49 protein-coding genes are annotated in these 41,183 nt (G+C 65.6%); 23 read left to right on the top strand and 26 right to left on the bottom strand.

Annotation, left to right across the window (positions count from 1 at the left end):
* Positions 1-235: 235 nt before the first annotated feature.
* The gene (locus WDA27_11665; GenBank protein ID MFA5891588.1) at positions 236-496 is read right to left on the bottom strand and encodes a tyrosine-type recombinase/integrase; all 261 of its coding nucleotides are present in this window, start codon (positions 494-496) and stop codon (positions 236-238) included.
* 87 nt (positions 497-583) lie between these two features.
* Between WDA27_11665 and WDA27_11660 the strand changes: the two genes are divergently transcribed.
* On the top strand, positions 584-880 hold the full coding sequence (locus WDA27_11660; GenBank protein ID MFA5891587.1) for a hypothetical protein: 297 nt from the start codon (positions 584-586) through the stop codon (positions 878-880).
* Between the two features lie 21 nt (positions 881-901).
* Here the strand turns inward: WDA27_11660 and WDA27_11655 are convergent, their stop codons facing one another.
* The 10 genes from WDA27_11655 to WDA27_11610 all read right to left on the bottom strand — a co-directional run bounded on the left by WDA27_11655 (position 902) and on the right by WDA27_11610 (position 9,089).
* Positions 902-1,285, bottom strand: a complete 384-nt coding sequence (locus tag WDA27_11655; GenBank protein MFA5891586.1) for a hypothetical protein — start codon at positions 1,283-1,285, stop codon at positions 902-904.
* Between the two features lie 212 nt (positions 1,286-1,497).
* Positions 1,498-1,947, bottom strand: coding sequence for a cytochrome c (locus WDA27_11650; protein MFA5891585.1), 450 nt, complete (start codon positions 1,945-1,947; stop codon positions 1,498-1,500).
* A 22-nt stretch (positions 1,948-1,969) separates the two neighbouring features.
* Positions 1,970-2,491 (bottom strand): ubiquinol-cytochrome c reductase iron-sulfur subunit, encoded by a 522-nt coding sequence (locus tag WDA27_11645; protein ID MFA5891584.1) that lies wholly within the window; start codon positions 2,489-2,491, stop codon positions 1,970-1,972.
* Positions 2,491-2,997 (bottom strand): menaquinol oxidoreductase, encoded by a 507-nt coding sequence (locus WDA27_11640; protein ID MFA5891583.1) that lies wholly within the window; start codon positions 2,995-2,997, stop codon positions 2,491-2,493. The genes WDA27_11645 and WDA27_11640 overlap by 1 nt, the downstream gene beginning before the upstream one ends.
* Positions 2,981-3,763 carry a cytochrome b N-terminal domain-containing protein gene (locus WDA27_11635; GenBank protein ID MFA5891582.1) on the bottom strand — a complete coding sequence of 261 codons (783 nt, stop codon included), beginning with the start codon at positions 3,761-3,763 and terminating at the stop codon, positions 2,981-2,983. Before WDA27_11635 ends, WDA27_11640 begins: the two co-directional genes overlap by 17 nt.
* Complete coding sequence (locus WDA27_11630) at positions 3,760-5,592, bottom strand: FAD-dependent oxidoreductase (GenBank protein MFA5891581.1); 1,833 nt, start codon at positions 5,590-5,592, stop codon at positions 3,760-3,762. The genes WDA27_11635 and WDA27_11630 overlap by 4 nt, the downstream gene beginning before the upstream one ends.
* The gene (locus WDA27_11625; GenBank protein MFA5891580.1) at positions 5,592-5,828 is read right to left on the bottom strand and encodes a hypothetical protein; all 237 of its coding nucleotides are present in this window, start codon (positions 5,826-5,828) and stop codon (positions 5,592-5,594) included. Before WDA27_11625 ends, WDA27_11630 begins: the two co-directional genes overlap by 1 nt.
* Before the next feature lie 17 nt (positions 5,829-5,845).
* Positions 5,846-6,802 (bottom strand): cupredoxin domain-containing protein, encoded by a 957-nt coding sequence (locus WDA27_11620; GenBank protein MFA5891579.1) that lies wholly within the window; start codon positions 6,800-6,802, stop codon positions 5,846-5,848.
* Positions 6,803-6,939: 137 nt separating this feature from the next.
* The gene (locus tag WDA27_11615; protein ID MFA5891578.1) at positions 6,940-8,442 is read right to left on the bottom strand and encodes a PAS domain-containing sensor histidine kinase; all 1,503 of its coding nucleotides are present in this window, start codon (positions 8,440-8,442) and stop codon (positions 6,940-6,942) included.
* Complete coding sequence (locus WDA27_11610) at positions 8,439-9,089, bottom strand: response regulator transcription factor (GenBank protein MFA5891577.1); 651 nt, start codon at positions 9,087-9,089, stop codon at positions 8,439-8,441. The genes WDA27_11615 and WDA27_11610 overlap by 4 nt, the downstream gene beginning before the upstream one ends.
* Before the next feature lie 258 nt (positions 9,090-9,347).
* On the opposite strand from WDA27_11610, the gene WDA27_11605 reads away from it, so the two are divergent.
* The 3 genes from WDA27_11605 to WDA27_11595 all read left to right on the top strand — a co-directional run bounded on the left by WDA27_11605 (position 9,348) and on the right by WDA27_11595 (position 11,365).
* Positions 9,348-9,941 (top strand): alpha/beta hydrolase-fold protein, encoded by a 594-nt coding sequence (locus WDA27_11605; GenBank protein ID MFA5891576.1) that lies wholly within the window; start codon positions 9,348-9,350, stop codon positions 9,939-9,941.
* A 271-nt stretch (positions 9,942-10,212) separates the two neighbouring features.
* Positions 10,213-10,596, top strand: coding sequence for a hypothetical protein (locus WDA27_11600; GenBank protein ID MFA5891575.1), 384 nt, complete (start codon positions 10,213-10,215; stop codon positions 10,594-10,596).
* Between the two features lie 214 nt (positions 10,597-10,810).
* Positions 10,811-11,365, top strand: coding sequence for a hypothetical protein (locus WDA27_11595; GenBank protein MFA5891574.1), 555 nt, complete (start codon positions 10,811-10,813; stop codon positions 11,363-11,365).
* A 48-nt stretch (positions 11,366-11,413) separates the two neighbouring features.
* On the opposite strand, the gene WDA27_11590 is transcribed toward WDA27_11595, so the two are convergent.
* Entirely contained in the window at positions 11,414-12,250 is an 837-nt protein-coding gene (locus tag WDA27_11590; protein ID MFA5891573.1) for a Gmad2 immunoglobulin-like domain-containing protein, read from the bottom strand.
* A 69-nt stretch (positions 12,251-12,319) separates the two neighbouring features.
* On the bottom strand, positions 12,320-13,243 hold the full coding sequence (locus WDA27_11585; protein ID MFA5891572.1) for a hypothetical protein: 924 nt from the start codon (positions 13,241-13,243) through the stop codon (positions 12,320-12,322).
* A 118-nt stretch (positions 13,244-13,361) separates the two neighbouring features.
* On the opposite strand from WDA27_11585, the gene WDA27_11580 reads away from it, so the two are divergent.
* Entirely contained in the window at positions 13,362-14,006 is a 645-nt protein-coding gene (locus tag WDA27_11580) for a helix-turn-helix domain-containing protein (GenBank protein MFA5891571.1), read from the top strand.
* 9 nt (positions 14,007-14,015) lie between these two features.
* On the opposite strand, the gene WDA27_11575 is transcribed toward WDA27_11580, so the two are convergent.
* Positions 14,016-14,222, bottom strand: coding sequence for a hypothetical protein (locus WDA27_11575; GenBank protein MFA5891570.1), 207 nt, complete (start codon positions 14,220-14,222; stop codon positions 14,016-14,018).
* Positions 14,223-14,607: 385 nt separating this feature from the next.
* Here WDA27_11575 and WDA27_11570 point away from each other — a divergent pair, with 385 nt between their 5' ends.
* The 3 genes from WDA27_11570 (at position 14,608) to WDA27_11560 (ending at position 16,187) form a co-directional block, all read left to right on the top strand.
* Positions 14,608-15,192: a nitroreductase family protein gene (locus tag WDA27_11570; protein MFA5891569.1), complete on the top strand. Its 585-nt coding sequence runs from the start codon at positions 14,608-14,610 to the stop codon at positions 15,190-15,192.
* 64 nt (positions 15,193-15,256) lie between these two features.
* Positions 15,257-15,736 carry a YbaK/EbsC family protein gene (locus WDA27_11565; GenBank protein ID MFA5891568.1) on the top strand — a complete coding sequence of 160 codons (480 nt, stop codon included), beginning with the start codon at positions 15,257-15,259 and terminating at the stop codon, positions 15,734-15,736.
* A gap of 67 nt (positions 15,737-15,803) precedes the next feature.
* Positions 15,804-16,187: a hypothetical protein gene (locus tag WDA27_11560; protein ID MFA5891567.1), complete on the top strand. Its 384-nt coding sequence runs from the start codon at positions 15,804-15,806 to the stop codon at positions 16,185-16,187.
* 1 nt (position 16,188) lies between these two features.
* Here the strand turns inward: WDA27_11560 and WDA27_11555 are convergent, their stop codons facing one another.
* The 5 genes from WDA27_11555 to WDA27_11535 all read right to left on the bottom strand — a co-directional run bounded on the left by WDA27_11555 (position 16,189) and on the right by WDA27_11535 (position 22,064).
* A complete protein-coding gene (locus WDA27_11555; GenBank protein MFA5891566.1) occupies positions 16,189-16,992 on the bottom strand; it encodes an SDR family NAD(P)-dependent oxidoreductase in 804 nt (267 codons plus the stop codon).
* A gap of 9 nt (positions 16,993-17,001) precedes the next feature.
* Positions 17,002-18,162 (bottom strand): serine hydrolase domain-containing protein, encoded by a 1,161-nt coding sequence (locus WDA27_11550; protein ID MFA5891565.1) that lies wholly within the window; start codon positions 18,160-18,162, stop codon positions 17,002-17,004.
* Positions 18,163-18,225: 63 nt separating this feature from the next.
* Positions 18,226-18,537: a hypothetical protein gene (locus WDA27_11545; GenBank protein ID MFA5891564.1), complete on the bottom strand. Its 312-nt coding sequence runs from the start codon at positions 18,535-18,537 to the stop codon at positions 18,226-18,228.
* Positions 18,538-18,737: 200 nt separating this feature from the next.
* The gene (locus tag WDA27_11540) at positions 18,738-20,150 is read right to left on the bottom strand and encodes an aldehyde dehydrogenase family protein (GenBank protein MFA5891563.1); all 1,413 of its coding nucleotides are present in this window, start codon (positions 20,148-20,150) and stop codon (positions 18,738-18,740) included.
* Positions 20,151-20,180: 30 nt separating this feature from the next.
* A complete protein-coding gene (locus tag WDA27_11535) occupies positions 20,181-22,064 on the bottom strand; it encodes a hypothetical protein (GenBank protein ID MFA5891562.1) in 1,884 nt (627 codons plus the stop codon).
* Between the two features lie 25 nt (positions 22,065-22,089).
* On the opposite strand from WDA27_11535, the gene moaA reads away from it, so the two are divergent.
* A complete protein-coding gene (moaA, locus tag WDA27_11530) occupies positions 22,090-23,076 on the top strand; it encodes a GTP 3',8-cyclase MoaA (GenBank protein ID MFA5891561.1) in 987 nt (328 codons plus the stop codon).
* Here the strand turns inward: moaA and WDA27_11525 are convergent.
* Positions 23,021-23,638, bottom strand: coding sequence for a molybdenum cofactor guanylyltransferase (locus WDA27_11525; protein ID MFA5891560.1), 618 nt, complete (start codon positions 23,636-23,638; stop codon positions 23,021-23,023). The two genes, moaA and WDA27_11525, sit on opposite strands and share 56 nt — an antisense overlap.
* 56 nt (positions 23,639-23,694) lie before the next feature.
* Here WDA27_11525 and glp point away from each other — a divergent pair, with 56 nt between their 5' ends.
* Genes glp through WDA27_11505 form a run of 4 tightly spaced genes read left to right on the top strand, consistent with a single transcriptional unit; the run spans position 23,695 to position 26,475 of the window.
* On the top strand, positions 23,695-24,909 hold the full coding sequence (gene glp / locus WDA27_11520; GenBank protein MFA5891559.1) for a gephyrin-like molybdotransferase Glp: 1,215 nt from the start codon (positions 23,695-23,697) through the stop codon (positions 24,907-24,909).
* Positions 24,909-25,598 (top strand): cyclic pyranopterin monophosphate synthase MoaC, encoded by a 690-nt coding sequence (moaC, locus tag WDA27_11515; GenBank protein MFA5891558.1) that lies wholly within the window; start codon positions 24,909-24,911, stop codon positions 25,596-25,598. The genes glp and moaC overlap by 1 nt, the downstream gene beginning before the upstream one ends.
* Positions 25,595-26,059 carry a MogA/MoaB family molybdenum cofactor biosynthesis protein gene (locus WDA27_11510; protein MFA5891557.1) on the top strand — a complete coding sequence of 155 codons (465 nt, stop codon included), beginning with the start codon at positions 25,595-25,597 and terminating at the stop codon, positions 26,057-26,059. Before moaC ends, WDA27_11510 begins: the two co-directional genes overlap by 4 nt.
* Entirely contained in the window at positions 26,056-26,475 is a 420-nt protein-coding gene (locus WDA27_11505; protein ID MFA5891556.1) for a molybdenum cofactor biosynthesis protein MoaE, read from the top strand. The genes WDA27_11510 and WDA27_11505 overlap by 4 nt, the downstream gene beginning before the upstream one ends.
* Here the strand turns inward: WDA27_11505 and WDA27_11500 are convergent.
* Positions 26,472-27,035 (bottom strand): GNAT family N-acetyltransferase, encoded by a 564-nt coding sequence (locus WDA27_11500; GenBank protein ID MFA5891555.1) that lies wholly within the window; start codon positions 27,033-27,035, stop codon positions 26,472-26,474. The genes WDA27_11505 and WDA27_11500 overlap by 4 nt on opposite strands.
* A gap of 9 nt (positions 27,036-27,044) precedes the next feature.
* Positions 27,045-28,856, bottom strand: coding sequence for a CocE/NonD family hydrolase (locus WDA27_11495; GenBank protein MFA5891554.1), 1,812 nt, complete (start codon positions 28,854-28,856; stop codon positions 27,045-27,047).
* 182 nt (positions 28,857-29,038) lie between these two features.
* Here WDA27_11495 and WDA27_11490 point away from each other — a divergent pair, with 182 nt between their 5' ends.
* From WDA27_11490 to WDA27_11480, 3 genes are all read left to right on the top strand, one after another.
* The gene (locus WDA27_11490) at positions 29,039-29,605 is read left to right on the top strand and encodes a sulfite oxidase-like oxidoreductase (protein ID MFA5891553.1); all 567 of its coding nucleotides are present in this window, start codon (positions 29,039-29,041) and stop codon (positions 29,603-29,605) included.
* Between the two features lie 46 nt (positions 29,606-29,651).
* Positions 29,652-30,473 carry an MBL fold metallo-hydrolase gene (locus tag WDA27_11485; GenBank protein MFA5891552.1) on the top strand — a complete coding sequence of 274 codons (822 nt, stop codon included), beginning with the start codon at positions 29,652-29,654 and terminating at the stop codon, positions 30,471-30,473.
* 123 nt (positions 30,474-30,596) lie between these two features.
* On the top strand, positions 30,597-31,016 hold the full coding sequence (locus WDA27_11480) for a hypothetical protein (protein ID MFA5891551.1): 420 nt from the start codon (positions 30,597-30,599) through the stop codon (positions 31,014-31,016).
* Here the strand turns inward: WDA27_11480 and WDA27_11475 are convergent.
* Together WDA27_11475 and WDA27_11470 are read right to left on the bottom strand one after the other, a co-directional pair.
* Positions 31,013-32,887, bottom strand: a complete 1,875-nt coding sequence (locus WDA27_11475) for an ABC transporter ATP-binding protein (GenBank protein ID MFA5891550.1) — start codon at positions 32,885-32,887, stop codon at positions 31,013-31,015. The two genes, WDA27_11480 and WDA27_11475, sit on opposite strands and share 4 nt — an antisense overlap.
* Before the next feature lie 90 nt (positions 32,888-32,977).
* The gene (locus WDA27_11470; protein ID MFA5891549.1) at positions 32,978-34,591 is read right to left on the bottom strand and encodes an acetolactate synthase; all 1,614 of its coding nucleotides are present in this window, start codon (positions 34,589-34,591) and stop codon (positions 32,978-32,980) included.
* Between the two features lie 89 nt (positions 34,592-34,680).
* Between WDA27_11470 and WDA27_11465 the strand changes: the two genes are divergently transcribed.
* From WDA27_11465 to WDA27_11450, 4 genes are all read left to right on the top strand, one after another.
* The gene (locus tag WDA27_11465; GenBank protein ID MFA5891548.1) at positions 34,681-35,547 is read left to right on the top strand and encodes a hypothetical protein; all 867 of its coding nucleotides are present in this window, start codon (positions 34,681-34,683) and stop codon (positions 35,545-35,547) included.
* 101 nt (positions 35,548-35,648) lie between these two features.
* Positions 35,649-36,041 (top strand): pyridoxamine 5'-phosphate oxidase family protein, encoded by a 393-nt coding sequence (locus tag WDA27_11460; protein MFA5891547.1) that lies wholly within the window; start codon positions 35,649-35,651, stop codon positions 36,039-36,041.
* A gap of 65 nt (positions 36,042-36,106) precedes the next feature.
* Positions 36,107-36,871: an electron transfer flavoprotein subunit beta/FixA family protein gene (locus WDA27_11455; protein ID MFA5891546.1), complete on the top strand. Its 765-nt coding sequence runs from the start codon at positions 36,107-36,109 to the stop codon at positions 36,869-36,871.
* On the top strand, positions 36,871-37,830 hold the full coding sequence (locus WDA27_11450) for an electron transfer flavoprotein subunit alpha/FixB family protein (GenBank protein MFA5891545.1): 960 nt from the start codon (positions 36,871-36,873) through the stop codon (positions 37,828-37,830). The genes WDA27_11455 and WDA27_11450 overlap by 1 nt, the downstream gene beginning before the upstream one ends.
* A 59-nt stretch (positions 37,831-37,889) precedes the next feature.
* Here the strand turns inward: WDA27_11450 and WDA27_11445 are convergent, their stop codons facing one another.
* Positions 37,890-38,588, bottom strand: a complete 699-nt coding sequence (locus WDA27_11445; GenBank protein ID MFA5891544.1) for a hypothetical protein — start codon at positions 38,586-38,588, stop codon at positions 37,890-37,892.
* 129 nt (positions 38,589-38,717) lie between these two features.
* Here WDA27_11445 and WDA27_11440 point away from each other — a divergent pair, with 129 nt between their 5' ends.
* From WDA27_11440 to WDA27_11430, 3 genes are all read left to right on the top strand, one after another.
* A complete protein-coding gene (locus tag WDA27_11440; GenBank protein MFA5891543.1) occupies positions 38,718-39,242 on the top strand; it encodes a gamma carbonic anhydrase family protein in 525 nt (174 codons plus the stop codon).
* A gap of 105 nt (positions 39,243-39,347) precedes the next feature.
* Positions 39,348-39,836, top strand: a complete 489-nt coding sequence (locus WDA27_11435) for a hypothetical protein (protein ID MFA5891542.1) — start codon at positions 39,348-39,350, stop codon at positions 39,834-39,836.
* A gap of 237 nt (positions 39,837-40,073) precedes the next feature.
* A complete protein-coding gene (locus tag WDA27_11430; GenBank protein MFA5891541.1) occupies positions 40,074-40,703 on the top strand; it encodes a hypothetical protein in 630 nt (209 codons plus the stop codon).
* Positions 40,704-40,742: 39 nt separating this feature from the next.
* On the opposite strand, the gene WDA27_11425 is transcribed toward WDA27_11430, so the two are convergent.
* The gene (locus tag WDA27_11425; protein MFA5891540.1) at positions 40,743-41,117 is read right to left on the bottom strand and encodes a hypothetical protein; all 375 of its coding nucleotides are present in this window, start codon (positions 41,115-41,117) and stop codon (positions 40,743-40,745) included.
* Positions 41,118-41,183 lie beyond the last annotated feature (66 nt).

Raw genomic sequence — 41,183 nt, 5'->3', positions numbered from 1 at the left:
CGCGTCAGGCTGCACTCGTCGCTGGGGTACATGTCGCCGGAGAGCTACGAAGCAAGGAGGAGGCGACTGGACGCAACGGGAACGGAAGCGGCATAGTCAATGTGTTCGTCGAATCGGGGGAACGCCAAGCAAGTCACGGCGCGAAACCGCCTGTGACCGTGTTCCCACGGGTCGTCAGGTTGATGCTCGACTTCAACCGCGAGCTCCCGAAGGTTGGTTTGAACTATGGGCCAATTCACTCCCCGCTTGGTCGAAGGGTGAGCAACGTGGGAACATCCAATGCCGAGGCTGACCGGCGCGCATCCAGCGCATCGGCGATCCGGTCCATGTGGTCGGGGAACAGGTGGCCGTAGCGGTCGAAAGTGACTGCGATCGTGGAGTGGCCGAGGTGGACTTGGATCAGCTTCGGGCTCGCGTTCTCGGCGATGAGCAGCGCGGCCCATGTGTGACGCACGTCGTTGATCCGCAGCGCGCGCGGCAATCCCGCGGCGCGCAGGGCTTCAGACGGCCCTGGAGGAGTTCCGAGACGTTGTTCCCCATGCCAAGGACATGCGGGACATTCTCTCGCACGCAGAGGCGCACGTTGTCTTCGCGGGTCGACGTCAGCGCGACAATCCGTGGACGTTCACAACTGACGGCGTCCGTCTTCGACGGCTCCGCCGATCTCCACAACATCAGTCAGGGCTTCTTCGATCCCGTCAAGGCTGCAACGGCTGCAGATCCTTACGGCGGCAACGTGCCCTACTCCATCGATGGCATGTCGGTCGCCGATCGAGTGTCCTTCTACTACCTCTCGAAGTGCAACCTGTCGGAACCCGGGTCGACCGAGCGCGTGATTTCCAGTGACATTCGAGCGAAAGGATGCAACGGCGATGCGTGAACCCGCGGGGACCCTGTTCTTCTAGGACGGCGAACTCGACGCGGTTACGAATCCGTCTCGGTAGACGTTGAGCAGCGGTTGGCCGGCGGGGAACAACGCCGGCCAGATCACCAACTGGACTTGGTCCCCCATCACCGTGGGCACGGTTCCCTGCCCAACCGCGTCGCCGAGCGACGTCGCGGTGGCCAGCGTCTGCCATCCCAGATCATCGTCGTAGCGACGAATCTCCCACCTGCTCACCGCGGCATGCACATACGTGCTTGGGCCAAGGGCTGTGAACTCACAGTGCCAGGGCGTGATCTCCGCCCCAGTCGTGTAGGCAACGCATCCCGACGTAGCCGCTCGCGCGCCGAAGGGCGATACGGCGACAACAAGCAGTGCGGCAACGAGCAACGCGCGACGCATTTCCTCAGCCGTTCGACGCCCGCGAGTCGTCTTCCTTTAGAGCCCGCACGCTGAACTCCGCAAAGAGGAAGAAACGCCCCTGTTACGGGCCTCGATAGCCCTGACTCCTGATCTTCGCGTGGCGTGATTCCAGCGCGAATGACTCACCGGTCACCCTGGGAAGGCTTTTCGACTTGTGTTCAGTTAGGCCACAAGACGGCGCCCGAGGACCGTCAGGGTTCACGCCAGTTTGGTCGGCTGGGGGCCTTGGCCGCCCATGAGAGCAGATACGTCACGATCGAACGGATTTGCTCGTCGGTCAGTCCGCCGCCGAACTCGTTCCACCAGGCGCTCATGTCGGTTCCAGGCACACCGCTTTGGATAATGTGGTGAATTTCCTGTTCGGTCGCAACCTCGAAGAATTCCTTCGAGTTCAGCGCCGGCGCGTCGGGTCCTTCTCCGCTGTCTCCGTGGCAGGACGAGCAGTTCGCACCCCAGAGCGAGCGCCCCATCGTGATCTCCGCCGCGCGCCGCTGTGCGAACGCTTCCGAGCGCCTTTGTCCCTCCACCGCGCGATATGCAGGGAAAGCGGCGACCAGAAGCGCGAGGAGAACGACGCCGGCGACGAGCCATCGCCCCAGGCTCTCGTCAAGTCGCTCGGTCGCTCGATCCGGCGGCGTCACCGACGATCCTCCGTTTCCATTTCTACTGCTCTCCCGCGCGCGACTCGCCGGATTCCCCTTGAGTGAGGCAGGAGGGGCCGGGATTCTCGTTCAAGGTGCGCACGCCACGCGGTGGGCCGGTGATGACGCGACCGGTGTCGACGATCACGTCATCGCCCTCTTCTCGCACCGGGAACGAGTCCATACCGCGCGGGGCCGGACCACGAACGTACTCACCCTTGCGATTGAAGACCGAGCCGTGGCAGGGACACTCGAACTGGTTCGAGGACTCGCAGAAGGGAATGCGACATCCCAGATGCGGGCACTTCTGATAGACGGCTCGCAACTCGCCGTCGACTCGAGTCACGTAGAAACGCCCGTTGGAGAAGTGCCGCACGGAGCCCTCGCGGAACTTCGAGGGACTGCCGATGCGGATCGGAGCACCGAACCCTTTGCTCGCGCGCGGACGGAGGAAGTCTCGCGTCGTCCAGACGGCCTCCATTCCGAGGATGCCGACGAGGGCCTTCCACGTGTTCGCGAGGAACTTCCGCCGGCCGATACGCATCAGAGTTCGACGTAGAGTTTGTCCCAGGGCCATACCCAAGACCAGCCGGGCCCACGGAAGAAGACACCAACGAGGGTGAGCGCGATCGCCACAGCAATGAAAAGGGTGAAGGTGAGGATGGCAACCTTGCGATCGGTCGCGCGCGTGGATGGATTGCGATCGAGATACGGAAGAAGCGCGAGCCCGGCCATCGCGACTCCGGGAAGCAAGATGCCGGCGATCATCGGGTGGAAATGCGAGAGCAACTCCTGAAGGCCGGCGAAGTACCAGGGGGCCTTCGCGACCGGCGGAGTAATGTTCGGGTTCGCCATTTGCTGAAGTCGTGCGTCGAAAACCAGTGAGATCGCGAACACGGCGGCAACGACTGCCGCGGCCACGACGGCATGTCGGATTAGTAGGTACGGCCAGACGAAGATCGTGTCCTCCGGCTCGCGCTCGGGCACGACCTCGCCTTCGCGCGGCACGACGCCCAGGAGGCGGTAGCGCGGCTCAGGCATCTCCGCCATCGGTCACCTCCTGCGGCTCCGCGTTCGAGGACATCGAAGCCGGTTGCCCGGGCTCCCCGGCAAGTCCGTCCTTGCGCACGCGCCAGATGTGCACGCCCAGCAAGGTCACGAGCAGGGTCGGAAGGACGTAGATGTGAAACACGTAGAAGCGCAGGAGGGCATTCTCGCCGACCTCGGGTGCCCCGAGCAGCGCGCGCCGCGCGTTCTCGCCCATGAACGGTACGTATCCGGCGACATTCGTTCCCACGGTCACAGCCCAGAACGCAAGCTGATCCCACGGAAGCAAGTAGCCGGTGAACGAGAGGCCGAGCGTCGCAAGGAGAAGGCCGATCCCAACGACCCAGTTGAACTGACGCGGTTCTTTGTATGCCCCGGCGTAGAAGACCCTAAGCATGTGAAAGAAAGCCACCAACACCATCAGGTGGGCCGACCAGCGATGGATGTTGCGCACGAACCGGCCGAACGTCACCGCCGTACGAAGCTCGTGCATGTTCAAGTACGCGCTCGTGATCGACGGCACGTAGAAGAACATGAGGTAGATGCCCGAAACCAGGAGCATCGCGAAGAGAACGGCCGCGATGAAGCCCAGGCGGAAAGTGGAGCGGAACGAGAGGATGCGCCGCGGAACCTTGGCGGGGTAGACGTGAAGGAAGAGACTCTGGAAAGTCGATGCCGCACGCCCGCGCGGAGTGTCGGTGTGCGGCGCGCGGAAGATCGAGCGCCAAGCTTGGCTCTCGCGCAAACGGCTGGTCGAAGGCCGAATCATGCGGGAACGGGCTCCTCCCAGACGCCGATGCCCTTCCATTCGCCCATCCACAGAGCGCCGGACGGGCAACGCTGCACGCACAACTCGCAGCGGATACACCGATCTTCCTGGAGAACGAGCGCGCTCGCCGGCCCGGCCGTGTTCTCGACACCGGCGAGCCGGGACGCGTCGACGATCCGAATGCATCGCTCGGGGCAGATGTCCACGCAGCCGCCACAAAGAATGCACAGATCCGGGTCGAGCATCACATTGTCAAAACATTGCAGACACCGCGACGCCTCCCGGCGAGCGTCCGCCTCTCCGTAGCCGAGTTCGACCTCCGGCATCCCGATGCGGCGTTCGTGCGAGACCGAGGGAATCGGCACGCGCAGGACGGCGTCATATTCGGGGATCGCGCGCGGAACGAACGGCAGGCTTTGAAGCGACGAGGCGGTGACCAACGCGGGTTCCGCGCCGGAGAGCAGCCGGTTGATTGAGGCGGCGGCACGCCGACCGTCGGCGATCGCGGAGATCAGGTTCCGCGGCCCGAACGCGACGTCTCCGCCCGCGAACACGCCCGGGGCGCTCGTCGAAAGGCTCTCGAGGTCGATGACGATCGTCCCTCGCGAGGACACGGCAACCCCGTCCTCGGGGCGCAGCCACGAGAGATCCGGGGCTTGTCCGATCGCTAGAATCACAGTGTCGCAGGGGATGACCGACTCGCTCCCCTCCTCGAAGCGGGGGTTGAACCGTCCGTCGGGATCAAACACCGACGAGACCGCGAGCGTCTCCAGTCCGGTAACGCGACCGTCACTTCCTACGATCCGCTTAGGCCCTAAGCGGTGCAGGAGGGTCACGCCTTCGGCCTCGGCTTCCTCGATCTCGAAGGAGGAAGCCGGCATCTCGACGCGCGCTTCGAGTGCGACGGTACGCACCTCGCGCGCGCCCAGTCGCATGGCGGTGCGCGCGGCGTCGAGGGCCGTCGTCGCCGCGGCCTGGACTCCGTCTTCAGCCGGATCGGAATCGCTCGGCGGCATCACACCCTCGGCGACCGCGCGAAGTGCCGTGCGTGCGACATCCAGGGCAACGTTTCCCCCGCCGATCACGACAACGCGATCGCCGAGCCCCACGCGGAAACCGAGGTTCGCGTTGATTAGGAACTCTACCGCTCGCAGCACGCCGTCAAGCTCGATCCCGGGGATCTGCAACTCGCGGCTTCTCATTGCGCCGCACGCAACGAACACGGCGTCGAAGTCGGCGCGAACGTCGCCCAGCGTGAGATCGCGGCCCAGCGAAACGCCGGTTCGCAACTCGACGCCGAGGTCGAGAATCGAGGCGATTTCTGCGTCGAGAACCTCGCGAACGAGCCGATAGGCGGGAATTCCAAGCCCCATCATTCCGCCGGGCCGGTTGGCAGCCTCGAAAACGACCGGGCGATAGCCGTACGCGGCCAGGTCGTGGGCGCACGCGAGACCCGCGGGCCCGGAACCGATGATGGCGATTCGCTGGGGGCGAGCAGGCGCGCGACGAACCGACTCCCGCCACGTGCGGTCCCCCGACGCGCTTTCGACTCCGCAACGCTCGCAGGCGAAGCGCTTCAGCGCGCGAATCGCGATCGGTTCGTCGATGGCTCCACGACGGCACGCATCCTCGCACGGCGCGGCACACACTCGCCCACAGATCGAAGGAAACGGGTTCGGCATGCGCGCGGTGCGATAGGCGAGTTCGTCGTCACCTCGCCCGATCGCCGCCACGTATCGCCCCGCGTTGGTAAGCACGGGACACGCGCGCATGCACGGGATGTTGTCTTCGAACCATCCAGTTCCGACAGGACGTGCCGCGAACTCCATCACATGATCCTTCGGCGCTGAAGCCACACGAGAACCCAGCACGCGGCGATGACAGAACCGACGGACCAGGCCGTGAGCGTCAGGTCGCGGATGATCGAGGAGCGCGTGCGCTGCTCGATCAGCGTGGCCAGCCGGTCCGGGACGACGGCAAACATCACCGTGAACGCGAGAACAATGCCGGCAGTCAGGATCGTGGCCCGTGCCCACGAATGAGCCCAACGCTGCTCCGATTCCACGACCCGACTGCCTTCCACTAGGCCGCGCTGACGGTAATCGTTCCCTCCATGCCCTCCTCGCGGTGGCCCTCGATCTCGCAGACGAGCAAGTACGATCCGGCCTTTGTCGGAATGACGTACAAGTCGAGCTGCTTTCCGGCGAAGACCTCGACTTCTTTCAGAGTCGGGCCCTTGTACTCGCCGAGCAGATCCTGCGCCTTACGGAAGGCGATGGAGCCGAAGAAATCGTCCGCGACGAACTCGTGCTTCTTCTTCCCGGTGTTGACGATCTGGAGCACGTAAGGCGTACCGACCGTGAGCGCGATCGCCTTTGGCTTGAAGAACATCTCGCCCAACTCGATCCGCAGCGTCTTCTTGGCATCCCAGTTCGCGGCTTCAACCAAAGCCGGGCCGTTCTGCACCCACGAACCCGTCGTGATGCCGGCCAATACCGGAGCGGGAACGGTAGGCGGCGAGCCGGTCACGGTGATTGTCCCCTCCATGCCCTCCTCGCGGTGGCCCTCGATCTCGCACAACATCTCGAACGTTCCCGGCATCACCGCGACGAACAACAACTCCGTGCTTTTGCCGGCGAGTACCTCGACTTCGGTGAAGTAGGGGACCTTGACTTCAGCACTTGTGTCCTCTGCCTTGCGCGTAGCGATGGAGCGGAAGAAGTCGCCGGCGACGAACTCGTGGTCTTTCTTCCCGGCGTTGACGATTTCAACCTTGTAGGGCTTGCCGGCCTCGAACGTGAGGACCTCCGGCTTGAAGTACATCTCGCCGAGTTCCAAGCGCACGGTTGCCGCGGCGTCCCAGTTCGCGGCGTCCACAAACGCGGAGGCGTTCTGGACGTACTGGTCGGCACCGAGCGCCGTCGCAGACGGCGTCGGACTCGTCGCGACGTTCGACGGCTTGTCACTGCCGCAGGCCGAAGTCGCGAGCGTCAGCGCTGCGAGCACCAGCGCCGGAAAGCGCACCATAGCTCTCTTCATTTCCCCGTCTCCCTCTGTCGAACCACACGACGGTTCCCCTTCGACCGCCGCCGGACGAACCCCGCCCAATGGTTGCGGAGTGGGCGCTGCCGAGCATCGGGGAAAACACGTGTCTCACATAGGTGAAAACACGCGGGTTACTGCTCGATGCGCTGCTCCCGGCTCCAGTGGCCGGGGGTTCCGGGGCGGACTCGGCCGTCGCCGGGGCGGGCGGTCATCGGGATGGAAGCCTCCACGCTCGTCCCTGCTCCGGGAGATGAGGCCACACGGAGTTCGCCACCGAGCAGTCGCACTCGCTCCTTCATCCCGAGGAGACCGAGATGATCCGGCGCGCGCCCGTCGGGGTTCCTCGCGGCATCAAACCCCCGCCCGTCATCGGCGACGATGAGGCGCAGCGTGCCGGCGAACGAAATCCGGACGCGCGCGCGCGAGGCGCGCGCATGGTGTTCGACGTTGCGCAGGGCCTCCTGTGCGATGCGAAATAGGCAGAGTTCGACGTCCGAATGAACACGTTGCTCGGGGCCCTCGACGGTGAACGTCCCACGCATTCCGGTACGCCGTTCGAGGTCGTTCACGACCCACCGGACCGCGGGAACCAGGCCCAAGTTGTCCAGGACGGACGGCCGCAAGTCGCGGCTGAAGCGCCGCAATTCATCGGCCACGGCTTCCGCAGCTTCACGTGCGTCCCGGATGGTGCGGTTCACGTCGCCGAGGGCGGCGATCTCCGTTGCCTCTTCCACGGAGTCGAGTTTCCGGCAAAGGGCAACGAGCGACTGGACGCTTCCGTCGTGGAGTTCGCGCGCGATACGAAGCCGCTCTTCTTCCTGGACTTGCTGCATCTGCTGAGCGTACGACTCCAAACCCTGCTGGCGTTCTCGCCGTTCGGTCACGTCCCGAAGGACGGCCTGAACCATCACCTTCCCGCTCGAGTCCTTGAAGGCACTGCACACGGGTTCGACCCAGGTTCTGCGGTCGTCCGCCGTTCGGATGAGTATCTCCTTGTGGGACGATCTCTCACTGCGCACGAGGCGAAGGAGAACTGCCGCGGCGGCAGGATCGACGAAGCGCGTTAGATCGAGTCCGCGAAGCTGGGCGGCGGGACGACCGAAGAGCGCGCTCGCGGCCGCATTCCCTTCCTCGATCGTTCCGTCGGCGTCGAGGATCAGGATCGGCTCTGCCGCGCTCTCGAAGAGGCTGCGATATCTAGCCTCAGAAGCTCTCCGACTCGACTCCTCGGTTTCCGCCCTGTGACGAGCCGTCGTCTCCCGATCGACCCTGCCGGACACGATGAGGGCGATGATCACCACAACGAGGAGTTGCGTGGCTTCGCCGACTCGCTCGAGTCCGGAGTGCCAAATGAGCATGTTGGGTATTGCAAGGAGTCCTGCCCACAGCGCGGTCGGAACCGCGCCCTCGCGACCGAACCTCAGGCTCGCGTAGAGCACCGGGATGAAGTAGAGAGAGGCCGGGACGAAATACGCCGCATCGAGGCTGTATCCGGTCAGAAGCTCAAGCCATTCGACCATTGCGTGCGTGGCGGTGACGAGAACAACCAGGGCCTGTACCGCCCAGAAGCGACGGCTGCGAAGCCGCTCTCGGAGGCCCGTCGCTGCGGGCTCTTCACCGCTCGACCACGTCACGGCGATGTCTCACCTGCGGTCCGGTCCATGTCGAACCAGTGGCGGGCGACTCCGTAGACGACCGCTTCGGTCCGGGAGGAGACGCCCAGCTTCGCCAGGATGTGGCTGAGATGCCCCTCCACCGTGCGGACGCTGAGGTGCATGGCGCGGCCGATTTCCTTGTTGCGAAGGCCACGCGCCGCCAACTCGAGGATCTCTCTTTCCCGGGGAGACAGGGACGGCGATCCCTTCTGCAGCGAGTGCCGCAGCTTGGCGGCAACTGCCGGATGGAGGGTCACTCGGCCCTCGCGCGCGGCGTGAATCGCTTCGATCACCTCTTTGCCCCGCATGGTCTTCAGCAGGTATCCGGCCGCCCCGGCCTCTATAGCGGCCACCACGTAGTCCTCATCGTCGTAGGCGCTCAACACCAGGATTCTGGCGTCGGGGGCAGCCTCCGCGATGTCGGGGACCGCGTCGATGCCGTTTCTGTCGGGCAGCGCGAGGTCGAGCAGGATCACGTCCGGACGAAGTTCGCGCGCGAGGCGCACCGCCTCCGAGGCCGTGCCCGCCTCCCCGGCCACTTCGAGGGTCGCGTCGCGCGCCAGGATCTCACGCGTCCCCTCGCGCACGACCGCATGATCCTCGACGATCAATACCCTCGTACCCATGCGCGCTCCCGAAGTGAGCCTGGGGCGGAAGAGCCGCCCGCGAAAAGCAATGCGATCTCCCCCCAAGGGTCGAAACTTCACTTTACTCCGGCGAATCGGTGCACCGCCACGGTGAGTGACGCGCCTGTCGACACCGCCATCCGCCGCAGACGGCGCCAGTCCCGCAGCGCGGGCAGCAGCACAATCGGCCGAGCAGGGAACAGGAATCAGGCGGAGCCGGGCCGAATCCCTCTCCACCGGAACCCGGAGGAGGTGCCGATGATCGCGCGCCGCGCTCTTGCCTTGCTCGTACTGCTCGCCTCCCTCAGCCTGCCGGGCGCCGCGCGCGCGGGCGTCAGCGTGGAACTCGTCAAGTTCGGAGACGTGCCGGTGAACGTTGTGCTCCCGGACGGCTACGACTCCGGCCCGCTACGCTACCCGGTCATCTACCTCCTTCACGGCTACAGCGAGAACGAGAACACCTGGCTCGACATGGGCAACCTGGCAGCCTTCGCCGCCGACAAGCAAGCCATCTTCGTGACTCCGGGCGGTGACCCGGACGGCTGGTACTCAGATTGGCGCAACGGAGCGAACAAGTGGGAGTCATTCCACATCGGCACGCTCATCCCCTACATTGACACGCACTACCGGACGATCGGCGCGCGCGCGGGGCGGGCCATCGCGGGGCTGTCGATGGGCGGCTTCGGGTCGATGAGTTACGCGGCGCGGCATCCCGTCTGTTCCTCGCGGCGGCGTCCTTCTCCGGAGCCGTGGACACGACCGACAAGAGCCCCGTGGCAGAGCTGGCTATCGCCGGCGCATTCGGTCCGAAGTCCGGAGACGACCGGTTCGCGGTGTGGGGAAACCCGCTAACGGACGAAGTCTGGTGGCACGCGCACAACCCAACCGACCTTGCGGCCAACCTCGCAGGGATGTCGCTGTACGTGGCAAACGGCGACGGCATCCCTGAGGCGGACGACCCCCTCGACTCGACCGGAATGGCTGGAGAGCGCGAGATTCTGGACATGGCTCAGAACTTCGACGCCGCGCTGACGCGCGAGGGCATCACACACGAAGTCGACTGGACGGCGGGCTCCACACCTGGAAGTACTGGAAGCGCGACATCGCCAAGTGGTGGCCGCATTTGGAGTTTGGCGCTGCTGCGCCCGCGACATTCAACTACCGCGCAGTCGAGCCTTCGTTCAAGGTGTGGGGCTGGTCGTTTGGGGCGGACTCGGCGCGCGCGCCTGAGTTCCTTGAGGTGCGCGATGCTTCATGCGCGCGCGCGACGCTGACAGGCTCGGGAACCGAAACGGTGACCACGGCTGCATGCTTCACGCCCGGCGAGGTCGTGGCGCTGTCGGGCGCAATTACTGCTTCTGCGACCGCCGACGCGACCGGACGACTCGCATTCGCTGTAGACCTTGGGCCGGCGCACACACTGCAGCAATACACCGCGCCGACACGCGCTTTGGAGGCGACACCGAGGTACTTCACAACACAAACCGTCACGTTCACTTCGCCCTGACGCGCCGTTACTTGACCGCGAGCTCTGTCTTGCGGGAACGAAGGGCTTTCGCAACCGCATTATCAGTTGACTCCTAAACTTCGGTGTCGGTTTTGCCCCGGCAACGCACGATCCGGCCGGCAGATTGTCCTGAAGAAGTCTCGACAATAGGCATAGACTTCCAAAATAGGCATAGACTTCCAACTGTAGGATTCGCCACCAAAGGAGGTAGACGATGCCGCGACGGACGTTCGACATGCTCTTAACTTCAGTCGGCGTGATGCTTACTGCATTCCTGTTACTTGCCGGCGTGATGTTGATGTGGGGATCGAACTTCGCCAACACCAACGTCGAAGACCAACTGCGCGCGCAGAAGATCTTCTTCCCGCCGGCGGGTCCCGCAACAGAGTCCCCTGACATCGGTCCGTTCATCAACAAGTACGCGGGTCAGCAACTGCTGAACGGACAGCAGGCAGAGGCGTACGCCAACCACTTCATTGCGCCCCACCTGAAGAACGCGGCCGGGGGCAAGACCTATGCAGAAGCGAGTGCTGCCTCCCGCGCGGCCCCCGACGACCCATCGTTGAAAGCGGCAGTCGATACCCTGTTCAGAGGTGAAACGCTTCGCGGATTGCTCCTTAACGCTTACGCGTTTTGGAAGCTAGGCCAGATCGCGCGCATCGGTTCTCTGGTGTCGCTTGCATTCGCGATCGTTATGGCGGTGCTGTCAATACTCGGCCTATGGCACTGGCGCAGAGTGTCCGGGGGCGAGAAGTTGATAACCACCTGATCCAAACGCTTTCTGCGAAAGGACTCGCCGTGCGGGTCCTTTCGTCGTTCAGCCGGTCAGAATGACCGGCACCCGGACAACATCCGTCGGCTTGCCGTCCTTTGCCGACGACACAAAGACCTCAATGGTGCCCTGCTGCTCGGCCGCGACTTCGAAAGTCACATTGACGGAGTAGGTACCACGGCATCCGGTCCCGCATGTTGCGTTGGTAAACGTCGTCGCGATCTCTTTTCCTCCGGCATCCAAGATGCGCAGACTGACGGTCGCCTCGAAGACGTTCGCCGTTCCGGACACGGTCACGGGACTGCTCACCCGGTCGCCGGGAATGGGGTGTTCCACCACGATGGCGGGCATCAGGTCCTCGAAATCATCGCGCGTGGATGGTCGATCAAGAACCAATCCGTGACTGCCGAATTCACGAATCGCACGGCCGTCGATACGAAGGCTCACCGAAGTCACCGTGTCGAACTGAGTAAGAGTGAACACGACCTGCGCCAGGCGTAGCCGTTCGCCGAGGGTTCCACCCGACGCTTCGAACTCCGAACTCAGGTCTACTGTCGCCACGCGGTCGGCGATGTTTAAGTCCACCAGTTTGGTTTCAACCGGAATCGACGTTCCAGTACCCTGCGCGCGCTCGGCGCTCGTCGGCCCATCCAGCATCGAGGTGATTGCCGCGCGCGCGACCGCAGGCGTGCCTGCCGCAGTCCGATACCCCAACAACAATTTCCCGTCGGCATCGTTGAACCACACCTGATGAGCGAACGTCGCAGGGCTCGCTGTGGGCTCCGCGGAAGTAGTTCCAGAAGGCTGCGCGTTCGGGGTTCGGGCGCTGCATGCCGAGGCGGCGAGCGCGAGCGTTGCGAGGACGATCCCTATGCGTCTCATAAGTTCGCAGCGTATCCGACCCCAGGTACGTTCGAGGATCGGAGCGCAACTCCTGCCGGAGGTGAAGGGCTAGCGCTGCGGAGTGACGGACTGCAACGTGATAGTTGATTCGGTGCGATACCGATGGCCGCCGCTGCTGTGATCGAGTTTGTAGATCTCTTTCGTTGTGAACCGATACTTCGGTGCGATCCACAGGCGAACGTCGACGGTGCCGGAGACCTCGCCCTCCATCTGCATCTTGATCGCGACGGCCCAGGTCTCAACATCCTCCGAACCTATCCGCTGAGTCGAGTGTTCGAGGGTCTTGCCCGTGTAGGTCCCCGAAGTGTCCCCCTCCCAGGACCCTTCCCAGGTTTGCCCCACCTTCTGCGGGAACACCGAGAACCGGACCGGCGTCGCGAACTCGATCAACACATCCTCGGTGACCGGACCGACCTTGAGTTTCATGCGGAAGTACGAACACCTGACACCGGTCTCAGAGATCGCGAGGGGAAACCATTCCTCGTGCTCGCTCGAGAAGATGTGATGGTTCGTCCACGATCTGCCTGAGGACTCAACTATTCGCTGGGATTCACTCGGGTACTCGCGGGTCGGGAAGTCATCGACCTTCTCCCACCCCTCGGTGTCCCAGGAATACACACCGGACTCGGGGGCCTTCAGCGCATAGCCTCCCTTCGCAGATACGGCCGGCGAAGGCGACGGACGTCGGGACTTCGTGGTGCGCGATGCCGAAGTCAAAGGCTTTGGAGTTGCCGACGCGGTCGTCCGGGACGCCGACGCACGGGGCGAGGCTTTCGCGGACGTAGTCGCCGAGGCCGCTGCTCGGTATCGCTCGAGCGCACTCGCCGCCGTCACAGGAGTCGAATCGGAAATCCAACGGAACCCATAGGCACACGTCGAAAAGAGCACCTGCACGGCAACAACTGCGGCCAGCATCCTGCGGCGGCGGCGCGTCGCGACCGCCCATTTCCCCAACCCCGCCATTCGCGACATGCGGACACACTACGCCGTCGGCAGCTATCTGACAAGCCGCCTTGTCAGATTCCCTACTGCACAATCTGACAAGCACGCTTGTCAAATGCTGCCTTGCCGGGTAGCGTCGCAACCAGCAATGGGGAGAACATCGCGGACCACCACGCCACAGCGTCGGCAGTACGCCGGCCTTTCATCAGAGGAGCGCAGCGCCGAACGGCGTCGCCGCCTGATGGCCGCCGGCCTGAAGCTGTTCGGAAAAGACGGCTACGGGTCCACCTCCATCGAAGCACTGTGCGCCGCCGCCCGAGTCACCACACGCCACTTCTACGAAGAGTTCAAACACCGCGAGACACTGCTCGCGGTGATCTACGACCAGATCCTGTCGGACGCGCTCTCGGCTGTTGAGCTGGCACTCGCCGACGCCCCCGAGGACGACCTCTACGCGCGCGCGCGGGCAGGGGTCGCTGCGTTCGTCCACGCGATGCTCGACGATCCCAGGCGCGCGCGCATCGTTTGCGTCGAAGTCGTCGGCGTGAGCGCGCGCCTCGAAAAGCATCGGCGCCCGGCATTGCACCGCTTCGCCCACATCGTCGAGAACGAGGCCCGCCGTGCGGCCGGAAAAGGCCTGATCAGCGACCGGGACCCCGGACTCGCCGCGGTGGCCCTAGTTGGGGGCACCTACGAGGTTCTGGTAGAGGTTCTCGGCAAGCGCAAAGTGGCGACCGACGAACTCATCGAGGAACTCAGCCGGTTCTTTGTCGCGGTCGCCTCCGCAGGCTGACCGGTTCGGTCAGGCCCCGGCGCAAGTGGAGCCTGCGTGCGCCAGTCCGGCCCGAACCGCGGCCATAGTGGCCTCGACGCCCTCCCGGTAGGCAGCCTGGTTGTCGTACAGGAACGAGCGCGCGAGCAAGTCGTCCTCGAGCTCCTCGAAGAACTCATCGGAAACCGAAGACACTCCGGCAGACGCGCTCTCTTGAATCTGCAGCAGGCTCTTCATCACGACCCCCAAGCGACGCGTTTCGCTCCAGCACCCTGCACTCAGCTCGTGGATCTTCGAGGATACGATCCGACCGGGCCCCAGCCATGGGCCCGATGGCCTATTTAGACCGACGAAATCCACAGACAAATCGGACACTGTGGATGCCGCCTATTCGGACCGTCGGGCGCTTATCCGGTCGCTGGTCAATCGCTTCTCGAGGAGGCACCCGACCTCGATCGAGTCGGGTTCCGATGGCTGCGCCGGCCCCGAAAACAACCAGAAGCCAAGCCGCGATCACGCGGGGGGGTGGCGGCCGCCGGCGGCCCAAACCACCCTATTCGTACGGGTTCCGCACCAAGGCCGTAGGCTCTGAACCGAGTGGTTGGACGGCGCCGGAGGAGACATGGAGTTCGAGGACGTGGTGCGAAAGCGGCGCATGGTGCGCAACTTCCACGATCGGCCGATCCCCGAAGAAACGCGAGACCGAATCCTCGCAAACGCTGTGCGGGCACCGTCAGCCGGGTTCACCCAAGGCTGGGCGTTCTTAGTTCTGGAGGACTCTGCGGATCGCGCACGATTCTGGAACTCGGCTTGGCCGGAGCAAGAGCGCACCGGCCCACATACAGGCATAACGCGTGCGCCGTTGGTGATCGTGCCGCTCGCGAGTCGCGGGGCTTACCTTGCTCGCTACGCCGAATCGGACAAGGCCGGACCGGACCAAGATCCCGCTCGGTGGCCGGTTCCGTACTGGGACATCGACACCGGCTTCGCCTCCATGCTGATGCTGCTGACGGCCGTCGACAAAGGACTCGGCGCGCTCTTCTTCCGCTTGAGGGGACAAGACCTCGGGCACGACTTTGGAGTCCCGCCGGAGTATCACCCGATCGGCGCGCTCGCATTCGGCTATCCGGCTCCGGACACGCCTTCACCGTCTTTGCAGCGAGTCCGCAAACCCGTCCAGATCGTCACGCACTTCGGTCGCTGGTAATCCCCGTTCCGGCCCTTGCGTGGTGGGTTACGATTGGAGTGACGTCGCGAAGGAGGTGATGGCGATGTCTGCAGTAACCGAGTACCTCCGGCACCACGGGGTGGTCTTCGAGGAATTACCGCACGCCCCTGTGTTCACAGCGACGGACGAAGCGCGCGCGGTCGGCGTTTCAGCCGACGATGTCGTCAAGACGCTCGTGCTCGACGTTCGCGGAGGACACGCGTTGGCGCTTATCCCCGGCTCGCGCAAACTCGACATGCGACTCGTTCGCGAGGCAACCGGCGACCGGCGGGCACACTTGGCAACCGAGGAAGAAGTCGAACGCGACTTTCCCGGCTACGAACTCGGTGCGCTTCCGCCCCTCGGCACCTTGTTGCGCGCGCCCGTCTTGGTGGACGCGGAAATCCTGGCGCACCCTCAGGTCGTCTTCGCGGCGGGTTCCCAGCGCGAATCCGTTCGAGTACGCACGGACGACTTGATCCGCGAGGAGCGGGCAACCGTCGTTCAGCTAACGCGTGATCAGCGGCAACCGACGCTCGCGTAACGAACGGCGGCAATATCGGCCCGAATGCGATTAGATTCGAGGCCGATCGTCGCGCGCGGAGGTGAACGTGAATCGATGGAAGTGGATTCCTGCAAGCATGTTGCTTTGCGCAATCCTTGCTTCATGTTCGAGTGAATCCAAGCCGGCGGGGAACTCGGGAATCCGAGGGCGCGCGTTGCTGGGTCCCTCGTGCCCGGTTCAAACGGAAGAGAACCCGTGTCCGGACACGCCATACCGCGAACCGATCCTCGTTCTTCGCGGCGACGATGTGATCGCAACCATCCGGCCCGGCGCCGACGGAAGTTTCCGCGTGGCACTCAACCCAGGGGCGTATCGCCTGAGGAAACCAGGCTCTGCACCGCTTCCGTCCGGCCCATCCCCCGAGACGGTCGTCGTGAGGGAAGGCGCGTACACCGAACAGGATCTGAGTTTCGACAGCGGAATCCGCTAAGTCAGCGCCCCGCGTGCTTGCGATCAAAGCGCGCGCCCGCAGCAAGGAACAGTCGCGGCATGAGCGCGCGCAGGATCGGCATCACGGCGAAGTGGCCGGGAACGTAACGCTCGAAATACCCCTTCTCGATGCAAGCGCGCACGGCCGCCGCTACGTCCTCCGGCGGGTACATCTTGCCGTGGTAAGCAGCAGGTTCAGTGATCTTGTCCCAGATCTCGGTGCGAATCGGCCCCGGGTAAACCGAGTGAACGCGCACGCCGGTGCTGTGCAGATCTGAGGCAAGGGTCTCGCTCCAGCCGGCCATAGCAAACTTCGAAGCCGCGTAGGCGGCCTCACGAGGACTCGCCACTCGGCCGGCGACAGAAGCGACGTTCACGATGTGACCGCGGCGCCTGTGCAACATCGAAGGCAGGGCCGCCATGGTGACGTAAACAGACCCCATGAAGTTCACTTCCATCGCCTTCCGAACATCCTCGACCGTGAGACGGGTCGCATGCACGCGCATCGGAATGCCTGCGTTGTTCACGACAATGTCGATCTTGCCGAAACGCTCCAATACGCGGCCGACCGCTTCCTCGATCGCCTCGCGATCAGAGACGTCGGCAGCAACGCCGTCGCTGTCTGGGGAGTTGCGTCGGCAAATCGCGATCACGTCGCCGAGCATGTCGGCGCGGCGCGCGATAGCAATGACCACAGCGCGGCGGCGGGCCAAGTCGAGCGCAATTGCTCGGCCGATGCCGCTGGAAGCTCCCGTCACGATTGCAACGCGGTCGGTGTAGTCGTAGCCCATTGCTCCCCTTTCCACTGCGATCGATCAGAGACAGGACAACGTCGCCTCGATCAGGCCGGCCGTGCGCGGATCCGGCCCGTAGTGAATCATCATCCGGTTCATGACGTAGGCAAAAGCAATCCCTGCCTCTGGATCTGCGAAGGCAAGAGAACCGCCCATCCCGCCGTGGCCGAACGCACCGGTCCCGCTCAAAAGGGCACCCACGATCGGCAACTGGAAGCCCAATCCCCAGTTGGTCGGGACGACGAGCGTCAGGTCGCGCCCCATCGTTTGCGTCGTCCGCGCTGCGTCCATGGTCGAGGGGCTCAGCAGACGTGTCCCGTCCACCTCTCCGATCAACGCCGCGTACATTCTTGAGAGCGCGCGCGCGGTTCCGACGCCGTTGCCCGACGGGATTTCGGCCGCGCGGACCTCTGCCGAGTTCCAGTCGATCGGGTCGCTGGTGATGTTGAGCGACCTGCTGAACATCGAGTCCGGATCGACCTGCGCTCGAACCAGTTCCTGAAGGATTTCCGGCAACGTCGCGAAGACACCCGGGTCCATAGAGAGCTCAAAGGGGATGAGCGACGCCGCCCGCGCGTCGTGCTCGCCGGGCAGTCCAATCCAGAACTCAAGTCCGAGCGGGTCGGCAACCTCCTCGGCGAAGAACCGCCCGACGCTTCGGCCCGAAACCCTTCGAATGAGTTCTCCCACCAAATGCCCGAAGGTCCAGGCGTGATAACCGTGTGCCGTTCCCGGTTCCCACAAGGGTTTCTGGGCTTCGAGTATCGCCACCGGCTCCCTCCATGCAAGCAACTCCTGCACGGAGATCTTCCGCTCCAGCGCCGCGAGACCGGATCGATGGCTGAGTAGGTAGCGGACGGGGATGTTCTCTTTCCCGCCGCCGCCGAACTCCGGCCAGTACTCAACGACCGGCGCGTCGAGATCGATCTCTCCCCGCTCGACCAGCATCAGCGCGCACGTCGCAGTCGCAGCCTTTGTCGTAGAGAACACGAGTTGGAGAGTGTCCTCGCGCCAAGGGCGTTCGGTCGCGACATCTGCAGTCCCGCCCCAAAGGTCAACAACCACCTCGCCGTCGACGTGAAGACAGAACGCTGCGCCTACGTCACCGTGCTCGTCGAAGTTGGTCTCGAACGCATCTCGCACAGCCTCGAACCCCGCGGCGACATGACCCTCGACTCCCATTTGCGCTCCCCCGGTCTCGACGGCGGTTACCCATGAACCGAGCGCCAAGATAGCAGCAGGGCGCTAAGAAGCCCGGCGCATCTCCTCCGCGCGCTCGACGGTCTTGACCCGCATCCCCAGCCGGTACACGAGTTCCCCGCCGAAGAAGTTCCCCACGCTCATCACCGCGAAGGCTGCCAACGCGGCGATGGTGGCCGGCCACGGGGCGAACGCCGCGGTTCGAATCACGCCGGAGTCGCCATCCGACCCGACGGGCTCCATGAGATCCAAGGCAGGCACTACTGTCGCCAGGGCAACCGGGTAGTGAACCAACAGGGTATGCGGCGGGGTTCCGACCAGACACGAAGACTGCGACGTTTCCGCCGGTGATCTCACGACCTCGCCCTCATTGCTTCAGCGATGTTCCGAGCGGCCTCCTCCGCGGTGATCTCGGTGGCCGAGGCGGCCTCTTCGATGTCGGCAAGGGTGATGTTTCTGGGATCGCCGTGGTCCGCCTCCGGCTCACCGCACCCACAGGACAAGCACATGTGCGTTCCGTCGGTTGCCGGGTGGCCCGCCCCAGTCTGAGCGACTAACTACAAGTCCAACCCCGACAAGACAAGCAGCCTCAACTCGGTCATCTCCTCCATGGCGTAGCGAGGACCTTCCCTGCCTTCGCCCGAGGCCTTTACGCCGCCGTAGGGCATCTGATCAGAGCGCCAGGCCGACACGTCGTTGTGAATCAACCCACCGACGCGGATTTCGCGGTGCGCTCGAAACACCTTCCGGAGGTCGTTCGTGAACAACCCCGCCTGAAGTCCGAACGGCGAATCGTTGGTGATGGAGATCGCCTCGTCGAAGTCCGAGTAGGTCTGCAGCGTGACCACCGGACCGAACACTTCGTCGCACGAAACCTTCATCTCGGGACGGACATCGATCAGCACCGTGGGCAAGTAACACGGATCGACGCGACGGCCTCCGCAGACTACGCGCGCGCCCCCGGCGATCGCCTCCCCGACCCAGGCGTCGACACGCTCAAGCGCGCGCGCGTCGATCAACGGTCCGACGTCGGTCGCCGGATCCATGGGGTCTCCGGTCCGCAATGCCTCGACATGCGCCACCAACTCATCCATGAACCTTCCGGCAACGTTCTCGTGAACGAGGACGCGCTGCACCGCAACGCAAGACTGTCCGGCTTGGTAGAACCCACCGAAGGCGATGCGCGCGGCCGCATGCTCGAGGTCGGCGTCGGGCTCGACGATGGCCGCCGCGTTTCCTCCAAGTTCGAGCGTCACACGCTTTCGAGGCGCGACCGACTTCAGATGCCAGCCGACGGCGGTAGACCCGGTGAAGGTCAGCATCGCGACACGGTCATCGCGCGCCGCACGCTCGGAGTCCACGTTGGAGGCAACCAAAACCGACAGCGCATCGCCGACGCCGGCCTCCAGGAGGATCTCGGCCAGCGCCAGCGAACTCAGCGGAGTCGCCGGAGCCGGCTTGACCACAATCGGATTCCCCACGCCGAGCGCGGGTCCCACCTTGTGCGCGACCAGGTTCAGGGGGAAGTTGAAGGGAGCGATGCCAAGAACAGGGCCGATGGGAAAGCGCCGCGCGATTCCCAAGCGCCCCGGGAGGTCGGTGTCGAGGCGGACCAGCTCCCCGTCGAGCCGCTTGGCCTCCTCTGCTGAAAAGGTCATCGTGGATACGGCTCGATCGACCTCCGCGGACGCGAACTTCCACGGCTTGCCGCCCTCGCGCACGATGATCTCGGTGAGCTCGGCTCGCCGAGACGTGATCGCGACGGCCGCGCGGGCGAGCATGCGCGCGCGCTGCCCGGCGCTCTGGGTCCGCGTTCGTTCGAACGCGCGCACCGCTGCGCTCAGCGCGTCATCGACATCACTCCACTGAGGCACCGCGACGTCGTCGATCGTCTCGCCGGTATACGGGTTGGTGACGGGCAGGGATGCGGCGCCGGTGCGCCATTCACCCGCAACAAGGAACGGTCTCATGCCCTTAGGCTACTGCGAGCGACGCCCGGCCTACCGCGTGGCGGAGTTGTCCAGCGTGCGCAACGGGTGTCCGGGCGGTGTCGGCGGAGGCTGCTCGAGCAGAAGCGCGACCACCGCCGACGTCAGAAACATCGCGATGATCGCCGCCGCCGTCATGCCGGCGTCGTTGAACAACACCGCCGCGACGATTCCGACGACGCCGCCTTTGAAGGCCCCACCGAACGCCGGACGTGCATCCAGCGCGCGCGCAAGGTCGTCCCGGCGCTTCCAGGCCAAGATCGCCGCAACTGCCCCGAACACCAGCAAGGCCTTCATCCAAATCGAGAACGCGATGAGCGTGCGCGCGGCGGCGAGCTTGCGCGCAATAACCGATCCTTCGGCGGCTCGGACGGCCGAGCCGATGTGTGAACGGGCCTGCTCGCCGCGGAGTTTGTCCGCACCGAACACCGCCCCCGTAGATGCGGCCGTCACTGCGGCAATCGCGGCCCCCATCCGGAAATCGATTCTCCGCCCGGAGGCGTGTGCCACCAGAATCCCCAATGCGGGAATCGCAGTAAGCGTGGCTCCGAACTTCGCGCCGAGCGCCGGCGCGCCCATCACGGCAATTCCGGCGGCGAGCAGCGCAGCGATGCCGAAGGGGATCCTGCGATTCGCGCTGGAACGACTCATGCCGGCGGCCGCCGCAACGAGTGCGCCGCCGATCACGACTCCCATGAATTCGTTGCCGATTCCGTAGAATCGCGCACCCTGCGCGAGCAAGTACGACAACGGAGAGCGCGAGGCCAGCGGACTACCGGCAACGAGGTCGGCCAGCACGGCTACGGACGTGACGCCGCCGATCACAGCGAGTCCGCGCACGGCACCGAAGAACCCCACCCCCAGCACCGCCGCTGCAAGCGCGATCGCAGCGCTCCACAAAGCCATGACGGCCGGTCGACCGGTCGGCAGCACCGGCTCGATCAGCAACGCAAGCGGCAGTGCGCACGGAATGCACACGGCGACCGCAGCCGGTACGCGCAACCCGGGCCGCCGGTCGAGGATGCCGAAAACGAACGCAAGGGCCAGCAGGCCCAGCAACGACATGCTTCCGATCATCAGCGCGCGCACGACGATGATCCGAGAGTGAGCGGCGCGAACCAGACCGGACTCGAGCGCGGCGAGCCGGCCGGGAGGGTCGGACGCCTCCTCCCAGCCAAGCGCGCGCCCGGTCATCTCCCGCGGTACGTCTGCGCCCATCAACTCGAGGATGTGCGGCGCGACGTCGGCCAGAGTCGCCAAGCCGGCGCGCCGAGTGCTCGGGCTGTACAGCAGTCCCGAGGGGATACGAGGACCTACCTGCACCAAGAGCCCAAGGTAAGTTCGCTCTTGCTGCCGAAGGTCCGACGGGAACGGGGACAAGGCGATCAACACGTCACCGCCGTTAAGCGCGCGCCGCTCGTCGGCCACCCGCGCGCCGGCGGCGGCAAGCTCAGCGGGTGTTTCACCCGACACGCGCAGGAACCGAACAACACCCTCACCCGACCCCACACCGCCGTCGCCGAGAAAGGCTCGGAGAGACCGGTCGACTTCGACGCCCACGCCGGCCCTGCGAAGCGCGGTCGCCAGTTCGAACCCAACCGCATCTGCAGGCGCGCGCCCCCCGGCGCCGAACGTCGCGTAAGCCGTCGCGCGCACCCGGTCGAGTTCCGTTTCGTCCGATCCGCCGCGCGTGCCCAGCAGCGCAGCCGACCCGTCGCGAACCAGCGCGGCCAGCGAAGGCTCGCCGAGCCAGTCCGCAGGAGAGGCCCCCTCTACCAGGACGACGACCAGGAGCCGCCCGGGAGCCGCCGCGCGCGCAGCGCGCGGCGGCCAGGCGGCGGCAACAGCGGCGGCGGCGACAAGGCATACAAACAGCAGGGCGGTGCAACGGCGCATGCGGGGAGCCTATACTCGACGCACCGTGGCCGCCCCGCTCATCGACTCCTTCGGACGGGTGGCCGACGATCTGCGGGTCTCGGTCACCGACCGCTGCAACTTCCGCTGCACCTACTGCATGCCGGCGGAGGGCGTTCCGTGGTTGCCGCGCCACGACATCCTGACCTTCGAAGAGATCGACCGGCTCGTCGGGCTGTTCATGGAACTGGGCGCGCGCACCGTTCGCCTGACCGGCGGCGAGCCGCTTGTGCGAACCGACTTGGCCGACCTGGTGCAGATGCTTACGGCGCGCGGCGTTCCAGAACTGGCGCTGTCCACCAACGGAGTTCTGCTGGCCGAGCGCGCACCCGAACTGGCGCGCGCCGGTTTGCACCGCATCAACGTCAGCGTGGACTCGCTCATGCGCCACCGCTTCGCCGAAATGACTCGCCGCGATGCGCTTGAACAGGTGATGGAGGGCCTGCGCGCGGCCGAAGCCGCCGGCATGCACCCGATAAAACTCAACTGCGTCGTTATCCGCGGAACCAACGACGACGAAATCATCGACTTCGCCAAGTTCTCCAGAACGACCGGCTACGAAGTGCGCTTCATCGAGTACATGCCGCTGGATCCCGAAGAGCGCTGGAATCGCGAGACCGTCGTCCCCTCGAAGGAAGTTCTCGAAATCGTCGCGCGCGCCTACCCGCTGGAGCCGATCCGGCACGGTCCCGAACCGGCAACCATGTGGCGCTTCGCGGACGCAGCACCGGGCGCGATCGGCGTGATTTCCTCGGTGACCGACCCGTTCTGCGAGGCGTGCAACCGGGTGCGCATCACTTCCGACGGTCAGCTGCGCACCTGTTTGTTCGCACTTGAGGAGACCGACCTGCGCGCGCTGCTTCGCGGCGGCGCGAGCGACAAGGACATCGTGGAAGCCATCCGTGCGAGCGTGGCGGGCAAGTGGGCCGGCCACAAAATCAACGATCCGGACTTCGTCCGTCCGTCTCGCCCAATGTCTGGGATCGGCGGATAGCCTCCAGATCCTCGGGGTCGTCCACGTCCCACAGAACAATCGCCGGGGCCGCCTTCGTCCACTGCCCTTCGCCCAGACGTCGCACTTCCACAACGTCGAGCAAGTCGCGCATCGCGCGCGCGCCCTCTGCCACCAACTCCGCCGCGCGCACCGCCGCGCGTTGCGAGTAGCACGCGCACAACTGCTGGTCGCGATCATCGAGCACCGGCAATGCGACGTCCGCATCGCCCAGCGAACCTGCCACGAATTCCAGCAGCGCCGCCTCAATCAGGGGGAGATCGCAGGCGACCAGAAGGATGGGCCCGTCGTGCCCGCGCGCGCGCAACTCGGCCGCCCCGGCGACGAAGGCGACCAGAGGCCCCTCGCGCGGATCGTCTACGACCGGCAATCCCGTTTCGGCCTCGTTGCCGACGGCGAGGACCGGGTAGGCTACCTGCGCGAGCGCGCGCGCCACCCGCACGGCGAGGGGAATGCCGCCAACCTCAATGGTTGCCTTGTCCCGCCGCATGCGGCGAGACGCGCCTCCGGTCAGAAGGAGACCCGCTGGATGTATTCGCTCCACGAAATCGCCCACTTCCACGCAGTTGCGGACCCATGTTATGCGGCCGGGGGCACGCGATGAGCAAACGCACGGTCACCCCCGAAGAACTCGCGCACCCGCTGATTCCCTACGAGGAAGCCGTGGAGAAGATACTTTCCTTCTTCGGCCCGCTGGAACCGCGCGAGGTGGCCGTACGTGCCGCCCTCGGGCTGGTCGCGTCCGAACCACTCGTCGCGGACACGGACGTCCCCGGTTTCGAGAACTCTGCAATGGACGGCTACGCGGTGATTGCAGCCGACACGCACGCAGATCTGCCGGTCGTGCTGCGCTTGGTCGACGACCTCCCTGCCGGTACTGCTCCGACCCGAACGGTGACGACCGGAACCGCCGCCAAGATCATGACGGGGGCTCCCATACCACCCGGTGCCGACGCGGTGGTTCCGTGGGAGAACACCGAGGCGCACGAAGACGCGGTCGCGGTGCTCGTGAGCACAGCGGCGGGCAAACACGTTCGTCCGCGCGGCGAAGACGTCAAAGCCGGCACCGAGATCTTCGGTGCCGGGACGCGACTGCGCGCAGTGCACCTGGGCGTGCTGGCGTCCCTCGGGCGCACGCAAGTTCGCGTGCATCCGCGTCCGCGAATCGCGATCTTGTCCACCGGCGACGAACTCGTGGAGCCGGGCGGGATCTTGCGGCCCGGCCAGATCTTCGAGTCCAATCGCGCACACCTGCGCGGCGTCTGCGAAGAGAACGGCGCCGACGTCATCGCCGAGGCGATGATCGGAGACGAACCCGACGCGATCGCGAAGTGGCTCTCCGAGATTGCCCCGTCGGTGGACCTGATCGTGACGACCGGCGGCGCGAGCGTCGGCGAGCATGACTGGATCCGTCTGGTGCTCGAACGCGAAGGCGGGCTGCACATGTGGCGCGCGGCGATCAAGCCCGGCAAGCCGGTCGCCTTCGGACGCATCGGCAACACCTCCGTACTCGGGCTTCCCGGCAACCCGGGATCGGCCTTCGTCACGGCGCACATCTTCCTGGCGCGCGCCCTTCGGGTGATGGGAGGCCTGCCGCGCGAACCTCGCTCGGTGCGCGCGCGCCTGGGCGAAGCCGTCAAGGGAACTCCAAACCGCACGCTTTTCACACGCGTGACCCTCGACGGTGAAACGGCTACGCCACTTCCGCGCCAGTCCAGCGTGGTTTTGTCGAACCTGATCCCCGCCGACGGGTTCGCGATCGTTCCGCCGGGCGGCCTTGAGGCCGGCGCCGAGGTGACAGTGGAGATGATCTGATGGCCACTTTGTTGTTCTTCGCAGCGCTGCGCGACGCGGCCGGCGCGCGCTCGACGACCGTGGATGCGTCCACCGTCGGCGAAGCACTCAAGATCGCGTCGGAACGCTACGGGGACCGATTCACGAAGATCCTTGAGATCTGCACCGTAGTGCACGGCGACCAGACCGTTCCGCGCGATCGAGCGTGGTCGCTCCCGCTCGCCGAGAACGACGAGATCGCGCTGCTGCCCCCGGTGTCGGGCGGCGAGGACTTCCAAATGATGGACGTCGCAGACAAGGACGAGACCCTGCGCGAAGCAATCGCGGCGTGTCTGGTGGTGTGCTCGCCCGAAACTAGGGATCACTTGCTCGGCGCACAAACGCCGAAAGGAGATGCGGTCGGGCCGGCAAAAGTCGCAGGCATCCTCGCCGCCAAGCGCGTGCCAGACCTAATCCCGCTTTGCCACCCGGTGCGGACTACGTTCGCCGACGTGACCATCGCGGCGTCAGGAAACGACTCCATCGAGGTGCGCGCGACTATTCGAGGCCGCGACCGAACCGGCTTTGAAGTCGAGGCGCTAACGGCGTGCTCGGTCGCCGCGCTGACGCTCTACGACTTCGGAAAGGCTGAAGACCCGCGCATCCACATCGAGAACTTGCGCTTGATCTCGAAGTCGGGCGGGAAGTCGGGAAGCGTGGTGTACGAGTGAGAGTCGCGGTTCTCACGGTCAGCGACCGCGCGTCGGCCGGAACCTACGAAGATCTCGCCGGCCCCGAGGTCGAACGAGTCGCGCGCGCGGCAGGTGCCGAGATCACCGCGCGCGCACTGGTCCCCGACGAGCGCAACGAGATCGCAAGGCAGTTGCGAGACTGGGCCGACAACGGGATCGCCGATGTGATCCTGACGACAGGCGGCACCGGACTCGCTCCCCGCGACGTCACGCCCGAAGCGACCCGCGACGTGATCGAACGCGAAGCCCCCGGGATCGTCGAGTTGATGCGCGCGCGCGGTCTGGAGATCACACCCTTTGCCGCGCTCGCGCGCCAGGTGGCGGGGACACGCGGGCGCGCGCTCATCGTGAATCTGCCGGGTTCGCCCAAAGCCGCCGCCGAATCACTCGAAGCAGTGATCGCGATCCTGCCTCACGCCGTGGAGTTGATGACCAAGTGATCATCGTGACCGGACTGTTCGAAACTCCGCTCGACGTGGCGGGACTCGTCGCCGGTATTCGGCGCCCCGAGTGCGGAGGCCTGGTCGCCTTCGAAGGCACCACGCGCTCCCCCAACCACGGCCGCGTCGTGGTTCGCCTCGAATACGAGGCTTACACCGAGCGCGCCGAAAAGCAGCTGCGTGCGATTGCGGAAGAAGCGGCCGAGCGATGGGAACTCGGCGGCGTGCTCGCGGTACACCGCACAGGTACCTGCGAAGTCGGAGAGCCGAGCGTGGTCGTCGCCGCCGCGGCGCCGCATCGTCCCGAGGCCTTCGAAGCCGCGCGATGGCTGATCGACACCATCAAAGCCGAAGTCGCCGTCTGGAAGAAAGAGATCTTCGAAGACGGCGAAGCCTGGGTCGGAACCGACTGCTAGCGGCGCGCGCTTACTTTCTTGCGCATGATCGGACGGCCCCCGCGCCGTTCGACTTCACGGAACCCGGCCGCTTCGAACATCGGCGTGACGCCGGTGAACGACGACGCCGCGGACTTGCCCGGATCAACGGGGTACCCCTCGACGACGCGCGCGCCGTTGGACGCAGCCCAGCGCACCGCCTCGCGCAACAGGCGCGCGGCGACGTTCTCGCCGCGGTGCGCGCGATCCACAAAGAAGCACACGATCGACCACACCGGCGTGTCGTCCACCGGACGCAGTTTCGGTGAGCGCTCAATACGTGGGAACTCGGTGCGCGGAGCAACGCACACCCACCCCACCGGCGTGTCGCCGGAATAGGCGAGCAAGCCGGGCACGGCACCCGAGCGCACGATGTCTCGGAACGCGGCACGGTTTGCAGCGCCGGCGTCGCGCGAGAACTCCGCCGCGGTGATGCGCCACCACATGCACCAGCATCCCGAGCACGCGCCGCTCGGACCGAACAGCCGCTCCAAGTCGACCCACAGCTCGGCGACGACAGGCTTCACAACCAGTTTCGGCATTCCTTCAGGCTACGGACCCGAAGTCTGGAATGGAAGCACGACTGCCGAGGGATACTCCGCGCTGTGGTGTAACTGCAACACGCTGCCTGCCAAGTTCGCCTCGGTCGGCACCGAGGGACTCAAGTGCGGGGTGTCGGACGCCTGAACAGAGAAGCGCAGTTTGTGCCCGGCCTTGATGAGCGCGCCGGTGGGGAAGATCTCAACCCACAACTCGTTCAGGACGCCGTCTTCGACCGGCAGTACCGAGGCGCGCGTGAACGGGTGATACGGACGCACCGTCAGCCCGTTCCGAACCGTCGTCTTGGACTCGTCAAGCGCGCGCAACGAAAGCAGGTTCCACCCCGCGCTGATCTGCGTGACCGCCCCATCGGGGCTCACGTCGGCGAGGCGCGCGGTGATGAAAGCGTCCCGGCCGTTGGTCGAAGCAAACAGGCGCGCGGCCACCGGTCCGGCAAGCACGGTATCGGTCGCCACCGGCATGTCGTATACGAGCGAGTTCACCGCGTCGTTCGTGCGCTGGTCTGCTTCGCATCCTTGGTTCACGCCGGCTGCCGTCCACTGTGCGATGGACCGCGTGCAGGTCCCCGAAGCGGGTTGCCACACCAGCGTGTCGGGATCCTGCGCCGCAGGCGCGGACTCCGCGAGCGTGCCGGTCGAAACGGGAGCCATACCCGGTCCGGACAAGAAACGCTCGTCGTAGACGACGCCGGGCGGTGGCCACGATTCCGTTGTTGTCCAGTGCCCCGAGCCGAGACGGTAGTACGTCACAGGAGCCACGTCGACGTCCAGGTCATCGTCTGCAACCCCGCGGACGTAGTGGTCGAACCAGCGAAGCTCCAACTCCGGCAGAACCGGCACCCCGTCGGCCGGCAGCCCTTCACCCATGCCTGCGGTGACGTGATACCAGGGGCCCATCAGCAACCGGGTCGGGATTCCGTTAGCCGCCAGACGTTCATAGAGCATTGGTTCTCCGCGCTGGAACAGGTCGAACCAGCCTCCGACGACGAACGTCGGGACGTCCACTCGATCGATTACCTCCAGCGGCGAGCGTTCGCGGTAGAACGGACCGTCGTAGGAGTTGTCGCCCCCCGACGTTGCGTTCGCAAGCATGGTCGTCTGGAACCCAACAGCGCCGGCCGCGTGCGAAACCACCGCGTTCACCGCGCCGACGGGGTCATTCCCGGTGTAGGTAGGCGGCAACAGACCGAGAGCGGTCACGAGGCCGAGCCACATCGGGATGAAACTCGTGTTTGTCTCTCCGCCCGAACCGACGATGTCCCGGTAGACGTCTCCCGCGGGAACAACCGGGAAGATCGCACGCAGGCCCTCAGGATGCTGCGCGGCGGTGAGGATCTGGTTGATCGCGCCGTAGGACGTCCCGTGCAGCCCGACGTTACCGTCGGACCATTCGCGCGAGGCCGCCCACTCGACGATCTCCTTACCGTCGATTTGCTCGCGCGTTCCGAACGAATCCCACATTCCCTCAGACGCGCCGGTGCCGCGGACGTCGGCAATCACTTGGACGTAACCGCGCGTGATCAAGTAGTCGCTGCGGAAGTTCAACTGCGGAGCAGCCTTGTTGTATGGAGTCTGCGTGACGAGCACGGGGAACCGCCCCGGCGCCGCCGTCCCGTCGTCGCCGGCCGGACGCAACACGTCCACGGCCAAACGCACACCGTCGGACATCGTCACCCGAACGTCACGCTCAATCGCAACCTGGGGGAAATCCGCGTCGCGCGGGCTCCACGTTTGCGCGCGCCCAACACCCGGCGCCGCGATCAACCCCACCAAGGCAACAGCAACGACACACCGACGAATCATGGGCTCCCTCCCGCTCGCAGGCTCGGGTAGAGCTTCGATGTGTTCCGGAGAATCCCTTTTTGGTGACTACGCGCTTCTTGGTGACTACACGCGCGCCACTGCGGAACGCACCCCTGATCCCGCGCACTCCGCCTGGCAACGAACCTCAGGTGGGGTTACATCGTAATCAGTAAGCTGGATTCGTGGCCGATCGACTTCCCCCCGGACAGCGCCTCGCGCGAGGCTGGCCACTGCTCCACGAGGGACCGGTTCCCCGCTTCGATCCCGCGACGTGGCGGTTCCGCGCCTTCGGCGACGTTGCGGAAACCGCCGAGTGGACCTGGGATGAGTTTCGCGCGCTTCCGGCCACCGGGCTCACCGCCGACTTCCACTGCGTCACCGGTTGGTCCAAGCTCGACAACGCGTGGGAGGGAGTGCTTTTTCGCGAGATTGCCCGGCGCGCGCGCGTCCGTCCGTCGGCGACACACGCCTTGGTGCACGCTCCGCACGGGTACTCGGCGAATCTCCCGCTCGACGCACTGATGGACGACGACGTGCTGTTCGCATGGGCGCACGACGGAGAGCCGCTGGAGTTCGAACACGGCGGACCAATGCGCTTGGTCGTCCCCAAACGCTACGCGTGGAAGAGCGTGAAGTGGGCGAGCGCGGTGGAGTTCCTGGACCACGACACGCGCGGTTTTTGGGAGATCCGCGGTTACCACAGCGACGCCCACCCCTTCTCCGAAGAGCGCTACGCGCGGCAAGAGTGAGGCTCCAACTGGCGGCGCAGCGGGGGGCTGCGGATACACTCGCGGGGTGAGACTGCTGCTGTGCGGTGTTCGCGGCTCGACTCCTGCGACGGGAGCCGAGTTTGATCGCTACGGCGGCAACACCTCGTGCGTAGCGTTCGCCCACGGTGACGCAGACCCCACATTGGTGGTCGACGGCGGCACCGGCCTGCGGCGCCTGAGCAAGATCCTGGACCGTCGCGCGTTCCGCGGAACGATCTTGCTCGGACACCTGCACTGGGACCACACCCACGGCCTGCCGTTCTTCGCCTCGGGCGATCAAGACGGCGCGCGCGTTGACGTCTTGATCCCCGAGCAAGGCGACGCGTCGGAGGTAATGGCGCGCGCGCTCGGGCCACCGCACTTCCCCGTTCGCTTGGAGGATCTGCGCGGTGACTGGTCGGTTGCGGGCTTGGAGCCGGGGAAGCACGACATCGAAGGCTTCCGGGTGCTCGCCCGCGACATCCCGCACAAGATGACGCGGACCTACGGGTTCCGCATCTCCGACAACGCGACATCCGTTGCGTACATGTCCGATCACTGGCCGGCGCGCGCGCCGGGCGAAGTCGCGGAGTTCCACGAGACGGCGCGTGAACTTGCCGACGGAGTAGACCTGCTCATCCACGACGCGCAGTACACCCAGGAGGAGTTCAACGCGCGCGCGCATCTGGGGCACGCCACGATCGAGTACGCGGTCGGACTGGCGGAGGCGTGCGGCGCGCGCGAACTGCTGCTGTTCCACCACGACCCCGAACGCACCGACGACGAGATCGACGCCCTCGTTCAAAAGTACTCCACCGGCGCCCTGCCGGTGCGCGCGGCAGCCGAGGGTCACGTCATCGATTTGTAGGCGGCGCAAAGAGCGCCGACGTCGCGTATCGGGATGAAAGCGAACGGAACGTTTCGGGACGTTGCGGCAGACCCCCGTAAGAACTCAAGGAGGAGCCTTCGCGCGCGGAGAAACCTGTCCGCGATGAAAAGGAGCGCCGCCGCATCCGTGCTGCTCGCGATTACCGTCGCGGCAAGCATCGCCGTCGTGCCCGGCACTGCCGCCGCCGATTTCGACGATGGCTGCGTTGCCGTGGGAACCCACGGGCCGATCGCCAGCATCCGGCCGCACGACTGCTACTACACGGCCAGCGGCCCCGGTTTCTACGTCGCGGCAACCACGAATCCGTTTGTGATCTCCGTCTCCAGAGACGGCGGGCAAACCTGGGCGGACATCGTGCGGCGCCCGGTGCAGGGCGAGCCCACGAACGGATCCCTCCCAACGCGTCCGGGGGATCGGGTCGGAGTCAGCGTCTCGTGCTGGAGCTACACGGGCAGTTGGCCGTGCACCTCAGAGCAGTTCGGCGGACGCTACGGCGTCGTGTGGGCGCAGAGCGACATCTAGTCGCCGGCAGCGGGCGCGAATTGCGTCAGGTACAGGTCCGCGTAGGTTCCCGGCACTCCCACCAGATCCGCATGGCGACCCTGCTGCACGATGCGTCCTTCCTCCACGACCAAGATCATGTCGGCATTGACGATCGTGGACAAACGGTGCGCGATCACAACTGAGGTCCGCCCCGAGAGCGCCGCGTCGAGCGCGCGCTGGATAAGCACCTCGGACTCCGAATCCAAATGCGACGTCGCCTCGTCCAGAATCACGATCGGCGGCGCCTTGAGAAGAACGCGCGCGATCGCGAGGCGTTGCTTCTCCCCACCCGAAAGCCGGTAACCACGCTCTCCTACGACGGTGTCGAATCCGTCGGACAACGCAGCGATCACGTGGTAGATCTGCGCGGCCCGGCACGCCTCGACCAATGCCTCTTCGCCGGCATCGGGGCGCGCGAACAACAGGTTGCTGCGTACGGTGTCGTGGAACAAGTGCGGGTCTTGGCTCACGACCCCGATGTGCGCGCGCAAACTCGCCAGCGTCAAGTCCCGCACGTCGAGGCCGTCGATGAGCACCGCGCCCGCGGTTGCGTCGTACAGCCGCGGAATGAGCGCCGAAATGGTCGTCTTGCCGGCCCCGGACGGACCGACAAGGGCCACCGTCATTCCCGGCTCGGCCACAAACGAGACACCCGAGAGCACCTCAACCGGATCCGTCTCCTCGTCGAAGTTCCCCACGGTTTCCAGGGATGCAATCGACACGTCCCGCGCGCGCGGGTAGCGGAATCGCACATCGCGGAACTCGATCCGGCCGCGCGCCGCCTCGAGCGCAACGGCTCCGTCTCGATCGGCAATCGACGGCGGCAAGTCGAGCACCTCGAAGACCCGCTCGAAACTGACGAACGACGTCATGAGATCCACGCGCGCGTTCGTCAACATGGTGAGCGGTCCGTACAGCGCGCCAACGTAAGCGATGAACGCAACGACCGTGCCGGTCGAGATATCTCCGTTGATGGCGAGCCGCCCTCCGACTCCGTAGACCACCGCAGCGCCGACGCCGGCAACCACGCCGAGCGTAACGAACAACGTGCGCGCGTAGACCGCGATCTTCACTCCGATATCGCGCACGCGGCCTGCCCGGGCGGCGAATACCGTGCGCTCGTCGTCGGGTCGTCCGTAGAGCTTCGACAGCATTGCGCCCGAGACGTTGAACCGCTCCTGCATCATGCCGTTCATCTCTGCGTTAAGCCCCATCTGTTCGCGAGTTACCCGCTGAAGGCGGCGTCCGACCCGCTTGGTGGGCAGCAGGAACAGCGGCAGCACGGCCAAGGCGAGCAGCGTCAAGCGCCACTCGAGTGTGGCCATAATCGAAATCGTCGTCACGAGGTTCACCACGTTTTGCACCACGGTTCCAAGCGTCCCGGTCACTGCGGATTGAGCGCCGACCACATCGCTGTTCATCCGGCTAATCAACGCCCCGGTTTGCGTACGCGTAAAGAACGCGAGCGGCATCCGCTGCACGTGATCAAAGAGCTTCACACGAAGATCGAAGATGAGTCCTTCGCCGACCCGCGACGCCAGCCACCGTCCCGCGAGGCTGGCGCCCGCCTGCGCCGCGGCAACACCGACACCGGCCCCGGCGAGGATGTACACCAACCGCACGTTCCCAAGAAGAATCGCGCGGTCGATCAGCGCGCGCATCAGCAGCGGCGGTACGGCCGCGAGCAACGCCGACACCACAACCACCCCGAGATAGGCGCCGATGGCCGCCCGGTACCGCGCCGCGAGACGCAGCGCGCGCGGGATGGTTCCGGGAACGAGCTTGTGGCTCTTTACGCTGTCGTCGGATCCGCGCAGCAGCATTCGCCCGCCGTGGGCACCAGGGAACATGGTTCGAGTATAGAAGCGCGCGCCGCGCCGGGCTCGGCCTCCCGCAAAGACAAACCCGCGCGGATTGCGACGCGAACCGCCGCGCGCCGCTCAGGCCAGCAGTGAGGTCCGCGGGTAGGCGATCGCGGGGTCGGTGATGACGTTGACCAGGCTCGGACCCGGCGTCGCGAGCGCGCGTTCAAGTGCGGGTCCGAGTTCCGCGGGTTCCCTTACGAACTCGCCGTGACCACCGAACGCGCGCATGACCTCGTCATAGCGGGTCTCGGGCCGCAACTCCGCGGCGACGTCGTATCCATACAGGAACTGCATCGGGTGCTTCTCGAGCCCCCAGATCCCGTTGTTACCGCACACCAGCGTCACGTCGACGCCGAAACGAACGAGCGTGTCCCAGTCCCCAAGGCTGAACCCCGCAGCTCCGTCTCCCAGCAACACGACGATCTGGCGTCCCGGGTACAGCAGTCCCGCCGCGAGCGCGTAGCCGGCGGAGATCCCTAGACAACCGTACGGCCCGGGATCGAGCCAGCCGCCGGGCTCAAACACATCTACGAACTTGCCTGCATACGACGCGAAGTCGCCGCCGTCGGCGATCACAATGCCGTCGCGCGCCAGGCGCGGAACCAGTTCGCCGTAGACGCGCGCCGGATGAAGCGGAGCAGCCGTGCTCGCAAGGTCGCTTGCGAAGGACTCTCGCTTCGATGTCTCAACCGCGCGCAGCTGCCCGACCCAGTCCTCGCTCACGCGCGCCCCTGCGCCGGCGAGCGCATCGAGTCCCGCGGCGATCGGCCCGGCAATCCACGCCGACGGGGCCGCATGATGGCCCACTTGCGAGGGATCGTCCACGACGTGAATCACCTTCGCGTCGCCGAACTTACCGAACGCAATGCGGAAGTCCAAGCGCGTACCCACGACGATCACCAGGTCGGCCGTCGCGAACGCGTGCCCGCGCGCCGCCGAGAACGCAAGCGCGTGATCGGCCGGCAGAATCCCGCGCCCCATACCGTTTGCGAACACCGGAAGGCGCGCCGACTCGACCAGCGCGCGCGCGGCGACCTCTGCTCCGTCGGCCCACACGTCCGAACCCAGCAGCAAAACCGGCCGCTCCGCCGCGGACAGAAGACGCGCTGCGAGTTGGGGATCTCCGTCCAGGCTTGCATCTTCGACCGCGGCGGGCACCGGCGCCGAAACGGAGGCCTCCATGAAGAGCACGTCCATCGGGAAGTCGCAGAACACCGGCCCACGATGACGGAGACCGGCCGAATCCAGCGCCGCCGACGTGCGCGCGCCGATTTCGGCGGTGTCGAATACCGTCTCGGAGCGCTTGGTCACCGGCGCAAGCAGCGGCGTGTGATCCATCTCTTGCAGACTGCCTTGACCCCATCGCACTTGGGGCGCACGTCCCCCGAGCACGACCAGCGGCGATCCGTTGAAGCTCGCGGAAACGATGGCGTTCATCCCGTTGACGACGCCGGGTCCGGCGGTCAGTGCCGCAACACCCGGGGCGCGCGTGAGTTTTCCGTGCGCCTCGGCCGCGAAGCCGGCGGCAAGTTCGTGACGAACATCCACGATCCGCATCCCGCGCCGGTGAAGCCCGTCGTAGATGGGGAAGATGTGTCCGCCCGAAAGCGTGTATATGCGATCAACGCCGTGCGCGCGCAGCGCTTCGGCGACGTGATGCCCGCCGTGCCCTTCAATGATCTGGGTCATGCGCGGCATCCTGCACGCAGGCCTCGCCCTCGGGCAAACACGGGGGGTGAGTTTGCCGCGCTCCACGCCGAGGGGTACCTTCGCTTTTTGTGAACTCACGCAGGCTTTCCCAAATCCTCGCCGCACTCGTCGCGCTCATGTTCGTGACCACGTCGTGCGGTGGCTCCAAGCAAACCGGCTCCGCAGCCGGCCCCAAGTCCAGCCCGGTACCCGCGGCCAGTCTGATGAGTGGTTCCGCCGGAGCCAGCGCCGCAGCCAAAGCTTCCAAGCAGGCCGAGGCCGTCCAGAGTCAGCGCGCGACCGCAACCGCCGCGACGACACCCAAAGGAACTCCGGCCCCGCCGGCACCGCCGCCCGGAAAGGCTTCACCGAGCGACCCGCCGGCCTCCGGCACCTACACGTACACGGTCAAGGGAACCGTGACGTCGCAGGGAAAGACCCAGCCTTTGCCCGACGAGGCGACGCTGAAGATAGATCCGGCAACGCTCGCCGACGGTGGCGCAAAGCGCCAGGTCCACCACGTCGCAGCCGAAGGCGGCAGCTCGGACATCACGTATCTGTTCGCCGCGGACGGCATCTACATCGAGCAGGTCGTCACCAACAACTACACGTGCGCACTGCAGCCTCCGCTCAAGACGCTGCCGCTCCCGCTGAAGGTGGGAGCGAAGTGGGCGTCGAAGGCCACATGCCAGGGAACCACAACCGAAATGACTGCAGAGATCGTGCGCACAGAAAAGCGCACGATCGGCGGGGTCGCAGTGGACACATTCGTCGTCGAATCGACCGTCCACACGACCGGGTCGGGCTTCGATCAGAAGCAGGACGCCACGACGTGGTTCTCGCCCGACTACCGGTTGCGCGTTCGCGAACAGAGCACTGCGGACATGACATTTGGAACTGAGAAGGCCACCACGGAATCCGTTCAGGAGCTGACGGGGCTCACGCCGAAGAAGTGAGGCCGGGGGCCGCACCAATCGACGACCTGGCACGGATCCAGGAAGCCAGCCTCGCGCGCGCCTCCGAGTCGACCCGGCGAGCCTACCCGGCGGATCACCGCATGGACGGCGAAGGGCTGTTCGCGTTCCTCTCACGCCACCGAACCGCGGTGCTTGCCACGGTGCGTCCCGACGGACGCCCGCAGGCCGGACCGGTCGGCTACGCGCTCGTCGGAACCCGTTTCGTGCTCGCCTCCTTGGAGTCCGCCGCGCGCGTCTCGAACCTACGGATGCATCCCCACGCGTCGCTGGTCGTGTCGGAGGAGTCCGGCCAGGAGCGCGCGGTCGTGATCGTCGACGGCACGGCACGACTGGTGCGCGCGTTGGAGGCCGCCCCCGACGTCCGGGCGCCGTTTCGCGCGCCCGACGGCTCACTGCCGCCATGGGTCGAGGTCTTGGCGATGATCACGCCCGAACGCCTGCTGTCGTACGCAACCGACCCTGCCGCGCTCTGAGGACTGATTCTGACCCGGGGGGTCGATTCGCCCCACCGGGCGTCCTGCGATAAAACCCTTGCACTATGAATATCTGTGTCCTGGTCAAGCAGATCCCGGACCCGAACAACCCGTACGAACTCGTCAACGGGCGACTGAAGCGCGATGTCGCCCAAAACGTGCTCGACCCCGGGGATGAGTTCGGCGTCGAGGCCGCGCTGAAGTTCGTTGAAGCGCAGGGCGGCGAAGTAACGGTCGTGTCCATGGGCCCCGAAAAGGCCTTGGAAGCAATTCGTCGCGCGCTCTCCATGGGTGCGCACAAAGGCATCTTGGTCTCCGACGATCAGCTGGCGGGTGCGGATTCTCTGGCAACTGCCCGCGTGCTCGCCGCTGCGGTCAAGCACGCCGGGTTCGACCTCATCGTCGCGGGGACCGAGTCCACCGACGGATACACCGGAACCGTTCCGGGCACCATCGCCGAACTACTCGGCGTCCCGCAGGCGACCTTCGCCAAGCACATCGAGATCGGCGACGGCAAGCTTCACGTGCAGCGCCAGACCGAGAACGGGTACGACGATGTTGAGTGCCCGCTGCCCGCGCTGGTGACCGTCACCGCAGGAGTGAACGAGCCCCGCTACCCGACGTTCAAGGGCATCATGCAGGCGAAGTCCAAGCCGGTCGAGCAGCTCAAGGTCGCCGACCTCGGACTGTCGGCAGAGGACGTCACCGCCTCGCAGACGGTCGCCGAAGTCACTCCCGCTCCCGCGCGCGGTGCCGGTGAGAAGTTCGAGGACGACGGAACCGGCGCAGCGAAGATCGCCGATTTCCTCAAGGAAGCGAAGGTCATCTGATGGCGAAGATCTGGGTTTACGGAGAGGTCACGCCGGACTCCACCGGATTCAAGACCACGCTCGAGATCCTCACGAAGGCTCGCGAGCTTGGTGAAGTCTCGGTCGTCGCACTTGGTCCGGGCGCAACCGCTGCCGCCGCAGCGTTCGGCGAGCACGGCGCCGCAACCGTCTACGCGAGTGACGACGCCGTCTACAGCGACTACATCGCCGAGCCGGCCGCGTTCACGCTTCACAAGTTGATCGGCGAGCACCAGCCGCACATGGTCATCTTCCCGATGACCTACGACTCCCGGGACGTCGCCTCGCGGCTCGCCGCGAAGACCGGTTCGACGGTGATGTCCAACGCCGCCGACATTCTGGGCGCCGACAAGGCCACGACGGCCATCTTCGGCGGCGCGCAGATTGTGACGACACAGCTCAACGGTCCGGACCCCAAGATCGTGCTCGTCCGTCCGAAGTCGCTCGACGCGGCTCCGTCCGGCGGAAGCGCGAACGTGGTGGCCGTTGACGTAGCCGTCCCCGAAGAAGCGAAGCGCGCGAAGCGCGTCGAGCGCCACGAGGTCGCCGCGACCGGTCCCAAGCTCGAAGACGCAACGGTCATCGTGGCCGGCGGACGCGGGCTCGGAGACAAGGCCAACGTCAAGTTGCTGGAGGATCTGGCGGCCGAGATCCCGAACGCCGCGATCGGCGCCACGCGCGCCATCGTCGACGCCGACTGGGTCCCGTTCGCGCTTCAGATCGGTCAGACCGGCAAGACGGTGAAGCCGAAGGTCTACATCGCCATCGGCATCTCTGGTGCCACGCAGCACATCGTCGGCATGAAGTCCTCCGATCGCATCATTGCCATCAACAAGGACGCCGAAGCACCGATCTTCTCGCTCGCCGACCTCGGAGTGGTCGGCGACGCACTGAAGATCACGCCGAAGCTCGTCGAGGAGGTCCGCTCCCGCAAGGGCTAGGACCGGCGGACGACGACGAGGCCGCGGGAAACCGCGGCCTCGTCGTTTCTTGGGGTGGTTCAGCACTCAAATTGAACGTCCACTCCCAATCCAGACCCCATGCCGGCGAAAGTCGACGGACCGAAATCGACCTCATCAAAGGTCGCAGCGGCGACTGCCTGCCTGTAGGCGCCCTCGTAGTCGGACGCAAACACCGTGCAACCGCTGTGGAACGACTGGGTGCCGCCACCACGCTGGATCCGCCCATCGGGGGTCCAGTCGGCCACGACGATCGTCTCGCGGCCATCGTCTATCGGGTTGCCTTCGTCATCGTAGGACTGCATCCAGTACGTGCCTTCGAGGTGCGCGGAACGAAGCAGCAGCGGGTTCATCTTGAAAGTGAACGAACCCGGATCGGCCCAGCCTTGAGCCCAATTCTCCACCACGCAGGGGACCGGCTCGACATCCCCGGGAAGCGGCGGGCTTTCGGGATCGCGTGGACCCATTCCCGGATCACCGCCGCCACCGCCATCATCCGTCTTGTCGCACAACATCGATCCGGTGAATACCTCAGACCAGCCATTGCGTCCCGCGGAGGCGGCCAAATACCGCACCGAGATCCGCACCTGAGTGTCGGAGACATCCTGCGTCGTCTCCCAGTAAGCATCGGCAGACGAATCCATCCCGATGCCTGCTCCTGCAGAAGGCACTTGCGCCCTTGCCGGAATCGTTGCGGCCGCAAGGACCGCGACCAGCGCAGCCATACGCACTGGGCGCATGCTCTCCTCCTCCTCGACGCGCTCCCGGTTGGAACGTGTCCTCTTTGACGTATGATCGCCCGACTTGGTTCCGGCGTCGAGGGCCGTTTTGCGGTGAGCCGGAACATCCGCACCCCGGGAGGTCTGCGAATGCCGCTATTCGAGTTCGAGGGTAAGTCGCCCCAGATCCATGAGACCGCGTTCATCGCCGAGACGGCGACGATCGTCGGCGACGTCGTCGTCGAGGAGAACGCCTCGGTTTGGTACGGCGCGGTTGTGCGCGGCGACTACGGACCGATTCGGATTCGAGCGGGAGCCAACGTCCAGGACGGTTCGGTGCTGCACGGCCCACCGGGGGCCACGCTGGAAATCGGACCCGGTGCGACCGTGGGCCATCTGTGCGTAATCCACGGAGCGTCCCTCGGCGCCGAAGCAATGGTCGCCAACGGATCAACCGTGCTGGACGGAGCGGTGATCGGCGCGCGCGCGATGGTCGGCGCCGGTGCGTTGGTTCCCCCGGGAATGCAGGTCCCCGAGGACACTCTGGTGGTCGGCGTACCAGCCAAGGTACGCGGACCCATCCCGGGAACACCGGCAGAGTTGTGGGTCAAGGGCAACCCAAGCGCTTACCAAGATCTCGCGCAGCGCCACCGGGCGGGCGCGCGCCCAGCCTAGGAGTCCCACGGCCCCCATCGCGGCCCGCTTCAAAGCGTGGGCGCAGAGGCCTCCACTTTCAGGCGGAACGGACTAGGCTGAATGCGGCCCGAGAGGGGAGATCGCATGAAGGCGAAAACGGCTCTTGCGGCAGTGGGGATAGGGGTCTCCCTGGCCGGCGCGTGGGTCGGGGTCCTATCCCGACCAACCGCCATTGCCGCGGTGAACCCACCGGAGGCGTTCCGCGATCGACTTGTCGGCGTAGGAGCGATCCTCACGCCCCTTGATGACGCGCGGGCTGCGCAGGTGGCCTCGGCGGGTGTAACCGCAGACCAGGCGCGTCGCCTCGCTGAACACCAGTTCCAGCGCGCGACCTTTGCCGGGATATACCTCGGCGGATTCACGGATACGAAGCAACATGTCGGCGAGACCGAGAACTCGCCCCTCTCGATATCGGATGTGCCCGCCTACGTGGTGCTGCTGGACGACGCAAGCATGTACCTTCGCGGCCCGTGGAGGGGAGAGCATGGGCGGCCCCCGAAACCCGTCTCCGTCTCCGTGGCCGTATTCATAGATGCCCTGAGCGGCGCACAGATCATGAGCACAACCCTCTAGCCGAACGCGTCGCCGACGAACGACAAGAGCGGTTTTGGCGCGCAACTCACCGTCCGGACGGCGTCTTCGCGCACGCGCGACTTTGCGCGCCCAGCCGTCCACTTCGCAATCGGGGATCTCAACGACGCTGCCGCAGGGTTGTGGATCAGCGGCAACCCAAGCGCTTACCAAGATCTCGCGCGGCGCCACCGCGCCGGCGCGCGCCCCATCGGCGTAATCGGCGCGTAAAGTAATCCCATGAACCGACATCACCTCGTCCACTTCTTGAAGCACCCGTCGATCTGGGCGCACGCGATCTGGCGAAAGGCGTACGAGACCAGGCATCCCGATCACCCTTGGCTGGATCCCGGCGCGATCAAGCTGATCGACTCGGTTCTGACCACCGAATCAAACGTCCTCGAATGGGGGGCCGGTCGCAGTACCACCTGGCTGGCTCGCCGCGTCGGCCGACTCACGAGCATCGAGCACGACGCCGGCTGGTACCGACAGGTCCGAGAAACGCTGGCCGATCGTGGCCTCACCAACGTCGACTTGCGGTTCCTTCCGCTACCCGACACCGCAGCCATGGACGATGACTTCTACTGGTCCGAAAGCCCCTACGCGATGGTCAGTGCGGAGTTCGTCGACGGGGCTCTCGACCTCGTGTTGGTCGACGGGGCAATGCGGCAGAACTGCGTCGCCCGCGTGCTGTCCAAGATCAAACCCGGGGGTCACCTCGTGATCGACAACGCGCGCCAGCTCTCACGACTCGATGATTGGGGAGTCCCCGCCGACTGGCCGCTCCTCCACATTGACGGCAGGCGCTTGCGCGACACCGCGGTGTGGCAGCGGCCCTCCAAGGGCCCGGCAGTGACGGGGGGGGATTGAATCCCCCCCCGTCACTGCTCTCCTCTTCCGGTAATCAAACTAGTTGCAAGACCCCACCGTGCACGCGCCCCCAACACTGACGCCTGCGCTTACGCCTCCGGTGTTGTAGTGCGCACCGGCCACGGGAGACCCATTGGCGAAGGTCACGACGTTCCCCGCCTTCCCGTCACCCGTGCCCGTGACGCCGGTGAACCCGACCGATCCTGCTTTGCCGTACGTGCACACCGCCACCATCGCATGCGGTGGCACCCACACGCAGACGGTTTGATCAACCAGTGTCCCCGATCCAGTGCCGGTGCAGGTGTCCGTGCCGTTAACCCGCACGCACGTCCGCACCTCGTTCGCTGACGCCGCCGCGGTCGACAGCCCCGCTGCAAGTACGACCAACCCAAGCACAACACGTCGTGCCCGCATGACTTCCCCCTTCGCCCATTTCCTGTCATTCCGAACTTTTCGGAACGCGCGAAACCGTAACCCCCC

Source organism: Actinomycetota bacterium (genome assembly GCA_041658565.1).
GTDB lineage: Bacteria > Actinomycetota > AC-67 > AC-67 > AC-67 > JBAZZY01.
Note: the sequence above shows the minus strand (reverse complement) of the source record. Positions and strands in the feature narration are given on the sequence as shown.

What these genes read in the sequence shown, in the direction of transcription:
- WDA27_11655 (MFA5891586.1), bottom strand. Translation starts at nt 1,285, where the DNA reads ATGCGTCGCGCGTTGCTCGTTGCCGCACTGCTTGTTGTCGCCGTATCG.
- WDA27_11645 (MFA5891584.1), bottom strand. Translation starts at nt 2,491, where the DNA reads ATGCGTATCGGCCGGCGGAAGTTCCTCGCGAACACGTGGAAGGCCCTC.
- WDA27_11640 (MFA5891583.1), bottom strand. Translation starts at nt 2,997, where the DNA reads ATGGCGGAGATGCCTGAGCCGCGCTACCGCCTCCTGGGCGTCGTGCCG.
- WDA27_11635 (MFA5891582.1), bottom strand. Translation starts at nt 3,763, where the DNA reads ATGATTCGGCCTTCGACCAGCCGTTTGCGCGAGAGCCAAGCTTGGCGC.
- WDA27_11630 (MFA5891581.1), bottom strand. Translation starts at nt 5,592, where the DNA reads ATGGAGTTCGCGGCACGTCCTGTCGGAACTGGATGGTTCGAAGACAAC.
- WDA27_11620 (MFA5891579.1), bottom strand. Translation starts at nt 6,802, where the DNA reads ATGAAGAGAGCTATGGTGCGCTTTCCGGCGCTGGTGCTCGCAGCGCTG.
- WDA27_11610 (MFA5891577.1), bottom strand. Translation starts at nt 9,089, where the DNA reads ATGGGTACGAGGGTATTGATCGTCGAGGATCATGCGGTCGTGCGCGAG.
- WDA27_11605 (MFA5891576.1), top strand. Translation starts at nt 9,348, where the DNA reads ATGATCGCGCGCCGCGCTCTTGCCTTGCTCGTACTGCTCGCCTCCCTC.
- WDA27_11595 (MFA5891574.1), top strand. Translation starts at nt 10,811, where the DNA reads ATGCCGCGACGGACGTTCGACATGCTCTTAACTTCAGTCGGCGTGATG.
- WDA27_11590 (MFA5891573.1), bottom strand. Translation starts at nt 12,250, where the DNA reads ATGAGACGCATAGGGATCGTCCTCGCAACGCTCGCGCTCGCCGCCTCG.
- WDA27_11585 (MFA5891572.1), bottom strand. Translation starts at nt 13,243, where the DNA reads ATGTCGCGAATGGCGGGGTTGGGGAAATGGGCGGTCGCGACGCGCCGC.
- WDA27_11580 (MFA5891571.1), top strand. Translation starts at nt 13,362, where the DNA reads ATGGGGAGAACATCGCGGACCACCACGCCACAGCGTCGGCAGTACGCC.
- WDA27_11575 (MFA5891570.1), bottom strand. Translation starts at nt 14,222, where the DNA reads ATGAAGAGCCTGCTGCAGATTCAAGAGAGCGCGTCTGCCGGAGTGTCT.
- WDA27_11570 (MFA5891569.1), top strand. Translation starts at nt 14,608, where the DNA reads ATGGAGTTCGAGGACGTGGTGCGAAAGCGGCGCATGGTGCGCAACTTC.
- WDA27_11565 (MFA5891568.1), top strand. Translation starts at nt 15,257, where the DNA reads ATGTCTGCAGTAACCGAGTACCTCCGGCACCACGGGGTGGTCTTCGAG.
- WDA27_11550 (MFA5891565.1), bottom strand. Translation starts at nt 18,162, where the DNA reads ATGGGAGTCGAGGGTCATGTCGCCGCGGGGTTCGAGGCTGTGCGAGAT.
- WDA27_11540 (MFA5891563.1), bottom strand. Translation starts at nt 20,150, where the DNA reads ATGAGACCGTTCCTTGTTGCGGGTGAATGGCGCACCGGCGCCGCATCC.
- WDA27_11535 (MFA5891562.1), bottom strand. Translation starts at nt 22,064, where the DNA reads ATGCGCCGTTGCACCGCCCTGCTGTTTGTATGCCTTGTCGCCGCCGCC.
- glp (MFA5891559.1), top strand. Translation starts at nt 23,695, where the DNA reads ATGAGCAAACGCACGGTCACCCCCGAAGAACTCGCGCACCCGCTGATT.
- moaC (MFA5891558.1), top strand. Translation starts at nt 24,909, where the DNA reads ATGGCCACTTTGTTGTTCTTCGCAGCGCTGCGCGACGCGGCCGGCGCG.
- WDA27_11500 (MFA5891555.1), bottom strand. Translation starts at nt 27,035, where the DNA reads ATGCCGAAACTGGTTGTGAAGCCTGTCGTCGCCGAGCTGTGGGTCGAC.
- WDA27_11495 (MFA5891554.1), bottom strand. Translation starts at nt 28,856, where the DNA reads ATGATTCGTCGGTGTGTCGTTGCTGTTGCCTTGGTGGGGTTGATCGCG.
- WDA27_11480 (MFA5891551.1), top strand. Translation starts at nt 30,597, where the DNA reads ATGAAAAGGAGCGCCGCCGCATCCGTGCTGCTCGCGATTACCGTCGCG.
- WDA27_11475 (MFA5891550.1), bottom strand. Translation starts at nt 32,887, where the DNA reads ATGTTCCCTGGTGCCCACGGCGGGCGAATGCTGCTGCGCGGATCCGAC.
- WDA27_11470 (MFA5891549.1), bottom strand. Translation starts at nt 34,591, where the DNA reads ATGACCCAGATCATTGAAGGGCACGGCGGGCATCACGTCGCCGAAGCG.
- WDA27_11460 (MFA5891547.1), top strand. Translation starts at nt 35,649, where the DNA reads ATGGACGGCGAAGGGCTGTTCGCGTTCCTCTCACGCCACCGAACCGCG.
- WDA27_11455 (MFA5891546.1), top strand. Translation starts at nt 36,107, where the DNA reads ATGAATATCTGTGTCCTGGTCAAGCAGATCCCGGACCCGAACAACCCG.
- WDA27_11450 (MFA5891545.1), top strand. Translation starts at nt 36,871, where the DNA reads ATGGCGAAGATCTGGGTTTACGGAGAGGTCACGCCGGACTCCACCGGA.
- WDA27_11445 (MFA5891544.1), bottom strand. Translation starts at nt 38,588, where the DNA reads ATGCGCCCAGTGCGTATGGCTGCGCTGGTCGCGGTCCTTGCGGCCGCA.
- WDA27_11440 (MFA5891543.1), top strand. Translation starts at nt 38,718, where the DNA reads ATGCCGCTATTCGAGTTCGAGGGTAAGTCGCCCCAGATCCATGAGACC.
- WDA27_11435 (MFA5891542.1), top strand. Translation starts at nt 39,348, where the DNA reads ATGAAGGCGAAAACGGCTCTTGCGGCAGTGGGGATAGGGGTCTCCCTG.
- WDA27_11430 (MFA5891541.1), top strand. Translation starts at nt 40,074, where the DNA reads ATGAACCGACATCACCTCGTCCACTTCTTGAAGCACCCGTCGATCTGG.
- WDA27_11425 (MFA5891540.1), bottom strand. Translation starts at nt 41,117, where the DNA reads ATGCGGGCACGACGTGTTGTGCTTGGGTTGGTCGTACTTGCAGCGGGG.